Origin of the sequence: Streptomyces sp. NPDC058877, assembly GCF_042742855.1 — a bacterium.
Classification (GTDB): Bacteria; Actinomycetota; Actinomycetes; order Streptomycetales; family Streptomycetaceae; genus Streptomyces.
Genome location: NZ_JBHYMF010000005.1, coordinates 1 through 56558, shown reverse-complemented (window position 1 = coordinate 56558; position 56558 = coordinate 1). Strand labels below are relative to the sequence as shown.

Sequence of the window (56558 nt, the reverse complement as noted above, 5' to 3'; positions counted from 1 at the left end):
CCGACGACGGCGTCGGCCTTCCGGCGGGCGGGCGGCGCAGCGGCCTGCGCAACCTCGCCCGGCGGGCCGAGTCGCTGGGCGGAGCCAGTTGGTGCGGCCCTGGTCTGGGCGAGGACGGTGGCGGCACGGCGGTGGTGTGGGAGGCCCCCCTCTGACCCTTTCCGAGGGACGACCTGACCCTTTTCGAGGGACGACTACGAGGGACGACGCCTCAAGCGCTGGCGGACAGGGTTTCGGCGACGAGCTGCTCGATGATGACGGCGACGCCGTCCTCGTTGTTGCCGACGGTACGACCGGACGCGGCGCTGATGACATCGGGATGGGCGTTGCCCATGGCGTACGAGCGGCCGGCCCAGCTCAGCATCTCGATGTCGTTGGGCATGTCGCCGAAGGCGACGACCTCTTCGGCGGTGATGCCGCGCTCGGCGCAGCACAGGGCCAGGGTGGAGGCCTTGGAGACGCCGAGCGCACTGACCTCGATGAGGGCGGTCGGGCTGGACCGGGTGAAGGCGGCGCGGTCGCCCGCGGCTTCCCGCGCGATCGAGAGGAACGCATCGGGGTCGAGCTCGGAGTGCTGGGCGAGCAGCTTGAGCACGGGGGCCGCGGAGTGGGGCTCCTCCTCGAAGAGGAGCTTTTCGGCGGTGGCCACGGTGGCACCGGGGTCGAGGAAGAAGGGCGGGTAGTGCGGCTCGTAGTGGATGCCGGTGGTGAGCTCGACGGCGAAGGACGTGCCCGGTGCCGCGGTGCGCAGGGCTTCGACGACGTCGAGTGCGACCGGTCGCTCCAGCGGACGGACCTCCAGGAAGGTGCCTCCTGAGTGGAGGTCGACGACCGCTGCCCCGTTGGCGCAGATCGCCAGGCCGTGTCCGTGGACGTGGTCGCTGACGACGTCCATCCAGCGGGCCGGACGGCCGGTGACGAAGAAGACCTCGATCCCGGCCCGCTCGGCCGCCGCGAGCGCGGCGATCGTGCGCTCGGAGACGGACTTGTCGTCACGGAGCAGCGTGCCGTCGAGGTCGGTGGCGATCAGTCGGGCCGCCGGGGTGGAGGAGAGCATGGAGCGGGGAGAGGTCACCTCCCCATTCTTCCGTACCCGGCGCACGGGCGTGCGAGGAGCCGCACATATGAGCCTGAATTCTCGGCAGGGCATCTCCCTGGGGATCTCCGGACGGTCCGTGCGGTTGGTGACGGTGGGACCGCAGCCCTAGGAGTTCCTTCCGTGTCGTTCTGTTGCGGGCTGGACCGGGCTGACCGCGACCGGTGGTAGGGCCGGCCGCCGGTGTGCCCGGACATGGCCGTAAACATCCGTTCGTTTTCCGGGAGATGGGGAATGCTCCCGGGAGCTGACGGCGTCTCCGAGGAGGGCTGGGCATGGTCACGGGCCGGCGAAGCGAGGAGTGCGACTCCTGCGGTGCGCCGTACGGGACATGGGTCGCGAGCCTCCGCATGGTGTTGTGCCCGGAATGCGAGTGGGCCGGAGCCACCCACCCCGCACGGGAGCCGGTACTCGTGGGCGATGTCCTCGCGGGTCTGCCCCAGGTCGTGGCGCAGGGTCGCCGTTCCGGTCGTGACGTCGAGGTCGTGATCCGATCGGGCTCGGGCGACTGACGGCTCCGCTCGCCCCTGCGACGGAGTGCGGTGATTGCGGGGCGCAGCAGGGAGGGAACCGAAGGCCATGGCCTTCGGGCAGTGCACCCGCCGGAGCAGTCCGCACCCCTCCGACGAACCGGCGGACGGCCGGGGCGGGAGGCGCGGGACTCGCGGGCTGGACGCCGTTCGGCCGGAGGGCCGCGATCACGCCTGTTCAGCGCACCCGACTGCTCATCCAGGGACTGAGCAGGGCACCCGGAACGAGTTCCTTGTAGGTCTCGTCGCCGGCCAACGGCACGACCAGCCACCAGCCGGGCGGGAAGAACCGGCCCTTCACATGGGCGAGGCCGCCGTGGACCGAGCGGAGGAAGGCGGGGACGGCATCGCGCGGCACGTCGGCGAAGGCGATGCCGTCCACGGTGATCAATGCATCGTCCTCGGAGAAGACGCGAACGGTCACGGAAGGAGAGCCGCCCAGTTCGACGAGGGCCTCGTGCGGTAGGGAGCCGTCGGGGTCGAACACGGCGAACGCGTCGCCGGAGGTGCGTCGGGAGATCTGGTCGACGCCGATGTCGTCGGTCACCTCGATGCCCAGATGGAACTCCCGGGCAATCTCCCGGATCGCGGTGACGACTGCTTCCGTGCTGGGCAGGTGGGGGTGAGCCATGGAATCGATCCTGCCTCAGGAGGGGCGCGGAAGGAACGGTGGGAGGGGGACGGGTGGATCAGTCGGGGAAGCGGATGAACTCCGGCGGCACGGTCGAGGTCAGCCAGACCCCGTTGGCGCTGACGCGGAAGTCGTGCCCGGCCCGCCGCATGGCCCCGGCGTCGATGCTCAGCACGACGGGGCGCCCCCGGCGCGCGCCCACCCTGGTCGCGGTCGCTCGATCGGAAGAGAGGTGTACGTCGTGGCGGGCCATGGGGAGCAGGCCCTTCGCTCGGATGGCGGGAAGCCGGCCCGCTACCGTCCCGTGGTAGAGGTACGCGGGTGGCTCGGCGGTCGGTAGGGCCAGGTCGACCGGGACGGTGTGGCCCTGACTGGCACGGATGCGGGTGCCCTCGATCGCGAAGCGCTTCTTGTCGTCGCCTGCGACGACGTGGTCGAGCTCTTGCCGAGTGATCGGGAAGCCGTGCTCTGCGGCGGCCCGGAGCAAGGCGTCGATCTCGGTCCAACCGTGTGCGTCGAGGTCCAGTCCGATGCGTTCGGGTTGATGGCGCAGGTGCTTGGAGAGGTACTTCGACACCTTCACCATGTGCCGCTCATTCATCATTTTCCCCGCTCACGCATGTTTGATCCACAGGCAAGTCGAGTTATCCACAGGCGAATTGGTGATTCTGTGGACAACGAGAGTCACTCTTTCAGCTCTTTTGCGTGGCCTCACCTGTTTTTAGATGCTGCTCGGTCAGGACGTCCAGCGTTCTTTTGTGGAGTTCCCGCTCGGTTGCGGCGGCGACGAAGGCTGCGGCCGATTCCGCTCCCACCAGGCTCTGGACGGCACGGATCGTTGCCGCGGGCAGGGGTACCGCCCGGGGCTCCTCCTCCTTGGCCGGCCGTAGCTCGGGGGACAGGTGGATCTGGAGGTGTCGGGTGGCCAACAGGCGCATGGCACGAGCAAGTTCGGCGTCCACCGTCTGCTGTGCGAGAGGCCTGAGGCGGCGCACCATCGTTGCCGCCTCGGCCGCGTCCGCGTCCGTCGGCGGTCGGTGCTCCAGATAGCGCGCGAAGACGTACTCGGTCGTGAACTCCAGGAAGCGCGAGGCGATGTGCTCGACCTGGCCGCGAAGCTCCCTCAGGTGCCCGGTGATCGCCGTGAGCGGCACACCCGCCGCGTACAGCTCGGCAGCCACCGCCAGTTCCTGTGGACTGGGGACGAGGTACTCCTCGGTCTCCCGTCCCGGCAGCCGCTCCAGCACGCCGAGCTCGACGGCCTCCCGAATGGCCTCCTCGTCGGGCGTGCCGCCGAAACGGGCGTCCAGCTCCGCACGGGATATCCGGTCCGCCTCCTCGTCCGTCCACGGCCCGTGGACCTCCGCGACCAGGCCGAGCACCCCTCCGAGTCCCCTGCCGGTGTCCCAGGCGTCCAGGAGCTCCTTGATCGAGGCCAGGGTGTAGCCCCGGTCGAGGAGGTCGGCGATCTGTCGGAGCCGTGCGAGGTGCGCGTCCCCGTACACGTTCGACCTGCCCCGCCGCTCCGGCCGGGGCAGCAGGCCGCGGTCCTGGTAAGCGCGGATCGTCCGGACCGTGGCCCCGCTGTGATGGGCGAGATCCTCGATCCGGTACTCCGGCTGTGCTGACTGCTCGGACAAACCCGCTCCCACCACCCACGTCCTTCACCCCGGCGCCGGGGCCTTGCCGAGAGGGATCGTACGACCGCTGCCCGTGCCCATCGCCCCCGTCGGCTCCCGCTCTCCGGATCGGCTCGTGCTGCGACCCGGTTCGCGCGGCGGGTCATCTCGTCCACGACCCCGGCCAGGCCGTGGACGGCTTCCCGACTCGGCCGGCTCCCTGTCCCGGGCCGCCCCGCCCCCGCGCCCGGCAATGAGGGGCTGCTCCCGGCGTCGTACCGGTTCCGATCCGGCTCCGCCCCCGACCGGGGGCGGAGCCAGGTCGGGACGGGCGACGGCCCTGGTCGGCTACGCGGGCGGCTGCCAGCGGGCAAGGGCCCGCAGGGCTCCCGGACTGAGCCGGGACAGCAGGTGGGCGCCCCTGGCTTCGGGCGTTACCGGGACGACGGCCCGGTCGTGCAGGACCGCCCCCAGGATCGCGTCCGCGACCTTCTCCGGAGGGTAGTTCCGCAAGCCGTACCACCGCGAAGCCTTCTGCTGGCGCTGCTTCTCCTCCGCCGCGTCCGACACCCCGGCGAACCGCGTGGTTGCCGTGATGTTGGTGTTGACGATGCCGGGGCATATCGCGGACACCCCGATTCCCCGGTCGGCCAGTTCGGCGCGCAGGCACTCGCTGAGCATGAGCACCGCCGCTTTCGAGGTGCTGTACGCGGGCAGCGCCCGGGAGGGCTGGAAAGCCGCTGCCGAGGCGGTGTTGACGATGTGACCGCCCTGACCGCGTGCCGTCATCTGTGCTCCGAAGAACCTGCAGCCGTGGATCACACCCCACAGATTGACGTCCAGAACCCGCTTCCACTCCTCGGCCGAGGTGTCGAAGAAGGAACCGGCGAGCCCGATGCCCGCGTTGTTGACCAGGACGTCGACGATGCCGTATTCGTTCGCCACCTTGACGGACAGCTTCTCCACCGCCTGCTCGTCGGCGACGTCGGCCGTCTCGCCCCAGGCTTCCGGGGCGCCGATCAAGCGCGCCATCTCGGCCGTGCGGGCCGCGCCTTCGGCATCCCGGTCCACGGCCACCACCCGGGCGCCCGCCTCCGCGAACGCGAAGGCGGTGGCCCTGCCGATGCCGCTGGCAGCCCCGGTGACCAGCACGAGTTGGCCACCGAACCGCTCCGCGTACTCCGCCCGCACCCCGCTTCCCGCCGCAGCGACCGGCTTGGGGGCCGGAGCCGTCGCGTCCTCGTGCGTCCGGACGAACGAGCCGATCCACGCCGACAGTTGGTCCGGCCGGGTGCGCGGCACCCAGTGCTTGGCGGGCAGGGTCCGTCGCGTCAGGCTCGGCACCCAGCTGCCCAGGTCGTCATAGAGCCGTTCGGAGAGGAAGGAGTCTCCGGTCGGTGTGATCAGCTGCACGGGCACATGCGCGTAGGCGTCGGGGCGGGGCCTACCGAGCCGGGCCCGGACGTTGTCCCGGTAGAGCCAGGCGCCGTGCGCCGCATCGTTCGGCAGCGAGGGCGTCGGATAGTCCCCGGCGGGCACCTTCTCGACCCGCTCCAGGAGCTTCGGCCAGCGCTTGCCGAGCGGTCCGCGCCAGGCGAGCTCCGGCAGCACCGGGGTGTGCAGCATGTACACGTACCAGGACTTGGCGCCCTGGCCGAGGAGCTGGCCGATCCGACGCGGTGTGGGTCGGGTCATCCGCTGCTTGATCCAGCGTCCGAAGTGGTCGAGCGACGGTCCCGACATCGAGGTGAAGGAGGCGATCCGGCCCTCCGTGCGCGGCACGGTGACGAACTCCCACGACTGCACCGACCCCCAGTCGTGGCCGACGAGGTGCACCGGGCGGTCCGGGCTCACGGCGTCGGCGACCGCGAGGAAGTCATCGGTCAGCTTCTCCAGGGTGAAGCCGCCGCGCAGCGGGGCCGGTGCCGTCGACCGACCGTGCCCACGAACGTCGTACAGCACCACGTGGAAGTCCTCGGCCAGCCGGTACGCGACCTCCGACCACACCTCCTTGGAGTCCGGGTAGCCGTGCACCAGCACGACGGTCGGCCGGTCCGCGTCGCCGAGCTCGGCGACGCACAGCTCGATCCCGCCCGTCCGGACCCAACGCTCCCGTGCGCCTGTCAGCGCTGCCATCAGACTGCCCCCTCGTTCCAGCGCCGCACGTGCGGCAGATCGTCGTCCAGCCAAAACGCGCTCTGCTCGGGGTCCTGGGAGTCGGTGACGACCAGGATCTCCTCGAACTTCGCGCCCGTCCCCCGGAATCCGAGGTGCGGCTCGACCGCCCAGAGTCCCGGCACGGGGGGATGGTCGGAGAACGTGTACGGCGACCAGAGCGGCGACCAGCCGTCCCGGTGGCCGTGCAGGGCGTCGCTCGCCAGGCCCTTCAGGGCCTGGGTGCCGAACCCGAAGAGGGTAGGCGACCAGCGACGCTCCTTCACCCGGTCGATCTTGTGGGCGATGACGCCGAAGGGATAGGCCCGGTGGCGGTTCGCGTACCCCTGGCGGACCATGAGCCGGTCCACGTCTTCGTATATCTCGCGCAAGGTGCGGCGCTCGCGGACCTCGCGCAGGACCAGTTCGCGGTGCGCCGCCAGATCGGCGAGCAACTTGTCGTGCAGGGGATCGAGGCCCAGACAGCCGCTGTAGCCGATGTCGGCCGTGTACCCCCGGTAGACCGGGGCCATGTCGAGGATGAAGGGCATCCCCGCTTCGAGCCGCCGGTTGGTGGGGAAGAACTGCAGCGGAACCTTGAAGTTCACGAAGGCCGTACGGTCCCCGAACCAGGCGAACGGCCGGTGGAACCAGTCCCGGACGCCCCGCTCGTACAGCCATTCCCGCTGCATCCGGGCGGCCTCGCGCTCGGTTACCCCTGGCTTGAGCTGCGCTGCGACGGCTTCCGCGCACGCGTAGGAGAGCCGCTGTACTTCCCTGAACCCCCGCAACTCCGCGGAGAGTTCGCCAGTCATCGCTGAGGCCATGCCACCCGCCGTCCCGTGTGAGCGCCCGGCTGCGCTACGCGTCCGTAACTTGACACTGATGAATGTGACAATGCTCGGCGGCTGCGTCAAGGGGTGTGCGGACGGCCTGTGGAAAACCTCGTCGGTCCGCCCGCGTCGAGCGGTTTTCGTCACGGCGCCCCTACGGGCCCGTACTCCTGTAGTCGGAGAAGGACCGGGCCGTTGGGCTGACGACTGCTGTGGCGCACGCCACTACCGTCGAAGCGTGACTGTGATCGCCACCGAAAGCCTCAGCAAGCGGTTCCCCCGGGTGACCGCCCTCGACCGGCTCTCCCTGGACATCGGGCCCGGTGTGACCGGACTGGTGGGTGCCAACGGAGCCGGCAAGTCCACAATGATCAAGATCCTGCTCGGGCTCTCCCCCGCCACGGAGGGCACGGCCCACGTCCTGGGACTGGACGTCCTGACCCATGGACCGCAGATCCGCGAGCGCGTCGGATACATGCCCGAGCACGACTGCCTCCCGCCGGACGTTTCGGCCACCGAGTTCGTCGTCCACATGGCGCGGATGTCCGGACTGCCGCCCGCCGCTGCCCGCGAGCGGACCGCCGACACCCTGCGCCACGTCGGTCTGTACGAGGAGCGCTACCGCCCGATGGGCGGTTACTCGACGGGCATGAAGCAGCGGGTCAAGCTGGCCCAAGCGCTGGTCCACGACCCGAAGCTCGTCCTCCTCGACGAGCCGACCAACGGTCTCGACCCCGTCGGCAGGGACGAGATGCTCGGACTGATCCGCCGGGTCTGGACCGACTTCGGCATCTCCGTCCTCGTCACGTCGCACCTGCTGGGCGAATTGGAGCGCACCTGCGACCACGTCGTGGTCATCGACGGCGGCCGGCTCCTGCGCTCCAGCTCCACCAGCGACTTCACCCGGACCACCACGACGCTGGCGGTCGAGGTCACCGACTCCGACGCCCACCCCGACGGCACCGGTGCGCTCCGCGAGGCCCTCGCCGCCGCCGGTGTCACCGTCCACCCCGGGGTGGAGGACGGCCTGCCGGGCGCCGGCCACATCCTGCTCCTCGACGCGGCCGAGGAAGAGACCTACGACCGCGTGCGGGACACCATCGCCGGGCTCGGTCTCGGGCTCGTCCGCATGGAGCAGCGCCGTCACCACATCGCCGAGGTCTTCCGCCCGGAGGCCACCGAGGCGTCCCCGCAGCACGAGGAGATGCAGGCCCGATGAGCACCGACACCTCCAAGGCCGCTCCCGACGCGACCCGGATCCACAACATCGGCTACCGGTCCTACGACGGTCCTCGCCTGGGCCGGTCCTCTGCCCGCAAGTCGCTCTTCTCGCAGTCGCTGCGGGGGGCGTACGGCCTGGGGCGCAGCGCCAAGTCCAAGGTGTTGCCGATGCTGCTCTTCGCGATCATGTGCGTGCCGGCGCTGATCATCGTTGCGGTCGCGGTCGTCACCAAGCAGACCGAGCTGCTGATCGAGTACACGGAGTACGCCCTCCTCCTCCAGGTCGTCATCGGCATCTACCTGGCCGCGCAGGCGCCCCAGTCCGTCTCCCGGGACCTTCGGTTCCGGACGGTCCCCCTGTACTTCTCCCGTCCGATCGAGCGCGTGGACTACGTCCTGGCGAAGTTCGCCGCGATGGCCTCGGCCCTCTTCGTCCTCACCGCAGCCCCGCTCCTGATCCTCTGGATCGGTTCGCTGCTGGCCAAGATGGACTTCGCCGAGCAGACCCGGATGTTCGGTCAGGGACTCGTCTCGGTCGTCCTGCTCTCGCTGCTCCTCGGCGGCATCGGGCTGGTCATGGCGGCCCTCACCCCGCGCCGCGGCTTCGGCGTCGCTGCGGTGATCGCCGTGCTGACGATCTCGTACGCGGCCGTCATGACCCTGATGGGCATCGCCCACGCCACCGACCACCAGGGCGCGATCGCGTGGCTCGGCCTGTTCTCGCCGATGACCCTCATCGACGGAGTCCAGAGCGCCTTCCTCGGTGCGCCGACCGACTTCCCCGGTGGCGAAGGCCCGGGTGCCGGGGTCGGCGTCGTCTACCTGCTGGTCGTCCTCGCGGTCATCGCCGGCTGCTACGGCGTTCTGATGCGCCGCTACCGAAAGGTCGGGCTGTGACCCCCGTCCCGTCGCCCACCACCACCCTTCCAAGGATTGGGCCGCGCCCATGAGCACTCTCACCCTCGACCACGTGTCCCGCTGGTTCGGAGACGTCGTGGCCGTGAACGACGTCACGATGACCGTGGGCCCCGGCGTCACCGGTCTCCTCGGCCCGAACGGCGCGGGGAAGTCCACCCTGATCAACATGATGGGCGGTTTCCTCGACCCCTCCACCGGTGGCGTCACCCTCAACGGGCAGGCGATCTGGGGGAACGAGTCGGTCTACCGCGACATAGGCGTCGTGCCCGAGCGGGAGGCGATGTACGACTTCCTCTCCGGCCGTGAGTTCGTCCTGGCCAACGCGGAACTGCACGGCCTCGGCGCCAAGGAGGCCCAGCGGGCCCTCGCCACCGTCGAGATGGAGTACGCCCAGGACCGCAGGATCTCCACGTACAGCAAGGGCATGCGGCAGCGCGTGAAGATGGCCTCCGCCCTCGTCCACGAGCCGTCCGTGCTGCTCCTCGACGAGCCGTTCAACGGCATGGACCCGCGTCAGCGCATGCAACTGATGGAGCTGTTGCGGCGCATGGGTTCCGACGGGCGCACGGTCCTGTTCTCCTCCCACATCCTGGAGGAGGTCGAGCAACTCGCCTCCCACATCGAGGTGATCGTGGCCGGGCGGCATGCCGCCTCCGGCGACTTCCGCAGGATCCGCCGTCTGATGACGGACCGGCCCCACCGCTACCTCATTCGCTCCAGTGACGACCGGGCCCTTGCCGCGGCGCTGATCACCGACCCCTCCACGGCCGGCATCGAGGTCGACCACGCGGAGGGCGGACTGCACGTGCAGGCGGTGGACTTCGGGACGTTCACCACGTTGCTGCCGAAGGCCGCCCGAGAACGCGGGATCCGTCTGCTGACGGTCTCCCCCTCGGACGAGTCCCTCGAATCCGTCTTCTCGTACCTCGCGGCCTGAAAGGAGCCTGACCGATGTACAACCCGACAGTCGCCCGGCTCACCTACCGGGCCCTCCTCGGCCGCCGCAGGGCACTGGTCCTCTTCCTCCTCCCCGGCATGCTGCTGCTCATCGCAGCCGCGGTCCGCGGCTTCAACGGTGCGGACGACCAGGTCGCGGCCGATGTCCTCGGCGGCTTCGCACTGGCCACGATGGTCCCGCTGATCGGTGTGATCGCCGGGACGGGCGCGATCGGTCCGGAGATCGACGACGGTTCAATCGTCTACCTGCTGTCCAAACCGGTGAAGCGGTCCACGATCATCTTCACGAAGCTGATCGTGGCGATCGCGGTGACCATGGTCTTCTCCGCCGTGCCGACGTTGATCGCCGGCTTCATCCTCAACGGCAACGGCCAGCAGGTGGCCACGGCCTACATGGTGGCGGCGCTCGTCGCCTCCATCGCGTACAGCGCGCTGTTCCTGCTGCTCGGTACGGTCAGCCGGCACGCCGTGGTGATCGGCCTGGTCTACGCCCTGGTGTGGGAGGCGCTCTTCGGCTCCCTGATCGAGGGCGCCCGGACCCTGAGCGTCCAGCAGTGGGCCCTGGCCCTCGCGGAGAAGGTCACCGGTGACGGTCTGGTCACCTCCGAGGTCGCCCTCCCGACGGCCGTGGTGCTCCTGGTGGCGGTCACGGTCGCGGCGACCTGGTTCGCGGGCCAGAAGCTGCGCAAGCTGACCCTGGCGGGCGAGGAGTAGTCAGACCGTGCGGTCGCGGGCCGCGAGCAGGCCCACGACGAGGGCCGTCGCGCAGACGCAGAGGACCAGGCAGATCGGCAGGGTCCAGGAGCCGGTGGCCTGCTGGAGGACACCGGCCGCCAGCGGACCGGCGGCGGCCAGCAGGTATCCGACCGTCTGGGCCATCCCGGACAGCCCGGCGGCGGTGACCGCGTCCCCGGAGCGCAGGACGATCAGGGTCAGGGCGAGGCCCACGGCCCCGCCCTGACCGATGCCGAGGACGGCCGACCAGAGCCAGGCGCCCTCCACGGGGGCCACCATCAGCCCGGCATGGCCGGCTGCGACCAATGTGGTGACCAGTGCGACCAGTGGGCGCTGGCTCCGCATGCGGCCGGCGAGCAGCGGCACCACGAAGGCCCCTGCGATCTGGATCAGGTTGTTGAAGGCGAAGACCACGCCGGCCGTGGAGCGACTCATCCCGTGGTCGGTGAAGATCGTCGGCAGCCAGGCGATCAGGACGTACGACCACAGCGACTGCAGGCCCATGAAGAGGGTGACCTGCCAGGCGAGCGCGGAGCGCCACACGTTCACCGGGCGTCCGGCGCCGGTGGGGACGGAACGCGGGGCGCGCCCCGTGGGGCCGCGGGCGATCAGCACCTGCGGAAGCCAGGCGAGGGCGGCCAGCAGGGCGAGCAGGGACCAGGAGCCCAGGGAGGCCCGCCAGCCACCGCCCAGGGCCTTCTCCAGCGGGACCGCAGCCGCCGCGGCGGCCGTGGCGCCGGCGATCATCGCGCCCGTGTAGACCGAGGTCATCGCGGCGGCCCGGTCGGGGAAGTCGCGTTTGATCAGGCCCGGCATCAGGACGTTGAGCAGGGCGATCGCCGTGCCGACGAGGATTCCGCCGCCGTACAGGGCGGTCGCGGACGGCAGGACGCGCGCGAGGACGCCGATGCCGAGCAGCAGGAGCGCCGCGAACAGGGTGCGTTCCGTACCGAGGCGGCGCCCGAGCCACGGCGCGGCCAGGGCACCCAGGCCGAGGAAGAGGACGGGAACCGAGGTCACGAGCGAACTCGCGGTTGCCGACAGACCGAAGTCGGTCGATATCTCGCCGACCAGCGGCGCCACGCTCGCGAGGGCGATCCGCATGTTGAGCGAGGCCAACACGATGGCGATCAGGAGCAGCGCCGGATGCGCCAGCAGGGCCCGCCGTGCCGACGGCCTTTCGGTCGACCGGTGCGCCCCGGCCTCGACCCCGGCCCCGGCCCCGGCTCCGGCCCCGACCCCGGCTCCGGCCCCGGCTCCGGCCTCGAACCCGGCTCCGGCCGCCGTGCGGATCGCCCCGCCCGCACGTGGCCCTTCTGCCGTGCGCGCCCCGCTGCTCATCGGTTCTGTTCCGCCAGGGCCGCGACCGTCTCCATCGGCACCCGCAGCAGCTCGCGGGCCCGCCGTTCTGCCGCCTCCTGGTCACCGGCCTCGACGGCCGCCACCAGCTCTTCGTGTGCGTCGATGTCGACGGGGGGCATCTCCCGGTCGCCGAGGGCCTCCACCAACACCTCGTGCACCTGGGCGGAGAAGAAGCGGTAGACCTCGATGAAGGCCGTGTTGTGGGTCGCGCCGACGACCGCGAGGTGAAAGGCGAGGTCCGCGTCCGCGTTCCGGTCGCCCTCCTCCCGCAGGCCGGCCAGGGCGGTCCGCAGCCGCAGTAGGTCGTGGGCGTCCCGTCGTACCGCTGCGAGGCGGGCGGCCTCGGCCTCCAGGGAGATCCGGAGTTCGAGGACGTCGGCCGCGGCTGCGTGGCGGACCCCGTGCAGGACGGCGGCCGGGTCGGCGGTGGACCGGACGAAGGTGCCGTTGCCCTGGCGGGACTCCAGGAGGCCGGTGTGCACGAGGACCCGGACCGCCTCACGGACGGTGTTGCGACCCACGCCGAGCTGTTGGGCGAGCTCGTGCTCGGTCGGGATCCGGTCGCCGACCGCCCACTCGCCCTCCGAGAGCTGGGTGCGCAGCTGTTCCACCACGGAGTCCACCAGCGAAGTCCGCCCCGCCGCCTTGAGCGCCGCCATGCAGTTCCCCGTCCCCTTTATTTGCCCGGTTGCCCAGTCATCCTACAACTGACTTCGGCAGGGGCGCCGGACTACTGTGGGGCCGTACGCGGATCGAACAACCCTCACCACCCTCGGGAGTCAGTCATGTCAGACCGCTTCGACGTCGTCGTACTCGGAGCTGGCCCCGGCGGCTACGTCGCTGCCATCCGCGCCGCCCAGCTGGGCAAGCGGGTCGCGGTCGTCGAGGAGAAGTACTGGGGCGGTGTCTGCCTGAACGTCGGCTGCATCCCCACCAAGGCGCTGCTGCGCAACGCCGAACTCGCCCACATCTTCAACCACGAGGCGAAGACCTTCGGCATCAAGGTCGACGGCACCGTCTCCTTCGACTACGGCGAGGCCTTCCGCCGCAGCCGCTCGGTCGCGGACGGTCGGGTCAAGGGCGTCCACTTCCTGATGAAGAAGAACGGGATCACCGAGTTCAACGGTCGGGGCACCTTCCTCGACGCGAACACGCTCCAGGTGGCCAAGGCCGACGGCACCTCGGAGACGATCACCTTCGACAACTGCATCATCGCCACGGGTGCCACCCCGCGCCTGCTCCCGGGCACGTCCCGCAGCGACCGCGTCGTGTCGTACGAGGAGCAGATCCTCGCGGAGGACGCCCCGAAGTCGATCGTCATCGCCGGCGCCGGCGCGATCGGCATCGAGTTCGCCTACGTGCTCAACAACTACGGCACCAAGGTCACGATCGTCGAGTTCCTCGACCGGATCGCCCCGTTGGAGGACGAGGAGGTCTCCAAGGAGCTCGCGAAGCAGTACCGCAAGCTCGGCATCGACGTCCTGACCTCGACCCGCGTCGAGGCCATCGACGAGTCCGGCCCGCAGGTCCGCGTCACCGTCACCGGCAAGGACGGCGCCCAGAAGGTCCTGGAGGCGGACAAGGTCCTCCAGGCCATCGGCTTCGCCCCGAACGTCACCGGCTACGGCCTGGAGAAGACCGGCGTCGCCCTGACCGAGCGCGGCGCGATCGACGTCGACGGCCGCTGCCGCACCTCCGTGCCGCACATCTACGCCATCGGCGACGTCACCGCGAAGCTGATGCTCGCGCACACCGCCGAAGCCATGGGCGTCGTCGCGGCCGAAACCATCGGGGACGCCGAGACGATGGAGCTCGACTACCCGATGATCCCCCGCGCGACCTACTGCCAGCCGCAGATCGCCAGCTTCGGCTGGACCGAGGCGCAGGCGCGCGAGAAGGGCTACGACGTCAAGGTCGCCAAGTTCCCGTTCGTGGCGAACGGCAAGGCGCACGGCCTCGGCGACGCCACCGGTTTCGTGAAGATCGTCGCCGACGCGAAGTACGGCGAGATCATCGGCGCCCACCTGATCGGACCCGACGTCACCGAACTGCTGCCCGAGCTGACGCTGGCCCAGCAGTGGGACCTGACGGTCCACGAGGTCGCCCGCAACGTGCACGCGCACCCGACGCTGGGCGAGGCCGTGAAGGAAGCGATCCACGGCATTGCCGGACACATGATCAATTTCTGAGGTCCCTCGCGGGTCCGGGTGATAGGCACTGGAGAGTGCCGAGCAGAACCTCTCCGGGTGGCGAACCGTCCCGACCGATCAGGTCGTGGGCGCGTTCGTCACCCGGTACGCATGTGTGGCTGGCGGTCCTCGTGCTCACCAGCCTCGTCATCGCGTTCGCCCCGGACGGGCTGGACGCCTACCTCCTCCACCGCAACAGCAGCAACCTCCACCAGCTCGCGCACCATCCGATACGGGCCCTGCTGGGCAGCGCGCTCTGGATCGAGGACCCCGCCGACCTCCTGCTGTACGCGGTGCTCTTCGAGGTCTTCCACGCCCCCGTGGAGCGCTGGCTGGGCACCCCGAAATGGCTGCTCACCGTGGCCGTGGCCCACGTCTCCGCCACGCTCGTCAGCCAGCGGCTCGTCCTCGCCGCCATCCGACTGCACGACGTGCCGCTCAGCATGGCGCACGTCGTCGACATCGGGGTCAGCTACGGCCTCGCCGCCTCGGCCGGGATCCTGACCTACCGACTGCCGAGCCCCTGGCGCCTGCCGTACCTGGTCGGAGCGCTCGCGTTCTTCCTCGTACCGCTCGCCTCCGACCGCACCTACACCGATCTCGGGCATGCGATCTCCCTGGTCGTCGGCCTGGCCTGCCAGCCGTTGACCCGCGGAACGCCAACCTCGGGGCGACCGCCCCGCGGAAAATCAGTCGCCTCCGAACGGCCCCCCGAAGCACACTAGTTGTGCGGGGGACACGGGGGATTCCCCGCACGCGGCCGCTTCGAGCGCGTGGACCCCGGTCTGCGCGGGCCGCGAACCGCGAAGGCCCGCTCCTCTGGGAGCGGGCCTTCGCACGGTTTCCGGGAGGTCAGGCCGACAGCAGCCGCTCCAGGACGAGCGCGATGCCGTCCTCCTCGTTCGAAGCCGTCACCTCGTCCGCCACCGACCGCAACTCCTCGTGCGCATTGCCCATGGCCACGCCGTGCGCTGCCCAGCCGAACATCGGAATGTCGTTCGGCATGTCGCCGAAGGCGATCGTCTCCGCGGCCTTCACGCCGAGCCGGCGAGCCGCGAGCGACAGGCCGGTCGCCTTGCTCAGGCCGAGCGGCAGGATCTCCACTATTCCGGGTCCCGCCAGGACGACGTCCACGAGCCCGCCGACCGTCTCGCGCGCGATCCGGGTCAGCTCGTCATCCGTGAGCTTGGGGTGCTGGAGGTACAGCTTGGTCAGCGGCGCCGACCACAGCTCCGCCGGGTCCTCGTAGGGCACGTACGGCAGCGGGCCCTCCTGGACCCGGTAGTCGGGGCCCATCAGGACCTCTCCGTCCAGACCGTCACGGCTGGCGGCGAGCGCCAGCGGGCCCACCTCCGCCTCGATCTTGGAGAGGGCGAGCCCGGCCAGCTGCCGGTCCAGGGTCAGCGAGGTCAGCAGCCGGTGTTCACCGGCGTGGTAGACCTGCGCGCCCTGCCCGCACACCGCGATCCCCTCGTAGCCGAGGTCGTCGAGGATGTGCCGGGTCCAGGGCACCGCTCGGCCGGTCACCACGATGTGTGCCGCACCCGCCGCCGTCACGGCGGCCAGCGCGTTCCGAGTGCGGTCCGAGACGGACTCGTCGGCCCGCAGCAGCGTGCCGTCGAGGTCCGTCGCGACCAGGCGGTAGGGGAAGGGGCTCACTTGGCGACCGGCTCCAGGACCTCACGGCCGCCGAGGTAGGGCTGGAGCGCCTTCGGCACCCGCACCGATCCGTCGGCCAGCTGGTGGTTCTCGAGGATCGCCACGATCGTGCGCGGAACGGCGCACAGCGTGCCGTTCAGGGTGGCCAGCGGCTGCACGACCTTCTTGCCGCCCTGCTCGTCCCGCATGCGCACGGACAGGCGACGGGCCTGGAAGCCGTCGCAGTTGGAGGCGGAGGTCAGCTCGCGGTACTTGCCCTGGGTCGGGATCCACGCCTCGCAGTCGAACTTGCGGGAGGCGGAGGCGCCCAGGTCACCGGTGGCGACGTCGATCACCTGGAACGGCAGCTCCAGCGAGGTGAGCCACTGCTTCTCCCACTCCAGGAGCCGCTTGTGCTCGGCCTCGGCGTCCTCCGGCGCGACGTACGAGAACATCTCGACCTTGTCGAACTGGTGGACGCGGAAGATGCCCCGGGTGTCCTTGCCGTACGTGCCGGCCTCGCGACGGAAGCAGGGCGAGAAGCCCGCGTACCGCAGCGGCAGCTTGTCGGCGTCGATGATCTCGTCCATGTGGTACGCGGCGAGGGGGACCTCGGAGGTGCCGACGAGGTAGTAGTCGTCCTTCTCCAGGTGGTAGACGTTCTCCGCGGCCTGACCGAGGAAGCCGGTGCCCTCCATGGCGCGCGGACGGACCAGCGCTGGGGTCAGCATGGGGATGAAGCCGGCCTCGGTGGCCTGTGCGATCGCCGCGTTGACCAGGGCGAGCTCCAGGAGCGCACCGACGCCGGTCAGGTAGTAGAAGCGCGAGCCGGACACCTTGGCGCCCCGCTCGACGTCGATCGCGCCGAGCGCCTCGCCCAGTTCCAGGTGGTCCTTGGGCTCGAAGCCCTCTGCCGCGAAGTCGCGGATGGTGCCGTGCGTCTCCAGGACGACGAAGTCTTCCTCGCCGCCGACCGGGACGTCGGGGTGGACGACGTTGCCGAGTCGGAGCAGGAGCTGCTTGGCCGTGTCGTCGGCCTCGTTCTGCTCGGCTTCTGCCGCCTTGACGTCGGACTTGAGCTGCTCGGCCTTCTGCAGGAGCTCGGCACGCTCTTCCGGAGACGCCTTGGGGATCAGCTTGCCGAGCGCCTTCTGCTCGGATCGGAGTTCGTCGAAGCGGACGCCGGACGACCTGCGCCGCTCATCGGCGGAGAGCAGGGCGTCGACGAGCGCGACGTCCTCTCCACGGGCGCGCTGGGAGGCGCGAACACGGTCGGGGTCCTCACGGAGCAGGCGAAGGTCAATCACCCCACCAGGCTACCGGTGAGTGTTCGCCCGCCCGTACCGGATAACGACGCGCGCGTTGAATTGCCCGGATTGGCCCGTATGGAAACGTTGGAGGTGGCGACTTCATTCGCTTATCCACAGGCTGTGTGGAAGTTCTGTGGACTAGGGAGAAGGCTGCGTGGATTTCTCTGGTCGCGCCTGAAGATTCCGTGACCAAACGCCACTCACGCACTCATTTGAGTGGTGATGACACCCTCTGGCGAGTGAGTCGGCAGAGGAGTGCTGACGGGGGGCGGGGGAGGTGCTGTGGATGACGCACGGAACGGCGAGGAGTGAGTGGGGTGATTTGTCGACCTTGTCGTGAAGGAGTGTCGACTTGTCCCCAGGGTGTTCCTGGAGCTGTGGATAACTTCTGTGGGTAACTGAAAAGTATGCAGGTAGGACTAGCGATTCGTGCCTGTGGATGACTGCTCCCTCTTCTGGAAGCAGTCATCCACCATCAGATCAGGCCCGACCGTCCTGGGCCCTCGCCAGCCAGTCGGAGGCCGCCGTGAACTCCCCGTCCGAAGTCCCGCGCCGCAGCGGTCGTACGTCCGTGACCGCGACCCCCGCCCGCGGGTACGAGCCGAGGAACCGCACCTTGGGGCAGATCCGCTTGAGCCCCATCAGCGCCTCGCCCACGCGCCGGTCCGAGATATGGCCCTCGGCGTCCACCGCGAAGCAGTAGTTCCCGATGCCCGCCCCCGTGGGGCGGGACTGGATCAGCATCAGGTTCACCCCGCGCACCGCGAACTCCTGGAGCAGTTCGAGAAGGGCACCCGGATGGTCATCACCCAGCCACAGCACCACCGAGGTCTTGTCCGCACCCGTCGGAGCCGCCGGCCGGGCCGGCCGACCCACCAGCACGAACCGGGTCTCGGCGTTCTCCGCGTCGTGGATCTCGGTGACCAGCGCCTCCAGCCCGTACGTCGCCGCCGCGAACTCCCCCGCGAAGGCGGCGTCGAACCGGCCCTCCTGCACCAGCCGGGCGCCGTCCGCGTTCGAGGCGGCCGACTCCCACACCGCATCGGGCAGGTGCGCCCGCAGCCAGTTCCTGACCTGCGGCTGGGCCACCGGGTGGCCGGTGACCGTCTTGATCTCGGAAAGCTTGGTACCGGGCCGGACGAGCAAGGCGAAGGCGATCGGGAGGAGCACCTCGCGGTAGATCATCAGCGGTTCACCGGAGGCCAGCTCGTCCAGGGTCGCCGTCACCCCGCCCTCGACCGAGTTCTCGATCGGTACGAGCGCGGCGGCGGCCTCCCCGTGCCGAACGGCATCGAGGGCGGCCGGGACCGAGACCATGGGGACGAGCTCACGCGTCGCGGCCTCGGGCAGCGTGCGCAGCGCCGCTTCGGTGAAGGTGCCTTCTGGGCCGAGATACGTGTACCGGGTGGCGGACATGCAGCCACCCTAATGCTCGACGGAACCGAGGGCCGCCGTCCCGACGGCACGGCGGTCTCCGAGGTCCGCCACCCGGACGGTGCGCCGATTTCCGGCAGGAAACGGTCGGCGTCCTCACCGGGGTCAGGCCTCCAGCCCGCACCGGGGTCAGGCCTCCAGGAGGCGCTGCCCCACGTACTCACCCTTGGCCGGGCCGCCCGGCACCGCGAAGAGGCCGCTCGTTTCGTGGCGGATGAACGCGGACAGCGCATCACCCCGGTCGAGCTTGCGCTGCACCGGTACGAACCCCCTGAGCGGGTCCGCCTGCCAGCACACGAAGAGGAGGCCTGCGTCCGGCGCCCCGTCCGGCCCGATCCCGTCGTGGAAGGAGAACGGCCTGCGCAGCATGGCCGCCCCGCCGTTCTGTTCGGGGGCGGAGATCCGGGCGTGGGCGTTGTCCGGGATCACCGGCTTCCCGTCCGGCCCGAACTCGTTGAGGTCGAGCTCGGTCGTTTCGGAGCCGCCGGTGAGCGGAGCCCCGTCGGACTTCCGGCGACCGATCACCTTCTCCTGTCGATCCAGCGGCAGCTTCTCCCAGTCGTCGAGCAGCATGCGGATCCGCCGCACCACGGCGTAGGAGCCGCCGGCCATCCACTCTTCCGCGCCGCCGGCTCCGGCCGGGACGAAGATCCGCCGGTCGAAGTCCGCGTCGCCGGGCTTCGGGTTGCGCGTGCCGTCGACCTGGCCCATGAGGTTGCGGGCGGTCATCGGCTTCGCGGTGGCGCCGGCCGAGCGGTTGAAGCCGTTCATCTGCCAGCGCACCCGGGCCGCGTCCCCCGCGTCCTTCTGAACGGCGCGCAGGGCGTGGAAGGCGACGAGCGCGTCGTCAGCGCCGATCTGCACCCACAGGTCGCCTTCCGAGCGTCGGGGATCCAGCGCATCGGAGGAGAAGGCGGGCAGCGGGTCCAGGGCAGCGGGGCGGCGCGCGGTCAGCCCGGTCCGATCGAAGAAGGTCCGACCGAAGCCGAAGGTGATCGTGAGGGAGGACGGGCCCGCGTCGAGCGCGATGCCGGTGTCCGCGGCCGGGGCCTTGCCCGACATCAGCACCTCCGCCGTGGCCGACCAGCGGCGCAGCAGGGCGGTGGCTTCCTTGCGGCCGGCGCCGGGAGCGAGGTCGAAGGCGATCAGATGGCCTCGGGACTGCAGTGCAGTGGTGATGCCGGCCTGGTGTTCCCCGTGGAACGCCACCGCGGTCGAGCCCACGGTGGTCAGTGCCGTGGGGCCGCCGGCTCCGGTGCCGCCCTCGTCCCCGGACAGTGCCGCGGAGACCCCTGCCCCGCCGGCCGCGCCGACGACGAGGCCGGCTGCGCCTGCCGCGCCTACGGTGCCGAGCAGACGCCGCCGAGAGAGCTCAAGGTTGTCGCTGTCAGTCACGTGCTTCAGCCGATCTTCACGTTCTTGTCGATGGTGGTCTGGTCGATCTCGGAGGTGCGGACGGTGACTTGGATCTTCCACTCGCCCGGCATCGGGATCTGGACGCCGCTCGCGCTCCAGTGTCCGGTCTGGATCCGGTCGGGGGCGACGGGCAGCGGGCCCACGTCCTTCGCCTCCAGGGTGAGGGCGACCTTGACCTCGGGGACGTCGAGGGGCTTGCCGTTGGGGCGCTCGACGAAGAGGTGGAGCGCATTGGCACCGGTGCGGCCGGGGTCGAGGCTGAGACGGACGACGCCCTTGCCGTCGACACCGCCGGTGTCGAAGGGCAGCCGGATGTCAACGGGACGGTCGGGCACGGCGGCCGGACCGGCGGCGGTGGTGCCACGTCCGGTCTCTTCCTCGGTACGGCCGGGCTCGGTCGAGGTGAGGACGGTGGTCACGGCGAGCAGGACGACGGCGACGGCGGCCTCGGTCAGCACCGAGCGTCGCAGACCGGAGCGCTCCGGATCGGCGTCCCGCTCCTGCTTCCGTCGTGCGACGGCGATGGCGGCTTGCTGTCGCGCGAGTTGGGCGGCCCGCACCGGGTCGGTCACACCGGTGGGTCCTCCCACGCCTCCGGGATCCTTGCCCTCCCGGGCCCCGCCCGGGTGCTCGGTGTCTTCGGCGTCCGGGGCCCCGTGGAGATCTTGCGGATCCTGGGCTTCTGGACCCTGGTTCTTCCCCGGGGCCTCTTCCCGCGATGCGGGGTCCGCCAGCCGCTGGGTCCACCGGCGGGAGACCCAAGCGATGCCGATGAGGACGGCCATGAGACCGATCTTGACCAGGAGCAGCTGTCCGTAGCGGGTGCCGGTCAGGGCGGACCAGGAGCCGACCTGACGCCAGGACTGGTAGAGCCCGGTGGCAGCGAGGACGACCACGGAGCCGAAGGCCACCTTGGAGAAGCGCTCGACGGCGGAACGCTCCACGGACGGCGCCCGGTAGAGGGCGACGAGGAGGACGGCGAGGCCGCCGAGCCAGGCGGCGACGGCGAGGAGGTGCAGGATGTCGACGGGCATGGCGATGCCGGGCTGGAGACCGGTCGAGGCGTGCTCGGCCAGTGCCCAGGTGCCGGCGATGCCGGCGGCGATGACGGTGCCGCCGAGGCCGAGTCCGAAGGCGAGGTCCTTCTTCTCCTTCGGGTCGGTGCGCCGTGCGTAGGCGCCGAAGAGGACGGCCACGAAGAGTGCGGCTGCGCCGAGCAGCAGCAGCCGCGAGGTGAGCGCGGCGCCGGTCTTCGTCTCCAGGACTGCTTTGAGGCCGGCTAGGTCGAAGGCGTCGGCGAGCTCGCCGGAGCCGGTGTAGGGGCTGCGCAGGAGCAGCATCGCCAGGGTGGCGGCGGTGAGGACCAGCCAGCTCCGGGCCACCGTCTGCTGGACGGGGCGCATGCTCGCGCCGCGTGGCCAGCAGGCGAGGACGAAGGCGCCGCCGCCGACGAGCACGGCGAATCCGGCGTACGAGAGGTAGCGGGCGATCCCGTAGAGCGTGCCGACGAGGCCGCCGCCGGGTGCCCGGTCGGGTAGGGAGACGGACGTCTGGGAGGGAGCACCGATGGAGAAGGTGAAGGCACCGGCGACGGGATGGCTGTCGGCCGAGACGGCCTGCCAGGCCACCGTGTACGTGCCGTCGGGCAGACCTGCGCGGAGAGCCACCCCGTACCGGATGACGGAGCCGCTGCACAGGTTGCGTATCTCGCCGGTGTCGGCACGTCGGCCTGCCGGGTCGAGGACCCGGATGGAGTCGGTGCCCATGGCGACTTGCTCCGAGAAGGTCAGATTGACCTCCTCGGGTGCGGTGGCGACCACCGCCCCGTCCTTCGGGTCGCTCCCGGTGAGTGCCGCGTGCGCAGAGGCGGGGGCGGCACCGGCGAGCAGCGCGCCCAACAGCGTGGCCACGAGGACCAGCAGCCGGGCCGGTGCGCTGCCGAGGCGCGGGGCGGTGGTTGTCATCTCTGATTCACTCCGTCAACGAGTTCAGTGATGCTGGGGGTTGTAGTTGGCTGCTTCGACGGGAACGTCGACCTTGATGGGGTCGGACTTCTCGAAGTGGAGCTCGATGCTGACCTTCTCGCCCTGCTTGGGCTGCTCCTTCAGTTCCATGAACATGATGTGGTTGCCGCCGCGGGCGAGCGTCAGCTCCCCGTTCGCGGGGATGTCGAAGGACTGCACCTCCCGCATCTTCTGGTCCTTCGTCTCGTGGATGGTGACGTCGTCGGAGAGGGGGCTGCTGACGGAGGTCAGCTTGTCCGCCGTGTCTCCGTCATTGGTGATGGTCAGGAAGCCTCCGGCCATGTCCATCACCGGCTGCGGCATGAACGCGCCGCTGACCTTCAGGTGCGGCTTCCCGTCCTTGGCGGAGCCGTCGCCGGCTGCTTCGGAGGAGGAGAAGGACGAGCACCCGGTCAGCGCGAGTGCGGCGGTGAGCGCCACGGCGGCGGACAGGGCGGTGGTGCGGCGGTTCACGGGTTCTCCCCCTTGATGATCTTCGGCAGGTCCTTGGCGTAGTCCTCGACGGTCGTGTCCTCGCCGTACAGGACGTAGCCCTGGTCGGTGGTGGGCGAGAACGCGATCACCTGGGCGCCGTGCATGGAGACGACGGAGCCGTCCTTCTCCTTCTGTGGCGGATCGATGCCGATGCCGATCTGCCGGGCTGCCGCCTGGATCGCGGAGAAGTCACCAGTGAGACCGGTGAAGGAGGGGTCACCGGCTGCGGGCAGCCACTTGGCGAGTTCGGCCGAGGTGTCCCGCTCGGGATCGGTGGTGACGAAGACGACCTGGAGCTTGTCCTGGTCGGCTTGGGAGAGCTGCTTCTTGGCGATGGCGATGTTGCTCATCGTCAGGGGGCAGACGTCGGGGCAGTGCGTGTAGCCGAAGTAGATGAGGGTCGGCTTGCCCTTGGTCCGTTCCCGCAGGTCGTACTTCTCGCCCTTGGTGTCGGTGAGGACGAGCGCGGGCTTGGTGAACGGTCGGTCGAGGACGACGGCCGCCTTGGCGGGGTCGCTGCCGCCGGAGACCTCGGCCACTGCGGAGCCGGAGCTCGCGGGCTTGTCCTCGTTGCCCCCCAGGCCGACGGCGGCGGTGATGCCGAGCGCGGCGACGATCGCGACGGCCGCGATGATCAAGGGCGTGCGCCGCCCGGGGCGGGCGGTGGCCGCCCCGGGCGTCTTCTGTTCAGACATGCTGTTTCTTTCGTATCTCGAATGCGGGTGCGGCCGTCAGGCCGAGCGGCGGCGCCCGGCGAGGACGCCGAAGGCGACGCCGGCGACACCCACGAGGATGCCGACCACGCCGAGGACACGGGCCGTGGTGTCACTGGTCGCGGAGGAGGCGGTCTCCTGACGGTCGGCCGAATCGGCCGCCTTGTCGTCGTGGCCGGCCTTCTCGTCCGTCGCGGCGGAAGCGGACGGCGTGGCACCGCCGTGGTGGTCGGCGGACGCGGCGGAGAGCTTCAGGACGGGCGCCGGGTTCTGCGGCTCGTTCGCGCCTTCCTTCTGCTCCTCGATCCAGCGGACGACCTCCTCGTTGTCGTACGTCTGGATGGCCTTGAGGACCAGCGCGTCGGTGTCCTCCGGCAGGCGTCCGAGGGAGAGCGGGAACTGCTGGAACTGACCGGGGCCGATCTTCGAGCCGTCAGCGGTCCAGGTGACCTTGGAGACGGCCTCGTTGATCGTCTTGCCGTGCAGTTCCAGCGGCTTGCTGAGCTTGCTCCGGGTGACCTCGGCCTTCCAGCCGGGGACGGGCTGGGGCATGACGGAGGCCAGCGGATGGTCGAGCGGGAAGTTGACCTCGACCTTCACGGTGGAGGCGTTGTCGCGCTCGTTCGGGACCTTGACGTTCACGGTGGCGTAGCCGCCCTTGGCGGCCTCGCCCTGCGGCTGGACGCTCACGTGCGCGAAGGCGGTGCCGGACAGCAGGACGACCGAGGAGAGGGCGATGCCTCCGGCGAGGGCGGCACGGAGGGAGGAGGCACGGGAAATGCTCATGGCAGAAGACACTCCAGCTCGGAGAAGGGCGTAGGGGGTCGGCGCGCCCGAGGGACCGGAGTCCCGCACGGGCGTGCGGACGGCCGCGGCGCGCTCCCGTTGAGCGGCCGCGTCAGGCTGCGAGGACGCAGTCGGCGGCCGGGGGGCCGCGCCTGATCACCGTGTGCTGGAGTGCCTCGGTCGCCGGCGGCGGCGAGGAGTCGGTGGCGGTACGGAGGGTCGGCCGCGGTTCCGGAGCGCTCCCCAGGCCGGTGAGGAGGGCCCGTACGAGGCGGAGGGCGACCCGCAGCGAGCGGACGGGCGCGCATGCGGCGATCTCCGTGGCGCCCTGCTCGGAGAGGTCCACGAGCCGGCCGAGGGCGTGGTCGCCGCGGCGCAGCAGCCAGCCGGTGGCAAGGGCTGCGAACAGGTGGCCGAGGAGCATCGGCAGCCCCGGCAGCAGGTCGGCGCCGGGGGCGGCGGTCGCCGCGGCCGTGTGCCCCATGGCGGTGTGCGCGGCGTCCGGGTCGAGTCCGGCGTCGGTGAGGATCCGGGCGGCGTCGACGGGGTCGAGGGATTCCGCCCCTGCGCCGCAGACCAGCCGGGCCGCCAGCCGGACGAGGGCGTCGTCGGCCTGGCCGCTCAGCGCGAGCTGCCGTTGACCCAGTCCGAAGAGGACGTGCAGGCCGAGCTGTCCGGCGGCGAGGGCGCCGACGACGAAGCCGAGGGAGCGCTGGCGGTCGGCGAAGAGGACGGTGGTCCCGAAGAGGCCGAGGAAGCCGGCGGCGACGGTCCACAGGGCGATGCCCGCGCAGGCGGCGAGGGCATGTCCCAGCCCGGACAGCACGACGCAGACCGCGGTGAACACCGCGGCCCTCAGCAGCCGTGGAGCGAGCGCGGGGGCAGTCATGGCTGGCCCATCATCGCACCACGTGCACCACCACCATGCGGCAGGTCCGGAAGGTCGTTCTTGCGCGCCTTCGCGCCGGGACGCCCCGTACCTGGTCCGGGACGCCCCGTCTTCCGCACCGAGCCGTTCCGCTCCTGGCGGCGCTCCGTATCCATCCTCCGCGTCCGTCCTCCGCGTCCGTCCTCCGTTCCGTCCTCCGCGCCGGATCTTCTGGCTCCGGGGGGGGCGCCGTTCCGTGCTCGGGATGCGGCCTTCCTCGGGGTGGTGCGCGTCGAAGCGCGGGGCGGTCCACCCGGCCATACACCAGCCCGTCGCTCCGTGCGTCCGCCGAACGAGCGCTCATGACGCCCGGGCGTGCTTACGGCGCCTCCGCTCCGGCAATAGGTATCGATATGTCGAGCCGCGGTCGGGAGGGCTGGAGCATGAGCATCTGGTGGTCACTCCATCTGCGGCGCGAGGCCGCGAGCGTGCCGCTCGCACGGAGGCTTCTGCTGGGCACGATGGAGACGGCGGGCGTGGATCCCGACGTGTCGTACGAACTGTCGGTGGCGTTGACCGAGGCGTGTGCCAATGCGGTCGAGCACGGCGGTGGAGGGGGCTCCCGGGGTTCGGGCGGGAGGCCTTCGGAGGCGTACCGGGTGACTGCGTACCTGGACGGCGAGACCTGTCGGATCGAGGTGTCGGACTCGGGCCCGGGCTTTCCCGGTGCCGGTGACGAGGTGCCGGCCGTCCCATCCGCGGACGCCGAGCACGGCCGCGGGCTGCGGTTGATCGAGGAGTTGGCCGATCACGTCCAGTTCGGCAACCGCGCGGGGCGGGGCGGGGCGGTGGTCAGCTTCGACAAGCTCCTCAAATGGCGGGACGGACCCGCGCTCCTGTTGGCGTGAGCCTCCGCACGGACCGTGACGTGCGGGAAACGGACCGTGACGCGCGAGAAGGGGAAGGGCCCCTGCCGGTCGGTCGGCGGGGGCCCTTCGGGTCCAAACTACGCGGGACTCAGCCCTTCAGCGAAGTCATCCACGCCTCGACCTCGTCGGCGTGGCGCGGCAGCGCCTCCGAGAGGTTCCGGTTGCCGTCCTCGGTGACGAGGATGTCGTCCTCGATCCGGACGCCGATGCCGCGGTACTCCTCCGGCACGGTGAGGTCGTCGGCCTGGAAGTAGAGACCGGGCTCGACGGTCAGGCACATGCCCGGTTCGAGGGTGGTGTCGACGTAGGCCTCGGTGCGTGCTGCGGCGCAGTCGTGGACGTCCATGCCGAGCATGTGGCCGGTGCCGTGCAGGGTCCAGCGGCGCTGGAGGCCGAGGTCCAGGACCCGCTCGACCGGACCCTCGACGAGGCCCCACTCGACCAGCTTCTCGGCGAGGACGCGCTGGGCGGCGTCGTGGAAGTCGCGGTAGGCGGCGCCGGGCTTCACCGCGGCGATGCCGGCCTCCTGCGCCTCGTACACGGCGTCGTAGATCTTGCGCTGGAGCTCGGTGTACCGGCCGTTGATCGGCAGGGTGCGGGTGATGTCGGCGGTGTAGAGCTCGGTGGTCTCCACGCCGGCGTCGAGCAGCAGCAGGTCGCCGGAGCGGACGTCGCCGTCGTTGCGGACCCAGTGCAGGGTCGTGGCGTGCGGGCCGGCGGCGCAGATGGAGCCGTAGCCGACGTCGTTGCCCTCGACGCGGGCGCGCAGGAAGAACGTGCCCTCGATGTAGCGCTCGCTGGTCGCCTCGGCCTTGTCGAGGACCTTGACGACGTCCTCGAAGCCGCGGGCGGTGGAGGCGCAGGCCTTCTCCAGCTCGGCGACCTCGAAGGCGTCCTTCACCAGGCGGGCCTCGGAGAGGAAGACGCGCAGCTCTTCGTCGCGCTCGGCGGTGACCTTGTCGACCAGGGCGTTCTCGATGCCGGCGTCGTGGCCGCGGACGGCACGTACGGGGCCGGTGGCCTCCTTGAGCGCGTCGGCGAGCTCGCGCACGTCCTTCGCCGGGATGCCCAGGAGCCGCTCGGCCTCGGTGAGGGAGTGGCGGCGGCCGACCCACAGCTCGCCCTGGCCGTCGAGCCAGAACTCGCCGTTCTCGCGGTTGGAGCGCGGCAGCAGGTAGATCGTGGCCTCGTGGCCGTCGACCGTCGGCTCCAGGACGAGGACGCCGTCCTGGGACTGGTCGCCGGTGAGGTACGCGTACTCGGTGGACGCGCGGAAGGCGTACTCGGTGTCGTTCGACCGGGTCCTCAGGTTGCCGGCGGGGATCACCAGGCGTTCGCCGGGGAAGCGGGCGGACAGCGCGGCACGCCGCGCGGCGGTCCGGTCGGCCTGCGGGATCGGTGCGAGGTCGTGCAGCTCGGTGTCGGCCCAGCCGGACTTCATGTTCTCGGCGAGCTCGTCGGACACGCCCGGGTACAGGCCGTTCTTCCGCTGCTTGATCGCCTGCTCTTCGGTCTCTTCCGGGGTCTCCGGCGTGAGCTCCTCGGCCACGGGTCTGCCTCCTTTGGTACGACACTGAACCCCCTCCATCGTACGGTCGTGCGGTCGGGGGCCCAGGGCCGGAAGACCCATTACAGGAATCTCACGCTCCGGTTACTGCTGCTCACGCGCGGAGTGCCCGCTCGATCCATCGCGGCAGATCAGCAGGGGTGCGCAGGGAAAGGCGTGGTCGGGACGGTGTCCGGGCGGAGCGGTGGAGGGTGGGGGGAGCGCGCGGCGGCGCTCATACGAAGCGGGCCGCGAGCAGGACCACGTCCTCCCCGTCCGGAGCCGGGACCGTTTCCTCCGGGAGGAGCGCCCGCAGGACGTGGTCGACGATGGCGTCCGGGTCGCTCCGGTCCGCCTTCGGCACGCCCGAGGCGGCGGCGTGGAGCCGGGCGAAGGCCCGGTCCACGGCGTCACCGGTACGGCGCAGCAGGCCGTCCGTGTAGAGAAGCACCGTTTCTCCAGGTGCGGGCGACAGCTCCACGCTCGGCGCTTCCCAGCAGGAGAGCATCCCGAGCGGGGCCGAGAGCGAGGTCTCGACGAACTCGGTGCGTCGCTCGCCGATGACCAGCGGTGGGGCGTGCCCGGCACCGGCAAGGACGATGCGGCGCTGTGCGGGCTCGGCGTACGCGAAGAGTGCGGTCGCCGAGCGGGCGGGCTCGGTCAGCCGGAGCAGGAGTTCCAGGTCGGACAGGACGGCGACGGGGTCCTCGCCCTCCATCACCGCGTACGCCCGGAGGGAGGCGCGCAGCCGGCCCATGGCGGCCAGTGCGCTGGGGCCGGTCCCGGAGACGGAGCCCACGGACAGCCCGAGGGCGCCTTCGGGGAGGGGCAGTGCGTCGTACCAGTCACCGCCGCCCCGTGGGCCGGTGCGGTGGCGGGCGGCGAGTTGGACTCCGGGGACGCGGGGGAGGCGGCGGGGGAGCAGCTCCTCGCTGATGGTGGAGAGCCGGGCACGGGCGCGCTCGACCTGGAGGAGTCGGGCGAGGTGCTCGGTGGCGAAGCGCCCGTAGAGCCCGATGAGGTGGCGTTGCCGGTCGCTGGGCTCGGCGGGCTCGTCGTAGAGCCAGACGACGGCTCCGAGCCGGCCCGCTTCTTCGGTGGCGAGAGGGAGGGCGTAACTGGCGGCGTAGCCGAGGCGGGCGGCGACCTCGCGGTGACGGGGGTCGAGGCCCTCCTCCGTGCGGACGTCACGGATGGCGATCGGGTCGGGGACGCGTGCGGGGCGGTCGGGGTCGGGGAGCCCGTCGAGGAGGCGGCCGTAGCTGGTGGCACTGCGCGGGACGGTCTCGATGGTGCCGAGGTCGGCATGGGCGAGGCCGAGGCCGATGGTGCTGGTGGGGCCGTGGCCGTCGGCCGGTTCGAGGACGGCCATGCCGCGGCGGGCGCCGACGAGGGCGGCACCGGCGCCCAGTACCTCGCGGAGGGCTTCGTCGAGGGAAGCGCTCCGGATCAGCCGCTCGGTGAGTTCGTGGAGGGTGGTGAGGTCGGAGACCCAGGAGGCCAACCGGTCCTGGATCAACGCCCCGGGCGGCACGCTCGCGTCGGAGGGGGGCGCTGCTGCGGGGACGCCGGCCAGGGGCGCCGTAGTGTGCGGGGAAGACGAAGCAGCTGAATCGATTCCGGCCACTTTCGGCATGTGTGGGGCGCTCATCTCAGTCGGCTTTCCAACTGGTGCGTTTGACGCCATGGCATCGCAAACCCCCATGTCAATCTGGGCCGCTCGATGCATCCACATGTACACGCACTGGAGGAGCGATGTCCAGCATTGTCCCTGCGGTACTTGTGGTGTCAGCGAGGTCGTGCGCAAGGGTTGAAGTGCGAGAGAAGTTGGCCGAAAATTGCCCTCCATGTGCACCTTTTGCGGTCGACTGACGTCGTTTGAAAGCGCGTCATTCCAAGCGTGTTGGGTACGTAATCGGTGACAGGCAGGGGCAGTTGAAGCCGCCCCGGAACGCGACACGGAGCCCCGGCGTCTTTCTCGCCGCAGGATGCAACTCGCCACCCGACGGCGGGGAACGCGTTCTGACCCGCTCCGGCTCCGACCTGGCTCCATCCGGAACCACCGGGATCCCCCGGTACCGGCCCGGCCCGCGCCCCGCTCCGAGGGGGACCGGCACCCACCGGCCTGGTACGCGCTGATACGCACGGTGAAGAGTTCTGCACATGGTGTGATGTGGATTCGGCGTTCAACGGAAAGGAACGAGCGCTCATGCGCGAGATCCTCGGAAGGCGACGCAGGCTCCGGTTCCGACGCAAGCAGAGGACTGCCCGGCTCGACGCGGCGGTCGCCTTTGCGGTCGAGTGGAACTGGCCCGTCCTGCCGGGCGCGGGCCTGAGAGCGACGACCCGTACGGCCACCGGAGCGGCCTGCTCCTGCCCCGACCCCGGGTGCGCGGTGCCGGGCGCGCACCCCTATGACCCCGGATTGCTCGCGGCGACCACGGACGAGCGCATGATCCGCTGGTGGTGGACCAGGCGACCGGACGCCCCGGTGGTCCTTGCCACGGGAGGCGGTGCGCCCTGCGCGATCAGTCTCCCCGCGGTTGCCGGGGCACGGGCGCTCGCTGCGCTCGACGCGACCGGCATGCGCCTCGGCCCGGTGGTGGCGACCCCGACCCGTTGGTCGATCCTCGTGGCCCCGTACGGCTTGGAGCAGCTGGGCGAGCTGCTGTACGCGAAGGACAGCGTGCCCAGCTCGCTGCGGTTCCACGGCGAGGGCGGCTACCTGTTGCTTCCGCCCTCGGTCGCGGGGACCGGGCAGGTGCGTTGGGAGCGGGCTCCGCTCGCGGGCTCCGCCCGGCCGTGGCTGCCCGACGTCGAGGCGGTGGTCGACGCCTTGGTCGAGGCGAGCACGAGCGCACCGGGCGGCGGGAGTCGACTGGCCTACTGAGCCGGTCGGCGGTCGATGGTCGGTGCGGCTTCGGGGAACTCCTTGCCGGCGGGTGCGCGCACCGGGCGGAGCGCTTGCTCCCCCAGGTCGGGAGTTTGCTCCGACGGGGGAGCGTTCACCCGAACGGGTCCGTCCCGGTGCGACTTCTGCGGGAAACGGGCGCGCGACCGAGTCGGCGCCCGGGTTCCGCCGCTATGTTCACCCCACCGTCCAGATCTCCGCATCTCCGACCGAGCAGGAGCAGGTGGGTCCCATGAGCCCGGTGAACCTCCGCGTGATCGGGCTCGGGAGCGCCGTCACGGTCGCCGTCCTGCTGCCCCTCGTGGCGATGGCGGGATCGGCGGGAGATCCCGCACGGCCGGCCGGTGCGAGTGCGGCGGGCGACGCGAAGGCCGGAGATCTGCTGACGGGGTTGGGCCTGGCGTCCCGCACGCCGGCGGTCGCCACCCCGGCCCCGCCCTCCGCCGCCCCGGTGCCCACGTCCGGTCCCTCCCCGGAGCGCGTGACGCGCTGCGGGCCCGAACTCGTCTCCCCCGAGGGGGCCGAGGCGCAGACCTGCGTTCTCGCCGAGGGGCCGGACGTCTGGGCGCGGACGTACTACCGGAACGTCACGGGCCAGCAGCTCGACGCGTTTCTGACCCTGATGGGGCCCGGCGGACGGACCGTGCGGGCCGGTTGTTCGGTTCCGGCACAGGACGAACCGGGGACCTGCGAAACGCCGCGGGAGCGCGCGAGGGGCGCGGTCGCGTCCTATGTCGCGGTGGCGGAATTCGCAGGCGCCGGTGAGGGGAGCAGTACTCCGCTGCTGCTCCGTGCGGGAAGCAACAGGGCTGACGGCGCGGGAAGTTGAGCGTCCAACACTTCGGCGTGGCCGGAAGCGGACATGGAAAGGCCCGGTCGCTGGCGACGGGGGATGCACCAGCGACCGGGCTTCCAGAACGGTAACAAGAGATCTGCTGTTCGCAAATTCGATCTCGGTTATTCGGACAGGGATTTACCCGTCCGAAGACCAGGTTGTGGTGGAAGTCACCGACTGGTCGGTCTGTCAGTGACCAATACCGCCTGGGGTATCAGCTGAGAGTCACCTGACGGTTCGTGAGGCCGCCGCGGGCCCGACGCTCCTCCGCGGTCAGCGGAGCCTCCGAGGTCAGCGCCTCGGCGAGCCGCTCGGCGAACTCCGCGGCCGGCTTCTCGCAGTCCTCGGCGGTCATCGACGACGGCAGGTCCCATACCGGCACCATCAGGCCGTGGGCGCGGAAGGATCCGACGAGCCGGGTCTCCGGGCCGAGCGAGGTGCCGCCGGCGGCCTGGAGGCGGGCCAGGGCGTCCAGCAGCTTCTCCTCCGGGTGCGGCATGACCCACCGCAGGTGGTTCTTGTCCGGAACCTCGCACCAGTACGCGGAGTCGACACCGGTCAGCTTCGTGGTCGGGATGGCGGCGGCGTTGGCCCGCTCCAGGGAAGCGGCGACCTCCGGGTCCGCACCGTCCGTGGACTGCGGGATCCAGAACTCGAAGCCCGAGTGGACCTCCGGCTCGAAGGGGGCGTCCGCGTCGAGCAGCTCCTGCAGCCGCGGGCCCTCGGCCGACACGCGGCGCGCGGGGACCGGGGTGCCCGGCTCCACGTCGAGGGCGCGCTGCAGGGTGTCGGCGAGGTCGCGCGCCAGGTCGCCGGAGGTGGAGTCGTTCTGCAGGGCGAGCAGGACGGAGCCGTCATCGCGACGGAGCGCCGGCCAAGCCATCGGCAGTACGGTCGCGAGGGTCACCGACGGCACGCCCTCGGGCAGCCCGCCCTTCAAGGTGAGCGGCACGGTCGCGGCGGGCACCAGCTCCCGCAGCGCGACCCAGTCGCACTCCCCCGGCAGCCCCTCGAAGGGGCGCTGGACGAGCTCGGTCACGGCGTGCGAGGCCGCGCGGCCGTGGCACGCCTTGTAGCGGCGGCCCGAACCGCACGGGCACGGCTCTCGGGCGCCGACGACCGGGATCTCCCCGCTCGTGACCTGTGCCTGGCCGGTCTTGCCGGCCTTCGTCTGGGGGCGCTTCTTGGCCATGGTGTGGCTTTCTCCCGATCGCGGCTGTGCGGTGCTGTATCGGGCGCGAGCCTAGTCGCCCCCGCTGCCGACGCCCCTCAGGCGGGGCGGCACGACAACGCCGGCGGACGAGGCAGTGGGGCGGTGTCCCCGCTTCCTCGATCGCCCGCCGGACCCGCCGACCGCGTGCCGCCGTCGGCCCGCTCCGCTGATCAGCCCAGATCCTCGTACGCGTCGAGGAAGTCGAAGCCCGAGCCACCGCCGACGCGCGCCGCGAAGTCCTCGCGGCGGTGCCCCGCGGTGACCACGGCCCAGACGGTGACCTCGCCGGTCGCACCGTCCCGCACGCCCCAGTCCTGGGACAGCGCGCTGATGATGTTCAGCCCACGGCCGCCCCGTGCGGTGACCGAGGGCGTCGATGGGACGGGTCGCGTCGGGCCACCCCCATCGGTCACCTCGACCCGCAGGCCGCCCGTCGGGTCGACCTGCCAGGCCGCCCGCACGTCCCCTTCGCCCCGCTCCGCCCGGCCCAGCGGCCTGCCGTAACGGCAGGCATTGCTGAGCAGCTCGGAGAGGATCAGCACCGCGTCGTCGACGACCGATTCGGGCACCCCGCTGCGATACAGGTCAGCCCGCATCCGGTGTCGTGCCTCACCCACGCCCGCAGGACCATGGGGTACGGCCATGCTCGACGACGTGGGCACCTCCTGTGCCACCACCAACGCCACCCCCGAGACCTCCTTTGCCCCACGCCACCGTGTGAATGCCCCTTTGGACTGGACCGGAAACCGGCCAATCCGCATGGGATGCGGCACTCGTGACGATCGCGTACGTCCGGAACGCGCCGGTGCACTCCTCGTACGGGCTGTTGCCCCCTGTGACGGAAGGGAAACGAGTGGTTGGAGAGGTGGCGCTGCGGTCAGCCGCGACCCAGCTGGGTGAGCACCTGCTTCGGACGGTTGGTGATGATCGCGTCCACGCCCAGGCGCTCGCAGAGCTCGACGTCCTCGGGCTCGTCCACCGTCCAGACGTGCACCTGGTGGCCGGCCTTCTGGAGCCGCAGGATCACGGCGGGATGGTGCCGGACGATCCGGACCGACGGGCCCGCGATGCGCGCGCCCGCGGGGAGGCGGCCGTCACGCAGCCGGGGCGAGACGAACTGGGAGAGCGAGACGGTCGGCAGCGTCGGCGCGGCGGCGGCGATCCGGTGCAGGGAACGCGCCGAGAAGCTCATGATCCGCACGGGGGATTCGGACGGGTCCGCCGGTTCGTGGAGGCCGAACTTCTTGAGGAGCTGCAGCAGTCGTTCCTCGACCTGCCCCGCCCACCGGGTGGGGTGCTTGGTCTCGATGGCCAGCTCGATCCGGCGACCGGCGTCGGCGACCAGCGAGAGGAGTTGTTCCAGGGTGAGGACGGAGGTGTACCCGGGGTCCCCCCAGTCGGGGATCTCGCCGGATTCGTCGCGGCCCTTCCAGGTGCCGAAGTCGAGTGCGGCGAGGTCGGCCAGTTCGAGCGCGGACACGGCACCGCGGCCGTTCGAGGTGCGGTCGACACGCCGATCGTGGACGCAGACGAGATGGCCGTCGGCGGTGAGCCGTACGTCGCACTCCAGGGCGTCGGCCCCGTCCTCGATGGCCTTCACATAAGCGGCCAGGGTGTGTTCCGGTGCGTCCTCGGACGCGCCGCGGTGGGCGACGACCTGGAGGGGGACGCGGTTCAGGTGCTGCCGTGCGTGGGTCACCGCGTCATGGTGCCATTGGCGGGGCGGTGGGGACACCCCGGAGGGTGTCCTTTCTGTCCCCATATAAAGGTCGGGGGGCGGATGCACAGGTCCGCCTTACAGTGGCCTGACGTCCTCTGGGAAAAGCTGGAACAGCACCCTGGAGCCACAGAGGTACCACCACCCGCGCAGTGAACGAGGAGAGCGAGCTGTGAGCACCGAGAACGAGGGCAGGCCGGACCCGGCTGCCGCGTCCGCCCCTCCGACGCCTCCCGTCCCCCCGTCGCCGCCCCGACCGGTGGAGGAGGAAGCCGAGCAGACGGCCGTACTGCCGGTCGAACCGCAGGCACCGGTCCAGTCCCCGGCCCCCGAGCCGGTCCAGTCCCCGGCCCCCGAGCCGGTCCAGTCCCCGGCCCCCGAGCCGGTCGCTGCCGGGGCGGCGGCTCCCCCCGTCGCCCCGGCGGCCCCTCCCGCCGGTGGCTGGCCTCCCCCGCCCCCGCCGCCCGCACCGGCCTGGGGCGCCCCCCAGCCCCCCGCGGCGCCGCGCAAGCGGACCGGCGGCCTCGTGGCGGCCGTCCTGATCGCCTCGCTCGTCGCGGGCGGTGTCGGCGGCGGCATCGGTTACTGGGCGGCCGAGCGCGGCGACAACGGGTTCAGCTCGACCACGGTGTCCTCGGGCCAGGCCCCGACGTCCTTCAAGCGCGAGCCGGGAACGGTCGCGGCGGTCGCGGCGAAGGCACTGCCGAGCGTGGTCACCATCCAGGCGAAGTCCGGCGCCCGGGACGGCGAGGGCGGCACGGGCACGGGCTTCGTCTACGACCAAGAGGGCCACATCGTCACCAACAACCACGTGGTGGCCTCCGCGGCGGACGGCGGCACGCTCTCCGTGACGTTCTCGGACGGCAAGACGTACGACGCCGAGGTCGTCGGCCGGGCCCAGGGCTACGACGTGGCCGTCCTGAAGCTGAAGGACGCCCCGAAGGGTCTGAAGCCGCTGCCGCTCGGCGACTCCGACAAGGTGGCGGTCGGGGACTCGACGATCGCGATCGGCGCGCCCTTCGGCCTCTCCAACACGGTGACGACGGGCATCGTCAGCGCCAAGAACCGTCCGGTCGCCTCGGGCGACGGCTCCGGCGGCAGCAGCTCGTACATGAGCGCACTCCAGACGGACGCCTCGATCAACCCGGGCAACTCCGGCGGGCCGCTGCTCGACGCGAGCGGCGCGGTCATCGGCATCAACTCGGCGATCCAGTCGACCAGCGGCGGCTTCGGCCAGACCCAGGCCGGTTCGATCGGCCTCGGCTTCGCGATTCCGGTGAACCAGGCGAAGAACGTCGCCCAGCAGCTGATCAAGACCGGCAAGCCGGTCTACCCGGTGATCGGCGCGACCGTGACCATGAACGAGCGGGGCCAGGGCGCCGTGATCGCCGACCGGGGCGCCGGCGGCACCCCCTCGGTCACTCCCGACGGCCCGGCGGCGAAGGCGGGCCTCAAGGCCGGTGACGTGATCACGGGCTTCGGCGACCATCAGATCGACAGCGGTCCGACGCTCATCAGCGAGATCTGGACCCACCAGCCGGGCGACTCGGTGAAGATCACCTACGAACGCGACGGCAAGACCGCCACCGCCACCGTGGTCCTGGGCGAGCGCACCGGGGACAGCTGACCGGTACCGGGAAAGCGCGCCGAAGGCCTTCCGCGTCCGTCCCCGTAGGCATGCCGACCGAGCCCCTGCACCCGGTGCAGGGGCTCGGATCCGCACCCGTCAGTCCTTAGGGAAGTCGTTTCTTCTCGGGGTAGTACGCGTAGGCGTAGAAGCCCTTCTCGGGGCCGGTGGCGGCAATGGAGAAGTCGAGGGGGCCGGGCCGGGACGTGTCGATGATCCGTTGGAAGACGGAGCCGTCACACGCCTGGCTGCCCGCGGCCGACGGCACCTCCTCGCCCGCGACGGTGAACCGCAGTGCCACCGTGCTGCCTCCCGTGCAGGTGAATCCGAACGTCACGCTCAGCACGTCGTCCGGCGTGGCGGGATGCATGTTGCCGAACTGTCGCTGCACCTGACCGGACCCGCCACCGAGGGACTCCATGCCGACGAAGGACCTCTCCAGCATCGACTTCGCGGCTTCGGCACCGTTCGTGCCCGGCGTCGCTGCCGGGGCGGACCCCGCTGCGCTCGGGCTCCGTGGCGGAGACGGCGGAGACCCGGACTCTTCGTCCGCGCCGCACGCCGCCGCGCCGAGCAGCGCGGTGACGGAGAGGGCGGCGGAAAGGCTCCGTACGGCCATGCCGCCCATGTGCTTGGTCTGCTTCATGGGTCCCCGTTTTCTTCGTGTTCTTCGTTTTCTTCGTTTTCTTCGTGCTTCTCCATGGGCTGTGACGGCTCCTGGTCAGGGAGCCCAACCCGGCCACCCCGAGCGGTGCGAACGAGAAGGCTCGGGATGACCTGCTGGTGCCGTTCCTACCGCGCTACGACCGAGGGGCACAATCGACAGGTGACACAGATCGTGCAGGACCGCTGAAACCAGCTTCACCAAGAGAGAGTTGAGGAAGAGGAAGCTCAAGACGCGGAGAGCGCGGCGTTCTTCTGCACTCCGGGACCCGAGAAGGGCCCGGCCGTCCGGAACTTCACGCCCGTCGGACCGGCGGCGGGGACGAAGCCGCTTCCGACCCATCGGCCTGGCGGCGGACCTGCGGGAACGGGTCCGCGGTGCCCCCGTACGAGCGGGACGTACCTCCTGACGCCGAGGCCGCCCCACCCCACAAGGGACCCGCGAGGGCCGCCTCCGCGGTCCGCTTCGAGGCCCCGTGGTCAACCTGTGGTCAGACTTCCATGGGCGGGGCGCGCAACCGGTAGGCTGTTGCCCGCCCCGTCGCAGGTGAGCCGGGGCGCGGGTGGGTTGCCCGAGCGGCCTAAGGGAACGGTCTTGAAAACCGTCGTGGCGCGAGTCACCGTGGGTTCAAATCCCACACCCACCGCTTGCAGGTCAGAGAAGTGACTGGTCAGAGGGCGGGTCCTGGATTCCGGGGCCCGCCCTCTGCGTGCACCTTGTCTCACTCTGACTCGCCGGTATCCCGGTCCTGACCAGCGCGTGTGGGCCAGGCGCGGGCCAGGATCGGCGCCTCAGCCACCGTTGAGACCCTGCTCGATGAGGGCGTTCGCCTTGTCCTGCTGACCCCGCAGGATCTTGGCGTAGAACCGGAAGAGGACCGTGAGGCTGTGGCCGGCCCGCCGGGCGACCTCCACCGGGCCCACGCCGGAGTTGATCCAGAGGGACACCCCGGAATGGCGGAGGGAGTGCGGCACGTCAGCCAGGGGCGTCTCCGCCTCCCGCGCAGAGAGGGCCTTGAGCCGGGCGGCGTCCCACAGCGCGCAGTACTCCGTGGAGTTGCCCCGCCCGCCCTCGGCGCCCCGGAGCAGTGTGCCGTCCGCCCAGTCCACCCCGCCCAAGGGCTGTCCCGTAAAAGATCTCCGCTTCCCGTTCGTCTGGGCATCAGGCAGCAATCGTGGACGTTCATGAGAAGTGACGTTGCCGGCTGGGTTCGTTGGCCGCGGGCCGTTGTTCAGCGGGGAGGTGCCGGTCGGGGCAGCCGATCGGCTGCCGTAGGTTTCCGCCATGGTGAAGTGGTGGCGGTCTCTGGCCACTGGATTTTGGGCTTTGGACCGGGCCCTGGGTGGGCAGCGGCGTCCGACGAGGTTCCAAAAGTGGGCGGCTCGACACCCGATCGGCGCCGGCCTCTGTCTCGCCGTGCCCTACTCCCTCTTCATGTTGCTGCTGTCGTACGAGGAGCCGGGTGATCTCCTGCTCGCTGTGGCGTTCGGGTTGCTCAGCTGGCTTGTTTTCGGTCTCACGGCCTTTTCGGAGCGACTCAGGCAGCGTCGGCTCAAGCGGCTGGGATTGTGAGCGGATCGTGAGGGAGTCGAGGCCCTAAGGGACGACCGGTTCCTGTTCCCGGCCGGTGGGACGTGCGCGATCAGCAGGCCCTTTCGCCGGGCAGCGCGGGTGGCCGCCGAAACGGCCGGTGAGCGGGGCGTTCGCAGCGCGTGCCGGGCGGACTTGAGGGCCGTCGCGGCGCGAGCCGTAGTGGGCCTGGCCCACGTCCACCGCTCGTGGACCGGAGAAGGAGCAGTGAGGAGCAGTGCAGAGGGCGTGCCCCGGGTTTCGGGGCACGCCCTCCGTGTTCGTTCCGTCTCACTCCGGGACACCTCCCCGGTGCGGTCGCTCGGATCTCAGAAGCGCTCTCGGGCGGCTGGGTTGTTCAGGCAGAGGGCGATGTTCCGCACCGCGGCGGTGAGTTCCTCGATGACCCGGGCCGCTTGCTCCGCGTTGTGGAAGGCCGGGCGCTCCGCCAGGGCCAGGCCCAGTTCCCGGGCGGACTGCAGGGCCGGCTCGACGCCCAGGGCGGAGGGGTCGACGGGCGGGGGTGCGGATGCGGGCGGCTCGGTGGCCGCAGGAGACTCAGGGACCATCGGGGGCATCGGTTCCGCCGGGGGTGCGCCGGGGCTGGTGTGCGCCGGGCGGTACGCCGGGACGGGGGCCGCCGTCGGCGTGGTGCTTCCCGTGCCCTCCCGGTGCCCGGGGAACAACGGGGGCGGGAGGATACCGAAGTCTCCCGCCACGGAGACGCATTCCTTCTCCGACTGTGCCGGGGACGGCACCGCATGCGCGGGGCCGGGGTCCGGGGAGGAGGCCCGGGAGTGGTGCGGGGGCATCTCCTGCGCCTGCCGGGTCCTGGGGACCACGAAGTGCTCGAAGCCCGGGAATGCCGAAGTGGCCGGGGGTGCGGCGGAACGCGGGTTGTACTCGGTCTGCCACTGCATGCGGTAGCGGTCGACCTGGTCGGCGCAGGAGGCCCGGGCGTGGAAGACCGCCGTGTCCTCCCCGAGGTCCGGGTACCAGAGGTTGGGGCCGGGGAAGCGAACGGTCCGCACCCGCGGCTTGATCGGCTCGGCGCACCCCATGCAGCAGTCCTCCGGCACGATGAGAGAGATGCCGCCGTTCTGCTCCGGCCAGCGGGGGCCGCCTTCCCAGCGGTACTCCCCGTGGCGGCAGGGCGGCAGTTCGCCGCACGCGCGGCAGACGGCGTGGTGCTCGGGCAGGACCTGCCAGTCGTGGCTGGCGGGGGCGCACCAGTGCTTCGGGGCGGAGCGGGGCAGGTTCTCGTTGCGCAGCACGAGCACCACCGGGCGCTTGTAGAAGTCGGCCCGTTCGGGGGCCTGGTTGACCGGTTGGTTGTTGGCCCGTCGCAGTTCGTTGGCGTGCCACCACAGTTCCACGTGGTCGCGCCATGCCTTCTCGAAGGAATCCGGCCATCGGTCGCCCGGGTAACCGTTGATTTCCAGGATGCGCCACGCCTGCCGATCGAGTACCACGATGGAGCCGGCTCGCAGTTGCATGTGCGTTCCGTCGTCCCCCTCGCTCGGCCAGTCGTGCCGGCCGATACGGGTGGGCTGGTCTGGGAGCCACCTGCGAACCTGCATGTCATGCTCCTCGGCAAGGAAACTTCGTAATTCCAACGGGGCAGTTGGCAACATTCTGAACAATCAGGACGTTTGGGTCAGCGTAGACACGCGCACGCCGCTGATCGAAGGTGACCGGAAACGCGTTCCGTGTCACCTTTCTCTTTCATCTGCATCGCCGCTGCCAGGCATTTTGGCTCCCGGGCCGTCATGAGCCCCGGTCTTCCGTCCATGCGTGGACAGCTGCTTCGTATCCCCGTGACCGAGCCCCGACACTCACCCAGACGTGTGATGGCGCACTGAGGGGCGTCACCCCGTACGTGTACATCACTTCGGGCGTCCGCTGTCGAACGCCCGGCCGCGGCGCGCCGACGCGGCCGGAAAGTGGTATCGGAACGGGTGAGGGGACACCGGGCGGTCCGGGGGAACGGTCCGGGTGGTCCCTCGGCACACGCTGACTTTCTGGCCAACGAATGCCGTGGACAGTGCAGTTCGCACACTCCGTCGTCCGGTCGCGCTTCGGGTGCCGAGGGGAGGGGGAGGCCGTGCGGTTGCACACGGTGGTCGCGCCGTGGTGCGGTCCGGGGCGTTGCGGATGCGGTTCTCGGGGTGCGCCGTGATGCTGGAGGGGCCGGAACAGCGTCGAGGAGGCTCAGGATGTCCGTGTTCGACAAGCTCAAGGGGATGCTGAAGGGCCACGAGGGCCAGGTGTCCCAGGGCATCGACAAGGCTGGTGACATGGTCGACGAGAAGACGCAGGGCAAGTACGCGGATCAGGTCGACACCGCGCAGGAGAAGCTCAAGCAGCAGCTGGGCGACCCCGGTCAGGGGCAGGGCTCGCCGCCGCAGCAGTAGCGGGGGCGTACCGCTCGTGAGGGGTGCTCCGGGAGTCCGTCCCGGAGTGCCCCCGTCTTGTTTTTCGGTTGGCCCGACGGGACGGATCGGCTTGACTCCAGTGAGTCGGAGGAAAGGAGGCCTTCCCGTGGTGCGCATCGTGCTCGTCCAGGGAGACATCACCACCGAGGCCGTGGACGCGGTGGTCAACGCCGCGAACTCCTCCCTCCTCGGAGGGGGCGGGGTCGACGGGGCCATCCACCGGAAGGGCGGGCCGGAGATCCTCGCCGCCTGCCAGGACCTGCGCCGCTCCCATTACGGCAAGGGGCTGCCCACCGGGCGGGCCGTGGCGACCACGGCGGGGCGGCTGCCGGCACGACACGTGATCCACACGGTCGGTCCGGTCTGGTCGCGGGGCGAGGACCGGTCGGAGCTGCTGGCCTCCTGCTATCGCGAAGCCCTGCGGGTCGCGGATGAGTTGGGGGACCGCACGGTTGCGTTTCCGGCGATCTCCACCGGTGTCTACGGCTGGCCGATGGCCGATGGTGCCCGGATCGCCGTGGGGGCGGTGCGGGCGGCCCGGACCGAGGTCGAGGAGGTGCGGTTCGTGCTCTTCGACGCGGCTGCGTACGGGGCTTTCGAGGCTGCTGTGGGATCCGCCCCGTAGTGGGTGGCCCGTGGCCCGTGGCCCGTGGCCCGTGGCCCGTGGCCCGTGGTCCGTGGTCCTGTTCGGTTCGTGACCCGTGGGGTCCCTGCCTCGTCGGATCCCGACGCCGCGCGGTCGGTCGAAGCGTGCCGGAACCCTCACCGTGAGGCGAGGTGGGGAGGGGAGGGGCAAGGGGCCTCGGGGCCTCCCCGCCCCTCCGTGTCATCGAATTCTCTTTCTTCTCCTGCGGGTGCGTTCGGTTCCTCGGCATCGGGGACTCGCCGGCGTGCCCTTTTCATGAGGGGAATCGGTGAGGGATCTGCCGGAACGCTTCCTCCCTTGCGGCACACCGGTTGCGCCGGCGTCGGTGTCCTTCCGGCCGGCTGAGCTGGCGCTTCCTTCGACTTGCCGGGGTTTATCTGCTTGTCCTCACGCTTGCGAGGGAATCAGGCACTCCGGTCTGGTTCGCAGGGGATTCGGTGGGCAACTCTGATGGCGCGACGTCGAGCACGAAGACCAAGGCGGTCGGCCAACTGCCTTGGAAGGGAGCGCACTTCGGAAGATTCCGCAGCGCTGCTCCCTGATGCAGTCCTCAGAGCAGTTCCCAGAGCAGTTCCGTGCACCAGCAATGACTTTCAGTTCCCGGAGGAACAGACATGGCAAGCATCCGTACCGCCCGCGCCCTCGCCGTCGTCGCCGCCCTGCCCCTCGCCGCCGCGCTCTTCACCGGGGTGGCCCAGGCCGACAACGGCGGGTTCGCGGACGACGGATCGAACACGAGCGTCGCCTCGATCATCGGCAGCGGTGTCGGGGGGGACAACTTCGGCAACTCGACCACGACGCAGCAGGTGGCGACCGGTGCCGGCGCGTCCAACCAGAACAACACCGCGAGCGTGAACGGCTCCGCCTTCACGCACATCGGCCAGTCCACCACGGTGGTCAACTTCCACCCGTGGTGGTGACCGCCGGCGGCGCACAGGCCGGTCCGGCAGGGAGCGTGACGGTGGTGTGAGCGACGTCCCGTGCTCCGGTGCTTCGGCATCGGGGTGCGGGACGCCGCGCTTTTGCGCGCGGCGGCGACCTTGACAGGAATCCGGGATCTGACGGACAGTCAGAAACCTTAGTCGTCCCACGGGAGGCCGTCGTCGTGCACCTCGCCCCGACCGAGCGGCAGCTACGGCTGCGCGCCGAACTCCGTGCCTACTTCCGGGAGACGATGCCCGACGGACCGCCCCCCGCCACCGACACCGCCGCCCAGCGACGACTGCTCCGCCGGATCGGCGCCGACGGACTGCTCGGCCTCGGCTGGCCCGAGGAGTACGGAGGACAGGGGCGCGGGCCCGACGAGCAGTTCGTCTTCTTCGACGAGGCGTACCGCGCGGGCGCCCCGGTCTCGATGGTCACCCTCAACACCGTCGGACCCACGCTGATGGCATACGGGACCCAGGAGCAGAAGTCCCGCTTCCTCCCGCGGATCCTGCGCGGCGAGGCCGTCTTCGCCATCGGCTACAGCGAGCCCGAGGCCGGAACCGATCTCGCTTCGCTCCGCACCAGGGCGGTGCGCGACGGGGACTCCTGGCTGATCGACGGACAGAAGGTCTTCACCTCCAACGCGCAGAACGCCGACTGGATCTGGCTGGCCTGCCGCACCGACCCCCAGGCACCTCCGCACCGCGGCATCTCCCTCGTCCTGGTTCCGACCGACGCCCCGGGCTTCTCCTGGACCCCCATCGAAACCGTCGGCGGCCTCACCACCACCGCCACCTACTACGACGGCGTGCGGGTCCCCGCGGGCAACCTCGTCGGGCCGGAGAACGGCGGTTGGGGGCTCATCACCAGTCAGCTCAACCACGAGCGGGTCGCCCTCGCCGCGATCGGCATGCAGGCCGAGGACTTCTTCGCCGCCGTCCTCGACCGGGCGCGCACCCCCGATCCGGTGACCGGACGGCGGCGCATCGACGAGCCGTGGGTGCGGCTCCGGGCCGCCGAGGCCCATGCCCGGCTGGCCGCGACCCGCCTGCTGAACTGGCGCCTGGTGGGGGACGTGGGCGCCGGCCGGCTGGCCCCCGGGGACGCCAGCGGGGTGAAGTTCGCGGGAACCGAATCGGCGGTCGAGGTGTACCGGATCTGCCAGGAGATCGCCGGTGACGCGGGCACGGTGCGGGCCGGATCACCGGGTGCCTTCGACGGCGGCGAGCTGGAGCGCATGAACCGCGCCGCGCAGATCAACACCTTCGGAGGCGGGGTGAGCGAGGTGCAGCGCGAGATCGTCGCCAGGACGCGGCTCGGCATGAAGGGGAGGGGGCGGCGATGAGCGGCACGGAGGGGCCCGAGGAACCGGACCTGCTGCAGCAGCGGCTCGCGGTCCACGTGGGCCGGGCGGCCGCCACCGCCGGAACCGGCAAGGACCCGGTCAACCTGCCCATGATCAGGCACTGGTGCGAGGCGATGGGCGACGCCCACCCCGCCTACGCAGGACCGGATGCCGTCGCGCCGCCGACGATGCTCCAGGCGTGGACGATGGGCGGTCTCTCGGGGCACGCGGACCGGTCGTCCGCGTACGAAGGGCTGTTCGCCCTCCTCGACGACGCCGGCTACACCTCGGTGGTCGCCACCGACTGCGAGCAGGAGTACCTGCACCCGCTCCGCCCGGGCGATGAGATCCGCTTCGACGCGGTCATCGAGGCGGTGTCCGGACGGAAGTCCACCAAGCTCGGCACCGGGTACTTCGTGACCACCCGCACGGACGTCCGGGTGGGCGACGTGCTCGTGGGCACCCACCGCTTCCGCATCCTGAAGTACGCCCCCGCCGCCCGGCCGCACCGCGCCGCGGCCTCCGGGACGGCCGGGGCCGAGCGGGCCCCGACCCACCGGTCCGGGGTCGGAACGGGCACCGCCCCGACCGAAGGGACCCGCCCTTCCGGGCCGGAGCCCGGGCCGCGCCGCCCCCGGCCGGTCGTCAACCGGGACAACGCCGGCTTCTGGGAGGGCGTGGCCGCGCACCGGCTGCTGATCCAGCGCTGTACCGGCTGCGGGAGGCTGCGCTTCCCCTGGTTGCCGGGGTGCGCCGACTGCGGCTCCCGGGAGTGGGACACGGTCGAGGCGAGCGGCGCCGGCACGGTCTTCTCGTACGTGGTGGTGCACCATCCGTCCTTCCCGGCCTTCGACCCCCCGTACGCGGTCGGACTGGTCGAACTCGCCGAAGGCGTGCGGATGGTCAGCAACGTGGTGGGCGTGCCGTACGACGAGGTGCGGATCGGGATGCCGGTGCGGCTGGAGTTCCTGCGGGTCGACGAGGAGCTGGAGCTCCCCGTCTTCCGCGCGGGAGGGGAGGACTGACATGGACTTCACGCCCACCGAGGAGCAGCGGGCCGCCCGGGAGTTGGCCGCGCGCGTCTTCGCCGACCTCGCCACCCACGAGCGGCTCCGGTCCGTCGGGACCGGCACGGACGCCGGACTCTGGCGGGCGCTCTGCGCCGCCGGTCTCCCCGGCGCCGTCGAGGAGGTCGGGCTCCTCGGTCTGGTCCTGTTGCTGGAGGAGCAGGGGCGCAGGACGGCCCAGGTGCCGTTCGCCGCCAGCTGCGCGTACGGGATCCTCGCCGTGTCCCGGCACGGCACGGAGGAACAGCGCGCCCGGCTGCTGCCCGGTCTCAGGGCCGGTACGACGGTGATGACGGGAGCCTTCCCGGGGACGGGGACGATCGCCCCGGGCGGCGGCGCCGGCGGCGGTCGACTCAGCGGGGTCGTCGACGGGGTGCCGTGGCTGCGGGACGCCGACCACGTCCTCGTGCCGGACCGGGACCGGACCCTGTGGCTGGTCCGCACGGAAGACGCAGCAGCCGTCGAGGCCGTCGAACTGACCGCGCCCTGGGCCGCCGCCAGGCTCGTCCTCGACGGAACGCCCGCCGAGCGGCTCGGCACCGGCGGCCCCGGGGCCCACGGGGACGTCCTCGCCGCCGCACGGACCGCCTTCGCCGGACTCCAGGCCGGGGTGTGTGCCGGCTCCCTCGCCAGGGCGGTGGAGCACACGTCCGTACGGGAACAGTTCGGCCGGCCGCTCTCGACCCACCAGGCGGTGCAACTGCGGGCCGCCGAGGCCCACATGGACACCGAAGCCATCCGGGTCACGGCCTATGAGGCCGCCTGGCGCTTCGACGCGGGCCTCGATGCGGCCGGCGCCGCACTGACGGCCGCGTGGTGGGCCTCCGAGGCGGGCAAGCGGGTCGTGCACACCGGTCAGCACCTGCACGGTGGCGCGGGAGCCGACCTCGACCACCCGGTCCACCGGCACTTCCTGTGGGGCCGACAACTGGACGCGTACCTCGGCTGCGGCACCGAACTCCTCGCCGAACTCGGCGATCTGCTCGCCGAACCGTCCGCGGCTGCGCTCCCCCCCGGGGGTCCCGCCCCGTCCGCCCGGTCGTCCGTCGATCCGTCCGTCGATCCGTCCGTCGATCCGCTCGCCGCCCCGCTCACCGTTCCGTCCACGAGGGGAGAACCGGCATGACCGCCGTGAGGCCCGGTGACGAACTGCCGCCGCTGCGGATCCCGATCACCCGCACCCTGATCGTCGCCGGCGCGATCGCCTCCCGCGACTACCAGGACGTGCACCACGACGCCGAACTGGCCAGGGAGAAGGGCTCCCCGGACATCTTCATGAACATCCTCACCACCAACGGCCTGGTCGGTCGGTACGTCACCGACCACTTCGGCCCCCGGGCCGTCCTGCGCAAGGTCGCCATCCGGCTCGGTGCCCCCAACCACCCCGGCGACACCATGGTCCTGACCGGGACGGTCACGGAGGTGTCCGGAGCCACGGCGAGCGTCCGGATCACCGGCGCCAACGGCCTCGGACACCACGTCACCGGAACGGTCACGGTCACCCTGGAGGTGCCACGGTGAGCCTCCGTACCCGGGACGGGCTCGGCGGCCGGGCGGCCGTCGTGGGCATCGGGGCGACCGCGTTCTCCAAGGACTCGGGCCGCAGTGAACTCTCCCTCGCCGTGGAGGCCGTCCGGGCGGCCCTGGACGACGCCGGTCTCGCTCCGACAGACGTCGACGGCCTCGTCACCTTCACCATGGACACCAACCCCGAGATCACCGTCGCCCAGGCCTCCGGAATCGGCGAACTGTCCTTCTTCTCCCGAGTGCACTACGGGGGCGGGGCCGCCTGCGCCACCGTGCAGCAGGCCGCGCTCGCCGTCGCCACCGGGATCGCCGAGGTCGTCGTCTGCTACCGGGCGTTCAACGAGCGCTCGGGCCGTCGCTTCGGTTCCGGGGTCCAGCAGCGCGAGCCCTCCGCCGAGGGCGCCGCGCTCGGCTGGCAGCTGCCCTTCGGGCTGCTCACCCCGGCCTCCTGGGTCGCCATGGCGGCCCAGCGCTACCTGCACGCGTACGGGCTGACGCCGGAGGCCTTCGGCCACGTCGCCGTCACCGATCGGCGGCACGCGGCCCGCAACCCCGCCGCGTACTTCCACGGCAAGCCGATCACCCTCGCCGACCACGCCGCCTCGCGCTGGATCGTCGAGCCGCTCCGGCTCCTCGACTGCTGTCAGGAGACCGACGGCGGTCAGGCGGTCGTGGTCACCTCCGTCGAGCGCGCCCGCGACCTGCGGCGCCCGCCCGCCGTGATCCTGGCCGCTGCCCAGGGTGCCGGGCGGAAGCAGGAGGCCATGACCAGCTTCTACCGGGACGGCCTGACCGGGCTGCCGGAGACGGGAGTGGTCGCCCGGCAGCTCTGGCGGACGTCCGGGCTGGCACCCTCCGAGATCGACGTGGGCATCCTGTACGACCACTTCACCCCGTTCGTGCTCATGCAGTTGGAGGAGTTCGGCTTCTGCGGGCCGGGCGAGGCGGCCGACTTCGTCGCGGCCGACGCGCTCCCGCTGAACACCCACGGCGGGCAGCTCGGCGAGGCCTATCTGCACGGCATGAACGGCATCGCGGAGGCGGTGCGGCAGATCCGCGGCACTTCGGTGAACCAGGTCGCCGGCGCGGGCCGGACCCTGGTCACGGCGGGCACCGGGGTTCCCACATCCGGGTTGATCCTGGGCACGGACGGCTGAGGCGAGGGCCTCAGCGGTGGCCGGGCGGGTCGAGCGGTTCTTCACTCGCGCCATGAGCACTCACCACCCGCCCGTTTCCGTGTCCGACCACCCGCCCGCCTCCGGCCCCGCTTCCGCGCCCGGCCACCCGCCCGCCTCCGGCCCCGCCCGGCCCTCCACGGCGGGGGCCTCGCCGCAGCCCCGGCCGGAACCGCCCTCCGCACCGCCCCGGCCGCGGTCCGCGCCTCCCCCCGGAGCGCGGACCACGGTCGCCGCCGTGCTGCTGGCCCTCGCCGGGGCAGTCCTCCTCAACGCCCCGGCCCCCGCCGTGGCGAGGGCCGAACGGGAGGCCGCCGCACCCGCCGGAACGACGGTCGCCCCGTCCCCCGCGGTTCCGGTCCCGTCCCCCGCGGTTCCGGTCCCGTCCCCCGCGGTTCCGGTCCCGCCCCTCGTGCCGGTCGGATCGGTGCAGTTCCCGTCCCTCGCGTCCGTCTCCCTCGCGTCCGTCGTACCGGCCCCGGTCGCGGCTCCCGGAGCCTCCGCCTCCGACGACCCCGTCCACTTCGCCGGCAAGGCCTTCGACACCTGTGAGGCGCCGTCCCTCGCGGTGATGCAGGCCTGGCGCAGTTCGCCGTACGGGGCCGTGGGGATCTACTTCGGCGGCCGGGGACGGGGCTGCCCGGTCCAGAAGGAGCTCACCCCCGCCTGGGTCGCCTCCGCGCACGCGATGGGCTGGCGGCTGCTGCCGCTCTTCGTGGGTTCGCAAGCGCCGTGCGTCGACTCCTCGGCCAAGCGGAAGTACGCGATCGGCAGCACGCCCTGGAGCCAGGGCACCCAGGAGGGCGGCGACGCGGTGGAGGCGGCGCGCGCCCTCGGCATCGGCACGAACAGCCCGCTCTACCTGGACATCGAGGCCTACCGGCAGGGGGACGCGGACTGTGCCGCGACCACCCTCTCCTTCGTCCGGGCGTGGAACCGGGAGGTCCGGCGCCTCGGCTACCTCCCCGGCTTCTACAGCAGCGCCGAGACGGGGGTGCGGGACGTCGAGGCGCAGCGCAGGGCGGGCACGGCGGATCTCCCGGACGTCATGTGGTTCGCGCGCTGGCGGGGCCAGCCGGCACTGCTCACGGAGCCGGTGCTGGAGCCGCAGGCATGGACCCCGAGCGCCCGGATCCACCAGTACGCGGGGAACGTCACCGAGTCGTACGGCGGGCGCACGATGGTCATCGACCGCAATGCGATGGACGCACCGGTCGCGCGGATCTCGACCACCAGCCGGCTCGATCCCCACGTCCCGGTCCCCCTGAGGTTCGTCGGGGGGCACCGCCCCTGACGGCCCCGGCACCACCGCGCCCGGGCGAGGTCACGGCTGCCGTCCCCGCACCCCGGGCCCCGACCTCCGGACCCGACACCGGGCCCCGTCCCCCGGACCCTGACCCGGAGGTCGGGGGCCTCCACCCAGAGGAGGTGGGAGTGTTTGTGCTCCTACAACCTGAGGCGGACGGCGGTTCGGGACCTGGGGCCGATCCGCGGCTACCGGTCCGCTCCTAGCGTGGAGTCATGACCCCGCCACCTTCTGGCCCCGTCTGCGCCGGTGCCTCGCAGTACGCGTCGTACCCGACGTTCACCTCGTACGTCCGGGCGCGCGGCCCCGTGCTCCTGCGGACCGCACGCTCCCTCACCGCCAACCCCTCGGACGCCGAGGACCTCCTCCAGACCGCGCTCGCCAAGACCTACATGGCCTGGGAGCGCATCGAGGACCACCGCGCCCTGGACGGCTACGTCCGCCGCGCCCTGGTGAACACCCGCACGTCGCAGTGGCGCAAGCGCAAGGTCGACGAGTACGTCTGCGAGGAGCTGCCGGAGCCGTCGGGCCTCTCGGAGTCGGACCCGGCGGAGCGCCAGGTGCTGCACGACGCGATGTGGCGGGCGGTCCTGAAGCTTCCGGAGCGGCAGCGCCAGATGGTGGTGCTGCGGTACTACGAGGACCTCAGCGAGGCCCAGACGGCCGAGGTGCTCGGGGTGTCGGTCGGAACCGTCAAGAGCGCGGTGTCCCGGGCGCTCGGAAAGCTCCGCGAGGACCCTGAGCTGACCCCCGTGCGGTAGGCGCGCGGGGCTGCAGGGGCCCGTGGTGGGCTTCCGCCAGTAATCACTGGCAATTTACGTACTCCCGGGTAGTGACATACCGCGCGGTACGTGCGCAGAATCTCCACACCCCTTCTGCCACGTAGCGCCCACCGGGAGGACGCCCCGTGTACAGCACCATGCAGGACGTACAACTCACCGTGAGCCGCATCCTCAAGCACGGGATGACGATCCACGGAAGGTCCACCATCACCACCTGGACGGGCGAGCCCGAGCCGCAGCGCCGCACGTTCGCGGAAGCCGGAGCACGCGCGCACCAGCTGGCCAACGCCCTGCGCGACGAACTCGGCGTCACCGGCGACCAGCGGGTCGCCACCCTGATGTGGAACAACGCCGAGCACGTCGAGGCGTACTTCGCGGTCCCCTCCATGGGCGCGGTGCTCCACACCCTGAACCTCCGCCTGCCCCCCGAGCAGCTGGTGTGGATCGTCAACCACGCCGCCGACCGGGTCGTGATCGTCAACGGCTCCCTGCTCCCGCTCCTCGCCCCGCTGCTGCCGCACCTGCCGACCGTCGAGCACGTCGTCGTCGCCGGCCCCGGCGACCGTTCCGCACTGGACGGAACGGCCCCGCGCGTGCACGACTACGAGGAGCTGATCGCCGGCCGTCCGACCACCTACGACTGGCCCGAGCTCGACGAGCGCACCGCCGCCGCCATGTGCTACACCTCCGGCACCACCGGTGACCCCAAGGGCGTCGTCTACTCCCACCGGTCGATCTACCTGCACTCCATGCAGGTGAACATGGCGGAATCGATGGGCCTCACCGACAGGGACACGACCCTGGTCGTCGTGCCGCAGTTCCACGTGAACGCCTGGGGCCTGCCGCACGCCACCTTCATGACCGGCATCAACATGCTCATGCCGGACCGTTTCCTCCAGCCGGCCCCGCTCGCCGAGATGATCGAGCGGGAGAAGCCGACCCATGCGGCTGCCGTCCCCACGATCTGGCAGGGCCTGCTCGCAGAGGTCACCGCCAACCCCCGCGACCTCTCCTCGATGACCCAGGTCACCATCGGCGGCGCCGCCTGTCCGCCCTCCCTGATGGAGGCCTACGACAAGCTCGGCGTCCGCCTCTGCCACGCCTGGGGCATGACCGAGACCTCCCCGCTGGGCACGATGGCCCACCCGCCGGCCGGACTGAGCACCGACGAGGAGTGGCCGTACCGGATCACCCAGGGCCGCTTCCCCGCCGGCGTCGAGGCCCGGCTGGTCGGCCCCGGCGGCGAACACCTCCCGTGGGACGGCGAGTCGGCCGGCGAGCTGGAGGTGCGCGGCACCTGGATCGCGGGTGCCTACTTCGGCGGCATCGACGCCGAGGAGATCCGTCCCGCCGACAAGTTCAGCGAGGACGGCTGGCTCAAGACCGGTGACGTCGGGGTGATCAGCCCGGACGGCTTCCTCACCCTCACCGACCGCGCCAAGGACGTCATCAAGTCCGGCGGCGAGTGGATCTCCAGCGTGGAGCTGGAGAACGCGCTCATGGCGCACCCCGAGGTCGTCGAGGCCGCGGTCGTCGCGGTGCCGGACGAGAAGTGGGGCGAGCGCCCGCTCGCGACCGTCGTCCTCAAGGAGGGCGCGACGACGGGCTACGAGACGCTGAAGGCATTCCTCGCCGACGAGGGCGGCATCGCCAAGTGGCAGCTGCCGGAGCGGTGGGCGGTCGTGCCGGCGGTGCCGAAGACGAGCGTCGGCAAGTTCGACAAGAAGGTCATCCGCAAGCAGTACGCGCAGGGCGAGCTGGACGTGACCCAGCTGTAGCACCCCTCCAGCACCCACGGGCCCCGCGGGGCCGGGGCGTGTTTCGAAGGCTCCCCCGGGCGGACGACGGAGCCGCTTTCGGAACACGCCCCCGGTCGCTGCCGATCAGGCCGATCGGACGGTGCCGATCAGTTGATGCGGATCAGGCGGATCAGTTGGTGCCGATCTTCGCGAGCAGGTCGACGATCCGGGCCTGGACCTCGGCGCTGTTCGACCGCTCGGCGAGGAAGAGGACCGTCTCGCCGGAGGCGAGCTTCGGCAGTTCCTCCTCGACCAGGTCGGCCGAGGTGTAGACGACGAGCGGGGTGCGGTTCAACTGCCCGTTCGCCCGCAGCCAGTCGATGATTCCGGCCCGACGGCGACGCACCTGCATCAGGTCCATCACCACCAGGTTCGGCCGGCTCTCGGTGGCCAGCGCGACCGCTTCGGTGTCCGTGGCGGCCCGCGACACCTGCATCCCGCGCCGCTCCAGGGCCGCCGCCATCGCTTCCGCGATGGCCTCGTGTTCCTCGATCAGCAGGACGCGGGACGGGTGCTGCTCGCTGTCCCGGGGGGCGAGCGCCTTGAGGAGCACGGCCGGGTCGGCGCCGTACGCCGCTTCCCTGGTCGCCTGCCCGAGCCCGGCCGCCAACAACACCGGAACCTCGGCGGCGACGGCCGCCTGACGCAGCGACTGGAGGGCGGTACGGGTGATGGGACCGGTCAGCGGGTCGACGAAGAGCGCGGCCGGGAAGGCGGCGATCTGCGCGTCGACCTCCTCACGGGAGTGCACGATCACCGGCCGGTAGCCGCGGTCGCTGAGCGCCTGCTGGGTGGAGACGTCGGGCGCAGGCCAGACGAGCAGCCGGCGGGGGTTGTCGAGGGGCTCCGGGGGCAGCTCGTCGTCGACGGGCCGCGGCGCGGGCCGATTGGCGACCTCGACCGCACCGCCCGGGCCGTCGAGCGGCTCGGGTCCTTCTGCGGAACCCTCGGCGGGTGCCCCTATCGCGTACGCCCGGCCCTCCGGCGCGGCTTCGGGTTGGGCGAGGGCCGCGGCGGAGACCGGCGCCGAAGGCTCCGGGTGCGGCCCGGCCACGGCCGGTTCGGGGAGCGCAGCCGGAACCGGCGGGTCGATCTCGGGCGGCGTGGCGAGCCTGCGTCGCCGCCCCGAGCCGTTGGAGGGCGCGCCGGACGAACCCTCGGCCACGGGCACCGCCGACACCGCGGGCCCGGTCGGGGGGACGAAGGGAACGCCCTGTCCGAGGCTCCGGACGCCGAAGGCGCGACCTTCCGTCGAGTCCGCCGGCATCGGCATCGGCATCGGCAGTGCGGGCGGCAGGGGCACGGAACCGGTGCCCGTCCCGGAACCGGTGCCCGTCACCGAACCGGTGCCGTCCTGCGGCGCTGACTCCGCCGTCCGCTGCGGTGCGGGCTCCGGCGGCGGAACCGCCACGGCCCGGCGGCGGCCGGTCGGTTCCACGGCCACCGGGCCCTGGGCGGAGACCGGCGGCTCCACGTGCGGATGGGGCTGCGGCGGGGTGTGGTCGGCGCCCGGGACGCCCCGCACGGCCTCGTGGCGTCCCTCGTCGGAGACCGGCAGCGGCCCGTCCTGCGCGGCGGTCGGGTTCGCCCCGGTGTCACGCTCGGCATCGGCGGGCGGCAGCGCGAACGGGGTTCTGGGCCCGGCCTCGGCCGCAGCCGCCCGCTCCTGTGCGGCGGCCAGCGCCCGCCGCCGGCGCCCGCTCGGCTGTGCGGGGGCGTCCTCGGGAGCTGCGGAAGCCGTGGAAGGCAGCGCACGGGCCGGCGCGTGGCCCGGTGCGTGGGTGCCGGCCGGATCGACGGCGACGCCCTGCGGGGGCACGGCCGCACCGAGCGCGGCACGCCCCTGCGCGCCCTCGGCCGCGGTCACGACGGACCCCTCGGCGGGTCGGCCCCGACGACGCCCGGTGGGCTCTGCGGGCACGGCGGAGAGCGCCGGGGCGGACGGGGCCACCGCCCCGTTCTGCTGGGCGGGGATCAGTTCGGCGGGAGCGGCGACCTCGGTCGCACGGGCCCGGCGGCGCCCGCTGGGCTCGACGGCGGGCGCCTCGGCCTCGGTCGCGACGGCACTCTCCAGGAAGGCGTCCGTGGAGCTGCGCCGGGCCCGGCGGCGTCCTCCGCCGGCCGCCTCGGCGACCGCAGCCGACGCCCCGCCGTCGGCGGACCCGTCAGGACCGGGGCCGGGCACCGGAGCGGGGACGGGGATCGGAGCGGGGCCGGTGACCGGGACGGCGCCGGGAGGCGGGCCGGGGTTCGTGGTCGCACCGGGAAGTCCGCCCGGAGCCGCCACGGACGGCGCGCCCGCGGCAGGACCGGAGGCCGGCACGGGGACCGGAGCCGGAGCGGAGGCCTGCGCGGGCAGCGCGAGCGCCTCGCGGCCCCCCTTCGGAGCCGCGTCCTCCGGCGCGGGCGGGGGAACCGTGCCCCGACCCGAACCGAGCGGCACTTCGAGCACGTACGCGCTGCCGTTCGTCCCCGGCACCTCGTGGGTCTGCACGACACCGCCGTGCGCCGCCACGATCCCGCGCACCACGGGCCCGTGGACCGGGTCTCCGCCCGCGTGCGGCCCGCGGACCTCGATCCGCACGACGTCACCCCGCTGCGCCGCCGCGACGACGATCGTGGAGTCGCTCGGTGCCCGGTCGGCCTTGCCCTTGCCGGTCGCGTCGACCCCCGCCACGTCCGCGACCAGGTGCGCGAGCGCGGTCGTCAACCGGGCCGCGTCCACCTCGGCCTCGATGGGCGGAGTGTGCACGGCGAACTGGGCGCGGCCGGGGCCGATCAGCTCCACGGCCGCGTCGATGCCGCCGGTCACGATTCCGTCGAGCAGCACCACGTCCTTGTCGAGTTCCTCCACACCCGCGTCGAGCCGCTGGTAGCCGAGGACGTTGTCGACGAGCGCCGTCATCCGCGCGTACCCGGCGGCCAAGTGGTGCAGGACCTGGTTGGCCTCGGGCCACAGCTGTCCGGCGTCATCGGCGGCGAGGGTGCCCAGCTCGGTGCGCAGCTCCTCCAGCGGCCCGCGCAAGGACTCCGCGAGTACGGCGGTCAGCTGCTCGTGGCGAGCGGCCAGGGAGGCGTACTTCTCCGCCTGCTGCTCGCGCTCCGCCGCATGCCGTTCGGCCAGGTCCGCGAGTTCGACGGCGTGCTTCTCGACCAGCTCCTCGTACGGCCTGCGGTCGGTGAAGGTCATCACCGCGCCGACGAGCTGGTCACCGTCCCGCACCGGAGCGGTCGTCAGGTCGACCGGCACCCGGTCGCCCTTCTTCGCCCACAGCACCTGCCCGCGGACCCGGTGCTTGCGGCCGGACTTGAGGGTGTCGGCGAGCGGGGACTCCTCGTACGGGAAGGGGTCGCCGTCGGCGCGCTTGGCGAGGATCAGCGGGTGCAGCTCCTGGCCGCCGAGTTCGCCGGCGCGGTAGCCGAGGATCTGTGCGGCGGCGGGGTTCACGAGGACGACCCGGCCGTCCGTGTCGGTGCCGACGACGCCCTCCGCCGCGGCGCGCAGGATCATCTCGGTCTGGCGCTGCGAGCGGGCGAGTTCGGCCTCGGTGTCGAGGGTGCCCGTGAGGTCCCGCACGACGAGCATGAGCAGTTCGTCGCCGGTGTAGCCGCCGTAGGAGTCGTAGGCCTCGCGGCCGTCCTCCAGGCTGGCGCTGGTCACCTCGACGGGGAACTCGCTGCCGTCCGTGCGGCGGGCGATCATCCGGTTCGGTTTGGTGCGGCCCCGCTCGTCGGCGCCCTCCGGGCGGCGCATGGAGCCCGGGATGAGGCGAGAGTCGAAGGCGGGCAGCAGATCGAGCAGCCCGCGCCCGACCAGTGCGGTCCCCGGCGTCTCGAACATGCCGAGGGCGATGGTGTTGGCGTTGACGACCGTGCCGTTGCAATTGACGAGCACCAGGCCGTCGGGGAGGGCGTCGAGTATGGCTGCGAGGCGAGCAGCGCCTCGGGATGGCCTGCTGCTCACGACGACGCTTCCTCCCTGACGCACTGCACGTGCTGGTTCATCGGCCGGCCCCATCTTGCCCCGCGGGCCGCAGCCTGTCACTGAGGGGAGTCTAAGGGAGCTTCCGCGCGTCACCCCCGGACGAGGGGAAGGAGAGGCTCCAGATTTTCCCAACGGTTGATCTCGCAGCCGTTCGCACGGGAGAAACGGGCGTCGACTTTGCTGCCCTGCCAGGTGCCGGTGACGTGGGCGACGACGGGGCCCCCGTACGCCTGGGAGCAGATCTGGTCCCGCGGCACGGGCAGGAAGGGATTCGCCCGCTCCCTCGCGAGCTGGCCCAGGCGCTTGCAGGCGTCCGCGGCAGCAGGGTGGTTCCCCTCGGCGCGGTCCCCGCAGGTCACCTCGAAGGTGCCGTCGGCCTGGGGATTGCCGCTCTTCTCGACCACCACGGTCAACGCGTCGGGCGTTGCGAACAGGTTCAGCGGTGGAAGCGGCCCGAGGCCGCCGGCCCCGACGGCGGTGGTGGCGAGGGTGGCGAGGACGAGGCTGCGCAACATGCGGATCTCCAGGAGCACGGGGATGACGGCGGGCGCGGGCGTACCGCACCCGCCCCCTCTAACGCTCCGGGCGCCGTGGCGTTGCGCAAGCGGGGCGCGCCCGGACCGGGGGCGGGCTCCGGGACGGCACGGCCGGCGCCCGGGGCTTTGCCCTGGACCCCGAAAAACTAGTACGGTGAGAATCGATTGGTGACAGCCGGTTCGTCTGTGTCATCATCTGCACGCACCACTCGCGTAGGCGCGCGGTGCGAGGAGGCGTCGCCTAGTCCGGTCTATGGCGCCGCACTGCTAATGCGGTTTGGGTCTTAAAGCCCATCGAGGGTTCAAATCCCTCCGCCTCCGCCCCTACCGAAGCCCCGGCCCCACGGCCGGGGCTTCGGCCGTTCCCGAACCGCGAACCGTCCCGGGGCACCGTCCACAAGTTGTCGCCGCGCGAGGTGTGACCCCGGTCTCTTTCTCGGGTTTTCCGCCCGGCGAGACCGCTCCGCCCCGCCTCGCCCGCCCCTCCCCCCTCCGCCTCCTGGTCGACGTTTTCGCAGGTCACAACGGGTGGGGGGAATGGATTTCACATGACGGCGGCAGTCATGTAATGTTCTTCCTGTCGCCGCGAGCGGGCCGAAAGGCCGGGGAGCGAAGACAAGAACTAAAAACAAGCACTCGTAGCTTAACGGATAGAGCATCTGACTACGGATCAGAAGGTTGCAGGTTCGAATCCTGCCGAGTGCACACAGGTTAAAGGCCCCCCGGACATCGTCCAGGGGGCCTTTGACATCAGCGGGTGACATCAACGCGGGCGTACGAGCCGATCACTCACCCGGGGAGTCCTCCGGCGCGGCACCCTCTTCTTCGCCGACGTCGTCGATCCCCAAGGCGTCGTCCATCCGATCGGCCGCCGCCCTCAGCGTCGTCTGCATGACGTGCGCGTAGGTGTCGAGCGTCATCGTGATCGTGCTGTGCCCGAGCGTCTCCATGATGATCCGGGCGTCCACGCCCTGAGCGAGGAGCAGAGAGGCGCACGTGTGCCGGAGATCGTGCGTGCGCCGTGAGGCGCAGTGGTTCGAGTGGAGGTGAGAGACCTTCACCGCTGATCCCGTCGCAGCGGGACGGCGGAGCTGAGGGCAGCCTGAGCC

51 protein-coding genes and 3 tRNA genes (1 of these 54 running past the window's edge) are annotated in these 56558 nt (G+C 71.4%); 26 read left to right on the top strand and 28 right to left on the bottom strand.

Annotated elements, in window-relative coordinates; genetic code table 11:
• On the top strand, window positions 1-155 hold the final stretch of the coding sequence (locus tag ACFW2Y_RS02515) for a GAF domain-containing sensor histidine kinase (protein WP_384872362.1). It extends 1558 nt beyond the left edge of the window; 155 of the gene's 1713 nt are visible here — the last part of the coding sequence; the start codon falls outside the window, past its left edge; it ends in the stop codon at window positions 153-155.
• A 56-nt stretch (window positions 156-211) separates the two neighbouring features.
• Here the strand turns inward: ACFW2Y_RS02515 and ACFW2Y_RS02510 are convergent, their stop codons facing one another.
• Window positions 212-1057 (bottom strand): Cof-type HAD-IIB family hydrolase, encoded by an 846-nt coding sequence (locus tag ACFW2Y_RS02510; RefSeq protein WP_384872432.1) that lies wholly within the window; start codon window positions 1055-1057, stop codon window positions 212-214.
• Between the two features lie 314 nt (window positions 1058-1371).
• On the opposite strand from ACFW2Y_RS02510, the gene ACFW2Y_RS02505 reads away from it, so the two are divergent.
• Window positions 1372-1608 (top strand): hypothetical protein, encoded by a 237-nt coding sequence (locus ACFW2Y_RS02505; RefSeq protein ID WP_384872361.1) that lies wholly within the window; start codon window positions 1372-1374, stop codon window positions 1606-1608.
• Between the two features lie 196 nt (window positions 1609-1804).
• On the opposite strand, the gene ACFW2Y_RS02500 is transcribed toward ACFW2Y_RS02505, so the two are convergent.
• The 5 genes from ACFW2Y_RS02500 to ACFW2Y_RS02480 form a co-directional block, all read right to left on the bottom strand.
• Entirely contained in the window at window positions 1805-2257 is a 453-nt protein-coding gene (locus tag ACFW2Y_RS02500; RefSeq protein ID WP_384872358.1) for a hypothetical protein, read from the bottom strand.
• Between the two features lie 58 nt (window positions 2258-2315).
• The gene (locus ACFW2Y_RS02495; protein ID WP_384872355.1) at window positions 2316-2858 is read right to left on the bottom strand and encodes an RNA 2'-phosphotransferase; all 543 of its coding nucleotides are present in this window, start codon (window positions 2856-2858) and stop codon (window positions 2316-2318) included.
• Between the two features lie 91 nt (window positions 2859-2949).
• The gene (locus ACFW2Y_RS02490; protein WP_384872353.1) at window positions 2950-3912 is read right to left on the bottom strand and encodes a MerR family transcriptional regulator; all 963 of its coding nucleotides are present in this window, start codon (window positions 3910-3912) and stop codon (window positions 2950-2952) included.
• A gap of 312 nt (window positions 3913-4224) precedes the next feature.
• Window positions 4225-6012, bottom strand: coding sequence for an SDR family oxidoreductase (locus ACFW2Y_RS02485; protein WP_384872350.1), 1788 nt, complete (start codon window positions 6010-6012; stop codon window positions 4225-4227).
• On the bottom strand, window positions 6012-6845 hold the full coding sequence (locus tag ACFW2Y_RS02480; RefSeq protein ID WP_384872347.1) for a M24 family metallopeptidase: 834 nt from the start codon (window positions 6843-6845) through the stop codon (window positions 6012-6014). The genes ACFW2Y_RS02485 and ACFW2Y_RS02480 overlap by 1 nt, the downstream gene beginning before the upstream one ends.
• A 262-nt stretch (window positions 6846-7107) precedes the next feature.
• Between ACFW2Y_RS02480 and ACFW2Y_RS02475 the strand changes: the two genes are divergently transcribed.
• Genes ACFW2Y_RS02475 through ACFW2Y_RS02460 form a run of 4 tightly spaced genes read left to right on the top strand, consistent with a single transcriptional unit; the run spans window position 7108 to window position 10673 of the window.
• Window positions 7108-8082, top strand: coding sequence for an ABC transporter ATP-binding protein (locus ACFW2Y_RS02475; protein ID WP_384872429.1), 975 nt, complete (start codon window positions 7108-7110; stop codon window positions 8080-8082).
• Entirely contained in the window at window positions 8079-8981 is a 903-nt protein-coding gene (locus ACFW2Y_RS02470) for an ABC transporter permease (protein WP_384872345.1), read from the top strand. Before ACFW2Y_RS02475 ends, ACFW2Y_RS02470 begins: the two co-directional genes overlap by 4 nt.
• A 49-nt stretch (window positions 8982-9030) precedes the next feature.
• Entirely contained in the window at window positions 9031-9939 is a 909-nt protein-coding gene (locus tag ACFW2Y_RS02465; protein WP_384872342.1) for an ABC transporter ATP-binding protein, read from the top strand.
• Window positions 9940-9953: 14 nt separating this feature from the next.
• Window positions 9954-10673 (top strand): ABC transporter permease, encoded by a 720-nt coding sequence (locus ACFW2Y_RS02460; RefSeq protein WP_384872339.1) that lies wholly within the window; start codon window positions 9954-9956, stop codon window positions 10671-10673.
• Here the strand turns inward: ACFW2Y_RS02460 and ACFW2Y_RS02455 are convergent, their stop codons facing one another.
• A complete protein-coding gene (locus ACFW2Y_RS02455) occupies window positions 10674-12035 on the bottom strand; it encodes a CynX/NimT family MFS transporter (RefSeq protein ID WP_384872336.1) in 1362 nt (453 codons plus the stop codon).
• Window positions 12032-12715, bottom strand: a complete 684-nt coding sequence (locus ACFW2Y_RS02450) for a FadR/GntR family transcriptional regulator (RefSeq protein ID WP_384872333.1) — start codon at window positions 12713-12715, stop codon at window positions 12032-12034. The genes ACFW2Y_RS02455 and ACFW2Y_RS02450 overlap by 4 nt, the downstream gene beginning before the upstream one ends.
• A gap of 126 nt (window positions 12716-12841) precedes the next feature.
• Between ACFW2Y_RS02450 and lpdA the strand changes: the two genes are divergently transcribed.
• On the top strand, window positions 12842-14245 hold the full coding sequence (gene lpdA / locus ACFW2Y_RS02445) for a dihydrolipoyl dehydrogenase (protein WP_384872330.1): 1404 nt from the start codon (window positions 12842-12844) through the stop codon (window positions 14243-14245).
• 35 nt (window positions 14246-14280) lie between these two features.
• The gene (locus ACFW2Y_RS02440; RefSeq protein WP_384872328.1) at window positions 14281-14970 is read left to right on the top strand and encodes a rhomboid-like protein; all 690 of its coding nucleotides are present in this window, start codon (window positions 14281-14283) and stop codon (window positions 14968-14970) included.
• Between the two features lie 127 nt (window positions 14971-15097).
• On the opposite strand, the gene ACFW2Y_RS02435 is transcribed toward ACFW2Y_RS02440, so the two are convergent.
• From ACFW2Y_RS02435 to ACFW2Y_RS02395, 9 genes are all read right to left on the bottom strand, one after another.
• A complete protein-coding gene (locus ACFW2Y_RS02435) occupies window positions 15098-15904 on the bottom strand; it encodes an HAD family hydrolase (RefSeq protein WP_384872325.1) in 807 nt (268 codons plus the stop codon).
• Window positions 15901-17190, bottom strand: a complete 1290-nt coding sequence (serS, locus tag ACFW2Y_RS02430; protein ID WP_384872322.1) for a serine--tRNA ligase — start codon at window positions 17188-17190, stop codon at window positions 15901-15903. Before serS ends, ACFW2Y_RS02435 begins: the two co-directional genes overlap by 4 nt.
• 483 nt (window positions 17191-17673) lie before the next feature.
• On the bottom strand, window positions 17674-18609 hold the full coding sequence (gene pheA / locus ACFW2Y_RS02425) for a prephenate dehydratase (RefSeq protein ID WP_384872319.1): 936 nt from the start codon (window positions 18607-18609) through the stop codon (window positions 17674-17676).
• Window positions 18610-18756: 147 nt separating this feature from the next.
• Entirely contained in the window at window positions 18757-20022 is a 1266-nt protein-coding gene (efeB, locus tag ACFW2Y_RS02420) for an iron uptake transporter deferrochelatase/peroxidase subunit (protein WP_384872316.1), read from the bottom strand.
• 5 nt (window positions 20023-20027) lie between these two features.
• Window positions 20028-22007, bottom strand: a complete 1980-nt coding sequence (locus ACFW2Y_RS02415) for a copper resistance CopC/CopD family protein (protein ID WP_384872313.1) — start codon at window positions 22005-22007, stop codon at window positions 20028-20030.
• A gap of 24 nt (window positions 22008-22031) precedes the next feature.
• On the bottom strand, window positions 22032-22520 hold the full coding sequence (locus ACFW2Y_RS02410; RefSeq protein ID WP_384872310.1) for a copper chaperone PCu(A)C: 489 nt from the start codon (window positions 22518-22520) through the stop codon (window positions 22032-22034).
• Complete coding sequence (locus ACFW2Y_RS02405; RefSeq protein WP_384872307.1) at window positions 22517-23236, bottom strand: SCO family protein; 720 nt, start codon at window positions 23234-23236, stop codon at window positions 22517-22519. The genes ACFW2Y_RS02410 and ACFW2Y_RS02405 overlap by 4 nt, the downstream gene beginning before the upstream one ends.
• Window positions 23237-23272: 36 nt before the next feature.
• Window positions 23273-24040: a YcnI family protein gene (locus tag ACFW2Y_RS02400; protein WP_384872305.1), complete on the bottom strand. Its 768-nt coding sequence runs from the start codon at window positions 24038-24040 to the stop codon at window positions 23273-23275.
• Between the two features lie 112 nt (window positions 24041-24152).
• The gene (locus ACFW2Y_RS02395) at window positions 24153-24929 is read right to left on the bottom strand and encodes a hypothetical protein (RefSeq protein ID WP_384872303.1); all 777 of its coding nucleotides are present in this window, start codon (window positions 24927-24929) and stop codon (window positions 24153-24155) included.
• 422 nt (window positions 24930-25351) lie between these two features.
• Between ACFW2Y_RS02395 and ACFW2Y_RS02390 the strand changes: the two genes are divergently transcribed.
• Complete coding sequence (locus ACFW2Y_RS02390) at window positions 25352-25816, top strand: ATP-binding protein (protein WP_384872300.1); 465 nt, start codon at window positions 25352-25354, stop codon at window positions 25814-25816.
• Window positions 25817-25925: 109 nt separating this feature from the next.
• Here the strand turns inward: ACFW2Y_RS02390 and ACFW2Y_RS02385 are convergent, their stop codons facing one another.
• The gene (locus ACFW2Y_RS02385; RefSeq protein WP_384872297.1) at window positions 25926-27386 is read right to left on the bottom strand and encodes an aminopeptidase P family protein; all 1461 of its coding nucleotides are present in this window, start codon (window positions 27384-27386) and stop codon (window positions 25926-25928) included.
• A gap of 232 nt (window positions 27387-27618) precedes the next feature.
• Window positions 27619-29070: a PP2C family protein-serine/threonine phosphatase gene (locus ACFW2Y_RS02380; RefSeq protein ID WP_384872294.1), complete on the bottom strand. Its 1452-nt coding sequence runs from the start codon at window positions 29068-29070 to the stop codon at window positions 27619-27621.
• Between the two features lie 522 nt (window positions 29071-29592).
• Here ACFW2Y_RS02380 and ACFW2Y_RS02375 point away from each other — a divergent pair.
• Complete coding sequence (locus tag ACFW2Y_RS02375; RefSeq protein ID WP_384872291.1) at window positions 29593-30273, top strand: bifunctional DNA primase/polymerase; 681 nt, start codon at window positions 29593-29595, stop codon at window positions 30271-30273.
• 253 nt (window positions 30274-30526) lie between these two features.
• A complete protein-coding gene (locus ACFW2Y_RS02370; RefSeq protein WP_384872288.1) occupies window positions 30527-31123 on the top strand; it encodes a hypothetical protein in 597 nt (198 codons plus the stop codon).
• Between the two features lie 220 nt (window positions 31124-31343).
• Here ACFW2Y_RS02370 and ACFW2Y_RS02365 read toward each other — a convergent pair whose 3' ends face one another.
• From ACFW2Y_RS02365 to ACFW2Y_RS02355, 3 genes are all read right to left on the bottom strand, one after another.
• The gene (locus ACFW2Y_RS02365; protein ID WP_384872285.1) at window positions 31344-32321 is read right to left on the bottom strand and encodes a DUF5926 family protein; all 978 of its coding nucleotides are present in this window, start codon (window positions 32319-32321) and stop codon (window positions 31344-31346) included.
• 191 nt (window positions 32322-32512) lie between these two features.
• Window positions 32513-33103 (bottom strand): ATP-binding protein, encoded by a 591-nt coding sequence (locus tag ACFW2Y_RS02360; protein WP_384872283.1) that lies wholly within the window; start codon window positions 33101-33103, stop codon window positions 32513-32515.
• Between the two features lie 116 nt (window positions 33104-33219).
• Window positions 33220-34041 carry a glycerophosphodiester phosphodiesterase gene (locus ACFW2Y_RS02355; RefSeq protein WP_384872280.1) on the bottom strand — a complete coding sequence of 274 codons (822 nt, stop codon included), beginning with the start codon at window positions 34039-34041 and terminating at the stop codon, window positions 33220-33222.
• Window positions 34042-34231: 190 nt separating this feature from the next.
• On the opposite strand from ACFW2Y_RS02355, the gene ACFW2Y_RS02350 reads away from it, so the two are divergent.
• Complete coding sequence (locus ACFW2Y_RS02350) at window positions 34232-35686, top strand: S1C family serine protease (RefSeq protein WP_384872277.1); 1455 nt, start codon at window positions 34232-34234, stop codon at window positions 35684-35686.
• A gap of 106 nt (window positions 35687-35792) precedes the next feature.
• Here the strand turns inward: ACFW2Y_RS02350 and ACFW2Y_RS02345 are convergent, their stop codons facing one another.
• Window positions 35793-36332 (bottom strand): hypothetical protein, encoded by a 540-nt coding sequence (locus ACFW2Y_RS02345; protein ID WP_384872274.1) that lies wholly within the window; start codon window positions 36330-36332, stop codon window positions 35793-35795.
• Window positions 36333-36911: 579 nt separating this feature from the next.
• Between ACFW2Y_RS02345 and ACFW2Y_RS02340 the strand changes: the two genes are divergently transcribed.
• A tRNA-Ser gene (locus ACFW2Y_RS02340) sits at window positions 36912-36996 on the top strand.
• A 145-nt stretch (window positions 36997-37141) separates the two neighbouring features.
• Here the strand turns inward: ACFW2Y_RS02340 and ACFW2Y_RS02335 are convergent.
• Both ACFW2Y_RS02335 and ACFW2Y_RS02330 read right to left on the bottom strand, forming a co-directional pair.
• Entirely contained in the window at window positions 37142-37468 is a 327-nt protein-coding gene (locus ACFW2Y_RS02335; RefSeq protein WP_384872272.1) for a hypothetical protein, read from the bottom strand.
• A gap of 780 nt (window positions 37469-38248) precedes the next feature.
• Window positions 38249-39499, bottom strand: coding sequence for a hypothetical protein (locus tag ACFW2Y_RS02330; protein WP_384872269.1), 1251 nt, complete (start codon window positions 39497-39499; stop codon window positions 38249-38251).
• Between the two features lie 636 nt (window positions 39500-40135).
• Here ACFW2Y_RS02330 and ACFW2Y_RS02325 point away from each other — a divergent pair.
• From ACFW2Y_RS02325 to ACFW2Y_RS02275, 11 genes are all read left to right on the top strand, one after another.
• Complete coding sequence (locus ACFW2Y_RS02325) at window positions 40136-40333, top strand: antitoxin (RefSeq protein ID WP_384872267.1); 198 nt, start codon at window positions 40136-40138, stop codon at window positions 40331-40333.
• Window positions 40334-40460: 127 nt separating this feature from the next.
• Window positions 40461-40979, top strand: a complete 519-nt coding sequence (locus ACFW2Y_RS02320; protein WP_384872265.1) for an O-acetyl-ADP-ribose deacetylase — start codon at window positions 40461-40463, stop codon at window positions 40977-40979.
• A 635-nt stretch (window positions 40980-41614) separates the two neighbouring features.
• Window positions 41615-41920 carry a hypothetical protein gene (locus ACFW2Y_RS02315; RefSeq protein ID WP_384872262.1) on the top strand — a complete coding sequence of 102 codons (306 nt, stop codon included), beginning with the start codon at window positions 41615-41617 and terminating at the stop codon, window positions 41918-41920.
• 185 nt (window positions 41921-42105) lie between these two features.
• Window positions 42106-43272, top strand: coding sequence for an acyl-CoA dehydrogenase family protein (locus ACFW2Y_RS02310; protein WP_384872259.1), 1167 nt, complete (start codon window positions 42106-42108; stop codon window positions 43270-43272).
• Entirely contained in the window at window positions 43269-44297 is a 1029-nt protein-coding gene (locus ACFW2Y_RS02305; RefSeq protein WP_384872256.1) for a bifunctional MaoC family dehydratase N-terminal/OB-fold nucleic acid binding domain-containing protein, read from the top strand. The genes ACFW2Y_RS02310 and ACFW2Y_RS02305 overlap by 4 nt, the downstream gene beginning before the upstream one ends.
• A gap of 1 nt (window position 44298) precedes the next feature.
• The gene (locus tag ACFW2Y_RS02300; RefSeq protein ID WP_384872254.1) at window positions 44299-45465 is read left to right on the top strand and encodes an acyl-CoA dehydrogenase family protein; all 1167 of its coding nucleotides are present in this window, start codon (window positions 44299-44301) and stop codon (window positions 45463-45465) included.
• Entirely contained in the window at window positions 45462-45860 is a 399-nt protein-coding gene (locus tag ACFW2Y_RS02295; RefSeq protein ID WP_384872251.1) for a MaoC family dehydratase, read from the top strand. The genes ACFW2Y_RS02300 and ACFW2Y_RS02295 overlap by 4 nt, the downstream gene beginning before the upstream one ends.
• A complete protein-coding gene (locus ACFW2Y_RS02290; protein ID WP_384872248.1) occupies window positions 45857-47023 on the top strand; it encodes a lipid-transfer protein in 1167 nt (388 codons plus the stop codon). The genes ACFW2Y_RS02295 and ACFW2Y_RS02290 overlap by 4 nt, the downstream gene beginning before the upstream one ends.
• Before the next feature lie 52 nt (window positions 47024-47075).
• Window positions 47076-48335 carry a DUF1906 domain-containing protein gene (locus tag ACFW2Y_RS02285; RefSeq protein WP_384872246.1) on the top strand — a complete coding sequence of 420 codons (1260 nt, stop codon included), beginning with the start codon at window positions 47076-47078 and terminating at the stop codon, window positions 48333-48335.
• A gap of 227 nt (window positions 48336-48562) precedes the next feature.
• Window positions 48563-49108, top strand: a complete 546-nt coding sequence (locus ACFW2Y_RS02280) for a SigE family RNA polymerase sigma factor (RefSeq protein WP_384872243.1) — start codon at window positions 48563-48565, stop codon at window positions 49106-49108.
• A 146-nt stretch (window positions 49109-49254) separates the two neighbouring features.
• Window positions 49255-50907: a long-chain fatty acid--CoA ligase gene (locus tag ACFW2Y_RS02275; protein ID WP_384872241.1), complete on the top strand. Its 1653-nt coding sequence runs from the start codon at window positions 49255-49257 to the stop codon at window positions 50905-50907.
• A 151-nt stretch (window positions 50908-51058) separates the two neighbouring features.
• Here the strand turns inward: ACFW2Y_RS02275 and ACFW2Y_RS02270 are convergent, their stop codons facing one another.
• Complete coding sequence (locus ACFW2Y_RS02270; protein ID WP_384872238.1) at window positions 51059-54892, bottom strand: PAS domain-containing protein; 3834 nt, start codon at window positions 54890-54892, stop codon at window positions 51059-51061.
• Window positions 54893-55002: 110 nt separating this feature from the next.
• On the bottom strand, window positions 55003-55428 hold the full coding sequence (locus tag ACFW2Y_RS02265; RefSeq protein WP_384872235.1) for an SSI family serine proteinase inhibitor: 426 nt from the start codon (window positions 55426-55428) through the stop codon (window positions 55003-55005).
• 251 nt (window positions 55429-55679) lie between these two features.
• Here ACFW2Y_RS02265 and ACFW2Y_RS02260 point away from each other — a divergent pair.
• Both ACFW2Y_RS02260 and ACFW2Y_RS02255 read left to right on the top strand, forming a co-directional pair.
• Window positions 55680-55770, top strand: a tRNA-Ser gene (locus tag ACFW2Y_RS02260).
• 311 nt (window positions 55771-56081) lie between these two features.
• Window positions 56082-56154, top strand: a tRNA-Arg gene (locus ACFW2Y_RS02255).
• Between the two features lie 80 nt (window positions 56155-56234).
• On the opposite strand, the gene ACFW2Y_RS02250 is transcribed toward ACFW2Y_RS02255, so the two are convergent.
• Complete coding sequence (locus ACFW2Y_RS02250) at window positions 56235-56510, bottom strand: tyrosine-type recombinase/integrase (protein WP_384872232.1); 276 nt, start codon at window positions 56508-56510, stop codon at window positions 56235-56237.
• Window positions 56511-56558: the final 48 nt, after the last annotated feature.

What these genes read in the sequence shown, in the direction of transcription:
- ACFW2Y_RS02510 (WP_384872432.1), bottom strand. Translation starts at nt 1,057, where the DNA reads ATGCTCTCCTCCACCCCGGCGGCCCGACTGATCGCCACCGACCTCGAC.
- ACFW2Y_RS02505 (WP_384872361.1), top strand. Translation starts at nt 1,372, where the DNA reads ATGGTCACGGGCCGGCGAAGCGAGGAGTGCGACTCCTGCGGTGCGCCG.
- ACFW2Y_RS02500 (WP_384872358.1), bottom strand. Translation starts at nt 2,257, where the DNA reads ATGGCTCACCCCCACCTGCCCAGCACGGAAGCAGTCGTCACCGCGATC.
- ACFW2Y_RS02495 (WP_384872355.1), bottom strand. Translation starts at nt 2,858, where the DNA reads ATGAATGAGCGGCACATGGTGAAGGTGTCGAAGTACCTCTCCAAGCAC.
- ACFW2Y_RS02485 (WP_384872350.1), bottom strand. Translation starts at nt 6,012, where the DNA reads ATGGCAGCGCTGACAGGCGCACGGGAGCGTTGGGTCCGGACGGGCGGG.
- ACFW2Y_RS02480 (WP_384872347.1), bottom strand. Translation starts at nt 6,845, where the DNA reads ATGACTGGCGAACTCTCCGCGGAGTTGCGGGGGTTCAGGGAAGTACAG.
- ACFW2Y_RS02470 (WP_384872345.1), top strand. Translation starts at nt 8,079, where the DNA reads ATGAGCACCGACACCTCCAAGGCCGCTCCCGACGCGACCCGGATCCAC.
- ACFW2Y_RS02465 (WP_384872342.1), top strand. Translation starts at nt 9,031, where the DNA reads ATGAGCACTCTCACCCTCGACCACGTGTCCCGCTGGTTCGGAGACGTC.
- ACFW2Y_RS02460 (WP_384872339.1), top strand. Translation starts at nt 9,954, where the DNA reads ATGTACAACCCGACAGTCGCCCGGCTCACCTACCGGGCCCTCCTCGGC.
- ACFW2Y_RS02455 (WP_384872336.1), bottom strand. Translation starts at nt 12,035, where the DNA reads ATGAGCAGCGGGGCGCGCACGGCAGAAGGGCCACGTGCGGGCGGGGCG.
- ACFW2Y_RS02450 (WP_384872333.1), bottom strand. Translation starts at nt 12,715, where the DNA reads ATGGCGGCGCTCAAGGCGGCGGGGCGGACTTCGCTGGTGGACTCCGTG.
- lpdA (WP_384872330.1), top strand. Translation starts at nt 12,842, where the DNA reads ATGTCAGACCGCTTCGACGTCGTCGTACTCGGAGCTGGCCCCGGCGGC.
- pheA (WP_384872319.1), bottom strand. Translation starts at nt 18,609, where the DNA reads ATGTCCGCCACCCGGTACACGTATCTCGGCCCAGAAGGCACCTTCACC.
- ACFW2Y_RS02415 (WP_384872313.1), bottom strand. Translation starts at nt 22,007, where the DNA reads ATGACAACCACCGCCCCGCGCCTCGGCAGCGCACCGGCCCGGCTGCTG.
- ACFW2Y_RS02405 (WP_384872307.1), bottom strand. Translation starts at nt 23,236, where the DNA reads ATGTCTGAACAGAAGACGCCCGGGGCGGCCACCGCCCGCCCCGGGCGG.
- ACFW2Y_RS02400 (WP_384872305.1), bottom strand. Translation starts at nt 24,040, where the DNA reads ATGAGCATTTCCCGTGCCTCCTCCCTCCGTGCCGCCCTCGCCGGAGGC.
- ACFW2Y_RS02395 (WP_384872303.1), bottom strand. Translation starts at nt 24,929, where the DNA reads ATGACTGCCCCCGCGCTCGCTCCACGGCTGCTGAGGGCCGCGGTGTTC.
- ACFW2Y_RS02390 (WP_384872300.1), top strand. Translation starts at nt 25,352, where the DNA reads ATGAGCATCTGGTGGTCACTCCATCTGCGGCGCGAGGCCGCGAGCGTG.
- ACFW2Y_RS02380 (WP_384872294.1), bottom strand. Translation starts at nt 29,070, where the DNA reads ATGGCGTCAAACGCACCAGTTGGAAAGCCGACTGAGATGAGCGCCCCA.
- ACFW2Y_RS02375 (WP_384872291.1), top strand. Translation starts at nt 29,593, where the DNA reads ATGCGCGAGATCCTCGGAAGGCGACGCAGGCTCCGGTTCCGACGCAAG.
- ACFW2Y_RS02370 (WP_384872288.1), top strand. Translation starts at nt 30,527, where the DNA reads ATGAGCCCGGTGAACCTCCGCGTGATCGGGCTCGGGAGCGCCGTCACG.
- ACFW2Y_RS02365 (WP_384872285.1), bottom strand. Translation starts at nt 32,321, where the DNA reads ATGGCCAAGAAGCGCCCCCAGACGAAGGCCGGCAAGACCGGCCAGGCA.
- ACFW2Y_RS02360 (WP_384872283.1), bottom strand. Translation starts at nt 33,103, where the DNA reads ATGCGGATTGGCCGGTTTCCGGTCCAGTCCAAAGGGGCATTCACACGG.
- ACFW2Y_RS02345 (WP_384872274.1), bottom strand. Translation starts at nt 36,332, where the DNA reads ATGAAGCAGACCAAGCACATGGGCGGCATGGCCGTACGGAGCCTTTCC.
- ACFW2Y_RS02330 (WP_384872269.1), bottom strand. Translation starts at nt 39,499, where the DNA reads ATGCAGGTTCGCAGGTGGCTCCCAGACCAGCCCACCCGTATCGGCCGG.
- ACFW2Y_RS02325 (WP_384872267.1), top strand. Translation starts at nt 40,136, where the DNA reads ATGTCCGTGTTCGACAAGCTCAAGGGGATGCTGAAGGGCCACGAGGGC.
- ACFW2Y_RS02315 (WP_384872262.1), top strand. Translation starts at nt 41,615, where the DNA reads ATGGCAAGCATCCGTACCGCCCGCGCCCTCGCCGTCGTCGCCGCCCTG.
- ACFW2Y_RS02305 (WP_384872256.1), top strand. Translation starts at nt 43,269, where the DNA reads ATGAGCGGCACGGAGGGGCCCGAGGAACCGGACCTGCTGCAGCAGCGG.
- ACFW2Y_RS02300 (WP_384872254.1), top strand. Translation starts at nt 44,299, where the DNA reads ATGGACTTCACGCCCACCGAGGAGCAGCGGGCCGCCCGGGAGTTGGCC.
- ACFW2Y_RS02295 (WP_384872251.1), top strand. Translation starts at nt 45,462, where the DNA reads ATGACCGCCGTGAGGCCCGGTGACGAACTGCCGCCGCTGCGGATCCCG.
- ACFW2Y_RS02285 (WP_384872246.1), top strand. Translation starts at nt 47,076, where the DNA reads ATGAGCACTCACCACCCGCCCGTTTCCGTGTCCGACCACCCGCCCGCC.
- ACFW2Y_RS02280 (WP_384872243.1), top strand. Translation starts at nt 48,563, where the DNA reads ATGACCCCGCCACCTTCTGGCCCCGTCTGCGCCGGTGCCTCGCAGTAC.
- ACFW2Y_RS02265 (WP_384872235.1), bottom strand. Translation starts at nt 55,428, where the DNA reads ATGTTGCGCAGCCTCGTCCTCGCCACCCTCGCCACCACCGCCGTCGGG.